The organism is Leisingera sp. SA32, from assembly GCF_056033425.1.
In genome coordinates, this window is the sequence record NZ_JBVYHB010000003.1 from 392,467 (window position 1) to 450,137 (window position 57,671).

A 57,671-nucleotide genomic window follows, 5' to 3' on the forward strand; every position below is an offset into this window, starting at 1 on the left:
GCCTTCAGCATCAAGGGATAGCCGACCTCTGCCGCTTCCTTGCGGATTGCGTCCATGTCGTCGCCCAGCACCTCTGTTGCCGGGATCACGGGCACGCCGGCCTCAATGGCGACACGCCGCGCGCTGGCCTTGTCCCCCAGCGCACGCATGGTTTCCGCCTTGGGGCCGATAAAGGTGATACCGTTACGCGCGCAGGCATCCACGAAATCCGGGTTCTCCGACAGCAGGCCATACCCGGGGTGGATCGCATCGGCGCCGCTTTCCTTGGCCACGCGGATGATCTCATCGATCGAGAGATAGGCGGCCACCGGCCCCAGTCCTTCGCCAATGCGGTACGCCTCATCCGCCTTGAACCGGTGCAAGCCCAGCTTGTCCTCCTCGGCATAGACGGCGACGGTGCGCTTGCCCATCTCATTGGCTGCGCGCATCACGCGGATCGCGATTTCGCCACGGTTGGCAATCAGGATCTTTTTGAAGTCGGTCATTTCACCCTCGGGGTCCGTGCAAGTTGCAGAATTGTTAGGCGGAGAATAACCGATCCGACAACCGTAGTTCTGGGTAGAACCGGCATGATTGCGCTCTCAAACGGCCTGATGTTTCCTGTCCGATGCGCAATGCGACGATCGGCTGCAAAAACATGGCGCTGCGGAGTGTTACCGCAAACATGCATAAACAACGGGCTTTTCCGGTATTCTCTGCCGATTTTGTAACTATCGTGTGTCTCCGCGGTGCAGCATGGCTTAGCTGCGATGCGGCATTTTGGCGCAATGCAGATGGGTCTTTCCATAAAGTTCGCCATCAGGGAGTCATTGCGCAAGATTGTGTCGCCTGACCTTGCTGATCGCTGCCAGATCCGGCATTCCCAGCTGCGCCATATTGGCCTCCAGGTCGCGGCGCAGCATGTCGATCAAATGCGCCGGTCCGCCCGCGCCAAGGGCCGCCAGCGCATAGTGAAAGCCGCGCCCGAGCATTACAAAATCCGCCCCCAATGCCAGCGCCCGCAGGATGTCCAGCCCGCCTTCAATGCCGCTGTCAAAGATGACCGGCACGTCCACTGCGGCGCGGATGGCGGGCAGCATGTCGATGGCGGCCGGGCAGCCATCAAACTGTCGGCCCGCATGGTTCGACACCCAGACCGCATCCGCCCCCGCATCCTCCAGCCGTGCGGCATCTTCGGCCCGCAAGACACCCTTGATGACCAGCGGCCCGTCCCAATGCCGCCGCAGCCAGCGCACATAGTCCCAGTCGGGCGAGGTGCGCAGCAGATATCCCACATGCGCGGTCGACGACAGGCTGCCGCTGGCGCCGTCTATGTATTTGTCCAGCGTGCGCATATGCGGCATGCCCTGCCGCGCCATGCCCATGGCCCAGGCGGGCCGCGTCGCAACCTGCGCCAGCAATCGCGGGGTCAGGCGTGGCGGTTGGGTCAGGCCCGAGCGCACCTGCCGCTCCCGGCGCGAGGCGGTCGGCACGTCCACCGTCAGCACCAGCACCTTGAAACCCGCATCGCGGGCGCGCGCCAGCATATCGGCGCGGATGCCCTCATCCTTGGGCGGATACAGCTGGAACCAGCCCTGCGCCCCCAGATGCGGGGCCAGATCTTCGGGCGACTGACTGGCCACGGTGGACAGGCAATAGGGGATGCTCGCGGCGGCGGCACTGCGGGCCAGGATGCCCTCGGCGTCGGGCCAGACCAGCCCGGACATGCCCACGGGGGCCACCCCAAAGGGCAGGGGCAGCGCCTCGCCGAACAAGGTGGCGGACAGATCCGGCGTCAACGGCCCGTGCAGGATCGAGGGCACAAGCCCCACGCGGTCCAACCCGGCGCGGTTGCGCGCCTGCGTGGTCTCGCGCCCGGTGGCACTGTCCAGATACTCCCACACGAACCGCGGCAGGCGGCCGCGGGCACGGTGTTTCAGATCATCCAGTCCGGGGTAGCGCTGATGCAAATCCATGCGCACAAGGTGCCGCCGGTCCGGCGCCGCTGTCCAGCGCAAAAGTGATGGTGACATCAGGGGCTTGGCGGCTCAGTTCACCCGGCGCGGCGGCTTGGTTGGGGCCGGTGCGGCGTGTCGGTCTGCGGCGGCGCGTGCGGCGCGTTCGCGGGCCAGAATGCCCGGCGCATCCGCGCCCGCCAGCGGCGTGGCGGCATCGCGCGCCACCTCGCCGCGGCTGGCCAGCGCCAGATAGCGCCCGCAGCACACCCGCAGGAAAGAGGTGAAATTGCCCAGATCGTGATCCGCATCTATGCTCTCGTAATACAGCCGGGCAATCAGCTGGTTCACCGTCATCGCATCACGTGCGGCGATTTCTTCCAAGATCTCCCAGAAGAACCGCTCGACCCGGATCGAGGTCGCCATGCCGTCGATGCGCAAGGATTTGGTGCGGCTCTCCCACAGCTCTGGGTCGGCGCCGATGAACAATTCACACATGGGTTCTCCCCGTTGGGCGGTAATTGCCCCGCCAGCCAGGCAGGCGGGGCAGGGCGCGGATTACAGCAGCGCCATGAACTGGCGCAGCCAGGCCGGGTGCGCAGGCCAGGCCGGTGCGGTGACCAGGTTGCCATCGGTCACCGCCTCTGTCACCTCGATATCGGCAAAGGTGCCACCCGCCGCCGTCACCTCGGGCGCGCAGGCCGGATAGGCCGAGCAGCGCCGCCCCTCCAGCGCACCGGCCGCCGCCAACAGCTGCGCGCCATGGCAGATCGCCGCCACCGGTTTGTCGGTCTCAAAGAAGTGCCGCACCAGCGCCAGCACATCCTCGTTCAGGCGCAGATATTCCGGCGCGCGCCCGCCCGGCACCACCAGCGCGTCATATTTCGCCGGATCGACCGCGGCGAAATCCGCGTTCAGCGCAAAATTATGGCCGGGTTTCTCGCTGTAGGTCTGATCTCCCTCGAAATCATGGATTGCCGTTTTCAACGTCTCCCCCGCCGCCTTGCCGGGGCAGACCGCATCCACCTCGTGGCCGCAGGCCAGCAGGGTCTGGAACGGAACCATGGTCTCATAGTCCTCGGTGTAGTCTCCGGTAATCATCAATACGCGTGCCATCTTGATCCTCCTCTGCAATTGGCAGGGAATTGGCTAGCACCCCGATCGCCTGCCGGGGTATTAGGCGGATACTACATCGGCGCGCTTGCGCGGAAATGGCGGAACAGACTGTGAACGTCCTCTTTCCGCCGGGCCTGAATCACGCTAGGATCACGGGTATGAGCAGTTTTGACGAAATGGACGCCTTTGAGGGCGCATCGCTGTCGGCCCGAGCCATGCAGGCGCGGCCGATGCCCTATCTCGACAGCCTCAACCCCGCGCAGCGCGAGGCGGTGGAATGTCTGGATGGCCCGGTTCTGATGCTGGCAGGGGCCGGCACCGGCAAGACCAAGGCGCTGACCACCCGCATCGTGCACCTTCTCAGCACCGGCCGGGCGCGGCCCAATGAAATCCTGTCGGTGACCTTCACCAACAAGGCCGCCCGCGAGATGAAGGAACGGGTGGGCGGCATGCTCGGCCAGGCGGTTGAGGGCATGCCCTGGATGGGCACCTTCCACTCCATCTGCGTCAAGCAGCTGCGTCGCCACGCGGAACTGGTGGGGCTGAAATCGAACTTCACCATTCTGGACACCGACGACCAGATCCGCCTGTTGAAACAGCTGATCAAAGCTGCCGATATCGACGACAAACGCTGGCCCGCGCGAATGCTGGCGGGGATCATCGACGACTGGAAAAACCGCGCCCTGACGCCGGATCGCGTGCCTTCCGCCGATGCCGGTGCCTACAACAACCGTGGTATTGAATTTTACGCCCAGTATCAGACGCGCCTGCGCGAGCTGAACGCGGTGGATTTTGGCGACCTCCTGCTGCACATGGTGACGATATTCCAGAACCATGCGGACGTGCTGGAGCAATACCAGCGCTGGTTCCGCTACATCATGGTGGACGAGTATCAGGATACCAACGTCGCCCAGTACCTCTGGCTGCGGCTGCTGGCCGGCGCGCATAAAAACGTCTGCTGCGTCGGAGATGACGACCAGTCGATCTATGGCTGGCGTGGGGCTGAGGTTGGCAACATCCTGCGGTTCGAGAAGGACTTCCCCGGTGCCATGGTGGTGCGGCTGGAACAGAACTACCGCTCCACCGGCCATATCCTCGGCGCCGCCGCGGGTGTCATACGCGGCAACCAGGGCCGTCTGGGCAAGGAGCTGTGGACCGATGCGGGCGACGGCGAAAAGGTCCGCCTGATCGGCCATTGGGACGGCGAGGAAGAAGCCCGCTGGATCGGTGAAGAGATCGAGGCGATGCAGCGCGGCACCCGTGGCCTGTCGCCCATCGGCCTCAACAGCATGGCGATTCTGGTCCGTGCCTCGCATCAGATGCGCGCGTTTGAAGACCGGTTTCTCACCATCGGCTTGCCGTACCGTGTGATCGGCGGCCCGCGCTTCTATGAACGGCTCGAAATCCGCGACGCCATGGCGTACTTCCGCATCGTGACCACGCCCGAGGACGATCTGGCGTTTGAGCGTATCGTCAACACCCCCAAACGCGGGCTTGGCGACAAGGCACAGCAGACCATCCAGATCATCGCCCGCGAAAACGGCGTCTCGCTGGTCGAAGGCGCGCGGCTCGCGGTTGAAAATGGCCAGATCAAGGGCAAGGGCGCAGGAAAGCTGCGCGAGCTGGTCGAGGGCATCGCCCGCTGGGGGCGCATGGCCGGTGATGCGGACATCACCCATATGGAGCTGGCCGAGATCATCCTGGACGAGTCGGGCTACACCGCCCACTGGCAGAACGACAAGAACCCGGATTCGCCGGGCCGTCTTGAAAACCTCAAGGAACTGGTCAAGGCGCTGGAAAACTTCGAAAACCTTCAGGGCTTCCTTGAGCACGTCAGCCTCGTGATGGACAACGACAAGCAGGACGCGGATGAAAAGGTCTCGATCATGACCCTGCACGCCGCCAAGGGGCTGGAGTTTCCCGCCGTGTTCCTGCCGGGCTGGGAGGACGGTCTGTTTCCCTCGCAGCGCTCGATGGATGAAAGCGGCCAGAAGGGGCTCGAGGAGGAGCGCCGCCTGGCCTATGTCGGCATCACCCGCGCGGAGCAGATCTGCACGATTTCCTTTGCCGGCAATCGCCGGGTGTTCGGCCAGTGGCAGTCGCAGCTGCCCTCGCGGTTCATCGACGAACTGCCCGAGGACCACGTCGAGGTGCTCACCGGCAGCGGCTATGGTGCTGGCGCGGCGGGGGCGTCGGACTATGGCGTGCGCTCCACCATCGAAGACAAGATGGCGCAGGCCGACGGATACAACTCGCCGGGCTGGAAGCGCTTGCAGGCGCGGTCTGGCCAGCGCGGGTTGAGCCAGCCGAAGGAAAGCCGCCACCCGGTGATCGACCTCACCGCCACCTCCAGCTTTACCCTGGGGGAGCGGGTCTTCCACCAGAAATTCGGCTACGGCGCGATTCTCGGTATCGAAGGCGACAAGCTCGAGGTTGAGTTCGAAAAGGCGGGCGCCAAAAAGGTTGTGGCCAAGTTCCTGTCCGCAGCTGACGACATTCCGTTCTGACCGGCCCGTTCTGACCGGCGCCTCAGTCTGCCGCGACCCGTCCGCGACCTGCCCATGGCATGGGGTGGATGGCATGGGGGTGGGTTGCGCGGGATCCGGGCGCGACCAATTGACGATCCGATTGCGACTGCACGGTGGCCCGGAGGCAACTGGTCCTTATCCTGATCTGAAGACATTGCCCCGGGCTAGCCGGGGGGATCGGATCGCTTTGCGATCCGATCCGTGCGCGGCAGAGGAGGTTTTCAGCGCGTGGCGCTTTGATGGGGGGAATACAAAAACGGCGGCGCCCAGGGAGGAGGAGGGGGCACCGCCGTTCTGTCATACACCGGGAAAAAGGGAGGAGGAGATCCCGGTGATCCAAGCCCGGCTATCGGCCGGTATAGGGTGCGGTGACATCAGGGAGGAGGAGGATGCCACCGCGTAGTACAGGCTCCTTCAAGGGAGGAGGAGAAAAGAGCCTGATCTCTGTTATTCGTTTTCGTACGCCGCCTGATAGGCGATGCGCTTGATTTCGGAGCGATGCAGACCCAGGTCCGCCAGCTCGCGGCCGGTCAGCTCCGACAATTCGTTGACGGTCTGGCGATACAGGCGATACCGGGCAACCTTGGCCATCAGGTCGTCCAGAACGGCAAAAGGCGACGCCAGTTTCACTGCGGTGATCTGTTGTACTGCTGCCATCTGTTCGGGTCCTTCGTCTTGCCATCCGGCCGTTTCATCCTGCGCCCCAGTGGCGCCTCTTGTGATACAATTTATGGATATGCTGCGGATGCACAATCCCGCATCTGGTCAATGCTGCTATGCAGCAAGTGCATGGGTCGTGGCGACTATCGTTATGATAGTGCCGGTTTTTTTGGCAATCCTTTGGCGCGCGCTGCAATTTCGCCCGGCTGCCCTGCGCCTGTTGCATGGCCCTGCCGTCTGCGCTTGACACAAATTCCGGGCCTCAGGCGGGCGGCGGGTTTCATCGGGGGAAACAGCCGCATATATATGTGCCGAACAAGAAGCAGGAGAGCAGCCATGGCGGTCACGCAGGAACAGGTTCACGCAGCGCTGGAACGGCTGCAACTGCCGGGCGGTGGCACGCTGGTGTCGCGCGACATGCTGCGCGCCCTGCGCATTGAGGGCGGCAAGGTCAGCTTTGTGATCGAAGCCCCGAACCCCGACGTTGCCAAACAGATGGAGCCTCTGCGCCGCGCTGCCGAAGCGGCGGTGGCGGAGCTGGCGGGTGTCAGCAGCGTCTCGGTTGCGCTGACCGCCCATGCCCCGCAACAGCCCGCGCCCAGCCTCAAGGTGGGCGGCCATCCCAAACCGCAAGCCGAACCGCTGAAACCCGCGGGCGTGCAGCGCATCTTGGCGGTGGCGTCGGGCAAGGGCGGGGTGGGGAAATCCACCGTCTCCTCCAACCTTGCGGTGGCGCTGGCCAAGCAGGGGCGCAAGGTCGGCCTGCTGGATGCCGACATCTACGGCCCCTCGCAGCCGCGCATGATGGGTGCCAAGGGCCGGCCGGCCAGCCCTGATGGCAAGATCATCGAACCGCTGCACGCCCATGGCGTCACCCTGATGTCGATCGGCTTCATGCTGGAGGAGGGCAAGGCGGTGGTCTGGCGCGGCCCTATGCTGATGGGCGCGTTGCAGCAGATGCTGGGGCAGGTGAACTGGGGCGAGCTGGACGTGCTGATCGTCGATCTGCCGCCGGGCACGGGCGACGTGCAGCTGACGCTTTGCACCAAGGCCGAGATTTCCGGCGCCATCGTGGTCTCCACCCCGCAGGATGTGGCGCTGCTGGATGCGCGCAAGGCGATGGACATGTTCAAGACACTGAAGACCCCGGTGCTGGGTTTGATCGAGAACATGTCCTTCTTTACCTGTCCTGACTGTGGCGGCGAGCATCACATCTTTGGTCACGGCGGTGTCGCCGCTGAGGCCGAGGCGCTGGGTCTGCCGCTTCTGGGGGCGCTGCCGATCGACCTGGACACGCGGCTGGCTGGTGATGGCGGCACGCCGATTGCCGCCGGGGACGGGCCGATGGCGCAGGCCTATGCCCGCATTGCCGAGGGGCTGGTGAAGGGCGGCATGGCCTGATCTGTCCGCAACGCGCGCTTTGAGCAACGACAGACCGTCTCGCGACCCGCCCCGACCGGCGGGTCGTTTCTCGTTTGCGGTGCAAGTGCGGCGCGCTGGAAGGTCGGCCGGGCACCGCAGATGGGCACAGGTGGGATCGCCTGCCCCAGTGTGGGCGGCACTTTGGCCGCATGGCCCTGCCGCCTGTGGCGGCATGGGCGGTGTGGGGCAGCGTGGGATCGCAGGGAAACCATGGGACCGCTGGCAAGCCATGGGACCGCCCGGAAACCGTGGCATTGAGCGGGCATCCTGGCCGTGTTGGGAAATCATGGGCGGCATGGGAAAGCATGGCCCAAACCGGGGCGGTGCTCCCTTGCAGTAGCGAATCACTCGGTGGAAAACCCGCCCAAGGCGTGATTTCTGCCCGAAACGAGCCGCGTGCCTAGAACATTACGGGAACGGGTGCCGTTACTTGGTTTCGACTTCGGGAATCGCGGGAAACTATGGGAAAAAAACTTTGCCTGCAATCTGGATCTATATCCGGTGTTATCCGTGGGTATTGCGACTATATGTGACACATACGGCCCTAAACAGTACAGATTCTCAGCCGAATCTCAGCAGCAACTGCGCAGAGTCCAGAGGGAAACGGCAAAAAACAGTTGCGGGGCCATCAATTCCCATAGTATCCCTAATTCATCGGCGGAAACGAGGGACGGGGCGCCAAACGACCCCAGACCACAAAAATAAAAGCAGGTTTCATACAGGCCTTCGCTTTCCACGAAAACAGAGATCCGGCGCGCGGGCGAGCAGACATCCCCCCAGGTGGCGCGCGCAGTCGGACATCCCGCTCAGCGGGCCAAGGTGGCGGGTTGATCAGTGGCAGCAGATCAGCCCGCCCCTTTTCATTCTGGGGGACGGATCCACGCGAGGGACGCGCGAAAAGGGACGGTAGATTGGGCCGCAGGTTCAGAGGCGAAAGCCACCACAAGGTGGACAGCAAGGGGCGGGTGTCAATCCCGGCCTCTTTTCGCCGTGTGCTGGAGGCCTCCGACCCCAACTGGCAGCCCGACCGCAACCCGGAACTGGTGATCGTCTACGGTGACCAGAGACGAAACTACCTGGAATGTTATACAATAGAGGCGATCGAGGAAGTCGACGCCAAGATCGACCGGCTGCCGCGCGGCTCGATGCAGCGCAAGATGCTGCAACGAATGTTCCACGGCCAGTCCTTTCCGACCAATGTGGATGAGACCGGTCGTCTGGTGCTACCTGCCAAGCTGCGCCAGAAGATCGATCTTGAAGGCGAGGCCTTTTTCATCGCGGCTGGCGACACCTTCCAGATCTGGAAACCCGAAACCTACGAGGCGGAGGAGCTGGCCCAGACCGAGAAATGGATGGAGGAGCTGCCAGAGGACTTCGATCCGATGCAATTCCTTGATGGCGACGGAGACGTATAAGACATGACCCAGGACCAGACTGCTGCCAATGGTCCCCATATTCCGGTTCTGCTGCGCCCCCTGCTTCAGGCGGTTGCGCCGGTGTCCGGGCGCTGGCTGGACGGCACCTTCGGGGCTGGCGGCTACAGCCGCGGCCTGCTGGAGGCCGGTGCGGATCAGGTGATCGGCGTGGACCGCGACCCGCTGGCGTTTGATCTCGCGAAACCTTGGGCAGGGGAGTATGGCGACCGGCTGATCCTGCAACCGGGTGTGTTCTCGCGCATGGATGAATACGCGCAGGACCTGGACGGCGTGGTGCTGGACCTCGGCGTCTCCTCGATGCAGCTGGACTTGGCCGAGCGCGGCTTTTCCTTCATGAAGGACGGTCCCCTCGACATGCGCATGTCGCAGTCCGGCCCCTCCGCCGCCGATCTGGTGGCCGAGCTGAGCGAGGCGCAGATCGCCGACATCCTGTTCCACTACGGCGAAGAGCGCGCCAGCCGCCGCATCGCCAAGGCCATCGTGCGCGAGCGCGCGATCGAACCCATCACCACCACCCTGCGGCTGGCCAAGATCATCGAGAGCTGCCTGCCGCGCCCCAAGCCGAACCAGTCGCATCCGGCCACCCGCAGCTTTCAGGGGCTGCGCATTGCGGTGAACGCCGAATATGAGGAACTGTTCGAGGGGCTCCTGGCCGCCGAACGCGCGCTGAAGCCCGGCGGGCTGCTGGCCGTTGTGACCTTCCACTCGGTTGAGGACCGCATGGTCAAACGGTTCTTCCAGCACCGCGCGGGCAAGACCGGTCGCGCCAACCGCTACGCGCCGGAGCAGGCAGAGACCCCATCGCAATTCGAACTGGTGACGCGCAAGGCCGTCGGCCCCGACGATCAGGAGCTGGCCGAGAACCCGCGCAGCCGCAGCGCCCGTCTGCGGGTGGGCCGTCGCACCGCGGCGGAACCGGGTCCGATCACCGCCAAGGAACTGGGCATGCCACAGCTGAAGGAGGCCAGCAGCCGATGAAATCCCTGCTTTATGCCGCCACCTGCCTGACCGTGCTGGCGCTGGCCTTCTGGGCCTACCGCGAGAATTACGCCACCCAGCAGGTGCTGAAGGAAACCCGTGCGCTGCAACAACAGATCGGCGCTGCCAAGGTGCGACTGGGCGTGTTGCGGGCCGAATGGGCCTATCTCAACCGGCCAGAGCGGCTGCGGGACCTGGCCGATCTCAACTTCGACCGTCTCGGCCTGTTGCCGCTGCGTCCGGATCAGTTCGGTCGTGTCGATGAGGTCTCCTACCCGGTGTTGCCGGAGCTGGACATTACCAACGGCATAGAAGTCTCGGGCCTGAATGCCGATCACACCGCAGGAGACCGCCCATGATCCGCACACCGCTGCGCCCGCTGGCCCGAATTCTGCATGCCCGTGCAGTGGGGGAAAACCCGGACCGGATCGAACAGGAAAACATCACCCTGCGTCATCAGGAAATGCAGGTGCAGGCCCGGCAACGCTCTGAGGGGCGGCTGTTGGTGATGGGGGCGCTGTTTGTCTTTGCCTTTGCCACCATCGGCGCCCGCATGGGGATCACCGCGCTGTCGGAACCGGCAGAGCCGGTCGCCAGCGTGCCCGGTAGCGCCATCGCCATGCAGCGTGCCGACATCGTCGACCGCCATGGCCGCCTGTTGGCGACCAACTTTGAAACCCATTCGCTCTATGCCCAGCCGCCACAGATGATCGACCCGATCGGCGCCGCGGACAAGCTGGTCCAGATCTTTCCCGATCTGGAGCGCGACAAGCTGATTGAGGATTTCACCGGCAAGCGCAAGTTTCTGTGGATAAAAAAGAAAATCAGTCCTGAGCAGCAGCAGGCGGTGCATGACATCGGCGATCCCGGCCTGCTGTTCGGCCCCCGCGAGATGCGGCTGTACCCCAATGGCAGCCTGGCCGCCCATGTGCTGGGCGGGGCCGGGTTCGGCAAGGAAGGCGTCAATGCCGCCGAGGTGATTGGTGTTGCCGGGGTGGAAAAACAATTCGACACCTACCTGCGCGATCCGGCCAATGGCGGCAAACCGTTGCAGCTGTCGCTGGACCTGACCGTGCAGGCCGCCTCCGAACGGGTGCTGTATGGCGGCATGAAGCTGATGAACGCCAAGGGGGCCACCTCGATCCTGATGGATGTGCACACCGGCGAGGTGATCTCGGTGGTGTCGCTGCCGGATTTTGATCCCAACGACCGGCCGCGGCCGCCGACGTCGGGCTTCGACCCTTCGGTCAGCCCGCTGTTCAATCGCGCGGTGCAGGGCGTGTATGAACTGGGTTCGACCTTCAAGATCTTCACCGCCGCGCAAGCGGTGGATCTGGGGCTGGCGAATTCCGAGACCCTGATCGACGCGTCCGGGCCGATGCGCATCGGCCGCTTTCCGATCGGCGAGTTCAATGGCAAGAACTTTGGTGAGCTGAGCCTGGCAGACGTGATCGTCAACAGCTCCAACCGCGGCACCGGCCGTCTGGCGCTTCAGATCGGTGCGCTGCGCCAGCAGGATTTCCTGCGTGCGCTCGGCATGTTCGAACCCACCCCGATCGAGATCGCCGAGGCCGCCGGTGGTCAGCCGCTGATGCCGCGCAAATGGGGCGATCTCAGCACCGTTACCATCTCTTATGGCCACGGGCTGTCGACCAGCCCGATGCATCTGGCGGCGGGCTATGCGGCGATTGCCAATGGCGGACGCTATGTCAAACCGACGATCCTGCGTCAGCCGACGCCGCAGCAGGGGCCGCGGGTGATGTCGGAGGAGGCCGCGCGCCAGTCCCGCGACATGCTGCGCGAGGTGGTCACCAGCGGCACCGCCTCCTTTGGCGAGGTGCCCGGCTATCAGGTGGGCGGCAAGACCGGCACCGCCGACAAGCCCAAGCCCCAGGGCGGCTATTACGAAGACAAGGTGATCGCCACCTTCGCCGCGATGTTCCCGGCGCATGACCCGAAATACGTGCTGGTGGTGACGCTGGATGAGCCGGAGGTGATCGCCCACGGCAAGCAGCGCCGCACCGCGGGCTGGACGGCGACACCGGTGGCAGCAGAGATGATCGGCCGCATCGCGCCCTTGCTGGGGCTGCGGCCGCAAGTTGAACCCATCGAGATGGCTGGTATAACCCTCACCTCGAACTGAACCTGGGTAGGGAACCGCCATGAGCCGCAGCAACACCAGCACACCGGACCCGCAGCCGCTCAGCCAGCTGGGGCTGACCGCCCGCGGCGGCGCTGATCCGCAGATCAGCGGCCTGGCGGTGGACAGCCGCGAGGTGCGCGCCGGTTTTCTGTTCGCGGCCCTGCCGGGCAGCCAGATGCATGGTGCCAAATTCATTCCCGCCGCTTTGGAGCTGGGGGCCTCGGCCATCCTGACCGATGCCGCCGGCGCCGAGATCGCCGCCTGTGTGCTGGGTGAAAGCCACGCCGCGCTGGTGGTGGTTGAGGACCCGCGCCAGACGCTGGCCTATGCCGCCGCGCTGTGGTTCGGCGGCCAGCCGCAGACCGTGGTGGCGGTGACCGGCACCAACGGCAAGACCTCGGTGGCGACCTTCGTGCGTCAGATCTGGTCCGAACTGGGCCATGAGGCCGTCAACATGGGCACCACCGGCATCGAAGGCGCCTGGAGCTATCCGCTGGCCCATACCACGCCGGAACCCATCACCCTGCACCGGGCCCTCGCCGCTGCCGCCGCGGCGGGTGTGACCCATGCGGCGATGGAGGCATCCTCCCACGGGCTGGACCAGCGCCGTCTGGACGGGGTGCAGCTGGCGGCTGCGGGGTTCACCAATTTCACCCAGGATCACCTGGACTATCACGAGACCTTCGACGCCTATTTCGCCGCCAAGGCCGGGCTGTTCCGCCGGGTGCTGCCGGACGAAGGCGTGGCGGTCATCAACATGGACGATCCCCGCGGCGCCGAGATGCGCGCGGTGGCGGCGGCCCGCGGCCAGGAGATCATCAGCGTAGGCCGCGGCCTTGGTGATCTCAGCCTGATGGGGCTGCGCTATGACGGCACCGGGCAGGACATGCGGTTTTCCTGGCATGACAAGCCGTTCCAGGTGCGGCTGAACCTGATCGGCGGGTTCCAGGCGGAAAACGTCCTGCTGGCCTGCGGGCTGGTGATTGCAGGCGGCGAAGACCCGGAGCGGGTGTTCGAGACCCTGCCGCATCTGACCACCGTGCGTGGCCGCATGCAGCTGGCAGCAGAGCGCGACAATGGCGCGGCGGTGTTCGTGGATTACGCCCACACCCCGGCTGCCGTGGCCAGCGCCATCAAGGCGCTACGACCGCATGTGCTGGGCCGGCTGATTGCCATCGTCGGCGCCGGCGGGGATCGCGATACCAGCAAACGGCCCTTGATGGGGCAGGCAGCGCATGACAACGCCGATGTGGTAATCGTGACCGACGACAACCCGCGCAGCGAAGATCCGGCGGTGATCCGCGCCGCGGTCAAGGGTGGCGCGCCCGATTGCGTCGAGATCGGCGACCGTGCCGAGGCGATCCTGCGCGGCGCCGATATGCTGGGGCCGGGCGATGCGCTGATCGTCTGCGGCAAGGGCCATGAGACCGGCCAGACCGTGGGTGATACCGTGCTGCCCTTTGACGACGTGGAGCAGGCCAGCATCGCCGTGGCCGCTTTGGACGGGAGGCTGGCATGACGCTGTGGACCGCGGCCGAGGCCGCTGCCGCCACCGGTGGGCAGGCGCAGGGGGACTGGCAGGTCTCTGGCCTGTCAATCGACACCCGCACGATTGAACCGGGTGATTTGTTCGTGGCGCTGACGGCGGCGCGCGACGGTCATGACTTTGTGGCGCAGGCGCTGGAGAAGGGGGCCGCTGCGGCGCTGGTCGCGCGCGTGCCCGACGGGGTGGCGCCGGATGCGCCGTTGCTGATCGTGGACGATGTGCAGACCGGGCTGGAGGCCCTGGGCCGCGCGGCGCGGGCGCGGACGCAGGCGAAGGTGGTGGCGGTCACCGGCTCTGTCGGCAAGACCTCGACCAAGGAGATGCTGGCGCGGATGCTGTCGGACCAGAGCCGCACCCATTCGGCGGTGGCCAGCTACAACAACCATTGGGGCGTGCCGCTGACGCTGGCGCGGATGCCGCGCGACACGGAATTTGCGGTGATCGAGATCGGCATGAACCACCCCGGCGAGATCGCGCCGCTGGCACGTCAGGCGCGGCCGCATGTGGCGATGGTGACCACGGTCGCCGCCGTTCACCTGGAGGCGTTTGACAATGTCGAGGGGATCGCCCGCGAGAAGGCCGCGATCCTGGAAGGGCTGGAGCCGGGCGGCGTGGGTGTGCTGAACGGGGATATCGCCGAGGCGCATGTGCTGCGCGATGTGGCGGCTGGCTTGGGCGTGGATGCGCGCTGGTTCGGCGCTGGTGCCGACGATTACCAACTGCAGTCGGCGGCGATCAAGGGCGCGGAGACCGTGGCCCGTGTCACCGCGGATGGGCGAGAATTTGAGCTTCATATTCAATCTCTTGGCGCGCATTTTGCGATGAACGCACTGGGCGCGCTGGCCTGTGTTGCGGCGCTGGGGGCGGATGTGGACAAGGCCGCGCGCAGCTTGTCGCTGTGGTCCCCGGTCAAGGGGCGCGGCGTGCGCGAGACGATCGGGCTGGACGGCGGGGAGATCACCCTGCTGGACGACAGTTACAACGCCAACCCGACTTCTGTCGCGGCGGCGCTGGCGGTGTTGGCGGCAACACCCGGCAGCGGGCGCAAGCTGGCCTGGCTGGGCGACATGAAGGAACTGGGACCTGATGAGCTGGCGCTGCATGCAGAGCTGGCCGATCTGGAAGCGGTGGCAGACATCGACCGGATCCATTGCATCGGACCTTTGATGCGGGCGCTGCATCAGGCCTTGCCCGAGGCCAAGCGCGGCGACTGGTATGAGACCAGCGCCGAAGCGGTGCCTGCGTTGCACGACAGCATCGCGGCGGGCGATATTGTGCTGGCCAAGGGGTCATTGAGCATGGCGCTGTCCAAGATCGTTGACGGCATCCGCGAAATGGGTCACTGCGGCCGCAATTCTGAAAAACCGTAAGGATCGGGGGACGGGCATCATGCTCTATTGGCTGACTGCGTTGTCGGACGGGGGAGATTTTTTCAACCTCTTCCGCTATATCACATTCCGCGCAGGCGGCGCCTTTCTGACTGCGCTGGTCTTTGGCTTTCTGTTTGGCAAGCCGCTGATCAACGTGCTGCGCAAGCGTCAGGGAAAGGGCCAGCCGATCCGGGATGACGGGCCGGAAGGGCATTTGTCCAAGGCGGGCACCCCCACGATGGGTGGCCTGCTGATCGTGGGCGCCCTGCTGACCACCACGCTGATCTGGGCGCGCTGGGACAACCCCTATGTCTGGCTGGTGCTGTTCGTGACAATGGCCTACGGGCTGATCGGCTTTGCCGATGACTATGCCAAGGTGTCCAAGCAGAACACCAAGGGCGTGCCGGGCAAGGTGCGGCTGCTGCTGGGGGTGCTGATTGCCGTCACCGCCGCCCTCTGGGCCGCGGCCTACCACCCGGAGCCGTTGCAGAACCAGCTGGCGATGCCGGTGTTCAAGGACACGCTGATCAATTTGGGTATCTTCTACGTGCCGTTCTCGATCTGTGTGATCGTCGGCGCGGCCAACGCGGTGAATCTGACCGATGGCCTGGACGGCCTTGCGATCATGCCGTCGATGATTGCCGCGGGCACTCTGGGGGTGATTGCCTATGCGGTGGGGCGCGTCGACTTTACCGAGTATCTGGACGTGCATTACGTGCCCGGCACCGGCGAGATCCTGATCTTTACCTCGGCGCTGTTTGGCGCAGGACTGGGCTTCCTGTGGTACAACGCGCCGCCTGCCGCCGTGTTCATGGGCGACACCGGGTCGCTGGCCTTGGGCGGTGCGCTGGGGGCGATTGCGGTGGCCACCAAGCATGAACTGGTGCTGGCCATCGTTGGCGGCCTGTTCGTGGTCGAGGCGCTGTCGGTCATCATCCAGGTCCTGTACTTCAAGCGCACCGGGCGGCGGGTGTTCCTGATGGCGCCGATCCACCATCACTATGAGAAGAAGGGATGGGCGGAGCCGACCATCGTGATCCGCTTCTGGATCATCTCGCTGATCCTGGCGATGATCGGGCTGGCGACGCTGAAGGTGCGCTGAGCCGCACCGCTTTGCAGCCCGGCCAAGGCGGCGGGGCTGTCCCGTCTGCTTTTGTGGCAACCGCGCCGGGCTGATGCTGGGCGCGGTTTTGTTTTGCAAGGAAGGCGGCGCCGCCAAGGGGGCGGAGCATCGGATGGCCGGTGTCAGCGGCCATGTCCGTCTATCGGCCTGTGCGGACCCGCCCTGCACCCAATGAAGAGGTGGTCTTTGGGGGCCGGTCTCCTGGTCTTCGCGTTGCAACGCTTCGACCGTAGTGCAGGCGGGTGAAAATCCGGTGAGGGCAGCGTGCGCCGGCTGCGCAACACGCTGACGGGCAGGGGGCTCAGAACACCGACCAGTCCATTTCCCGCGCTAGAAGCTCCATCGCCTCGGTGCCCAGCTTGGAATTGCCGTTGTGGTCCAGCCCCGGCGACCACACCGCGACACTGGCCTTGCCCGGCACGATCGCCAGAATTCCGCCGCCGACGCCGCTCTTGGCGGGCAGGCCGACGCGGTAGGCAAAGTCGCCGGAGCCGTCGTAATGGCCGCAGGTCAGCATCAGCGCATTCAGCCGCCGCACCCGGCCCTGCGACACCAGGCTCGGCCCCTTGTCGGCGCCGATCAGGAACCGGCCCGCCTTGGCCAGCTGCACGGTCGTCATCTCGATGGCGCAGTGGTGGAAATAGGTGCCCAGCGTCTTCTCCGGCGTGTTCTTCAGGTTACCGAAAGAGGCCAGGAAATTGGCATGGGCGAAATTGCGGTGGCCGTTGCGGGTTTCCGAACTGGCCACCTCCTTGTTGATGTGGATGTCGTCGTCGCCTGCCGCGGCGCGGATGAAGCCGAGGATTTCCGCCAGCGCCTCCTTCGGCTCGCGGCCCGCCAGCAGCTCATCTGTGGTGACGATGGCCCCGGCGTTGACAAAGGGATTGCGCGGTCGGCCGCGCTCATGCTCGAGCTGGACGATGGAGTTGAAGCGGGTGCCCGACGGCTCGCGCCCGACCCGCTGCCAGAGCTGGTCGCCGGAGCGGCCGAGCGCGATGGCGAGGGTGAACACCTTGGTGATGCTTTGGGCGGAGAAGCGCGTGTGCGCATCGCCCGCGCAGTAGAGCTTGCGGTCGGCGGTGGCCACCGCCATGGCGAACTGGCCCGGATCCACCTGGCTGAGTTCGGGGATATAGTCGGCAGCCGCGCCGCGGTCGGTGCGGCTGTGCATCTGCGCGCTGATCCGGTCAAGCAGGCTTTGGATATCCGGTGCCAAGACGGCGTCCCCTCTGTGGTGGTGGCGGAAACTTCAGCCATGTGCCGGGGCTTGTCAATCTGACGACACTGGCAAAGCCCGGATGGATGGGGTAGCGGTTCCGGCACGGATTGAGAGGGAGTGCAGGCGATGATCCCGGTTAAAGGATATGAGGGCGCAAGCGTGGCGGTGCTGGGGCTGGGCCGGTCCGGTCTGACCACGGCGCGAGCGCTGCGCGCAGGCGGCGCGGTGCCGCTGTGCTGGGACGACAACCCGGCGGCGCGGGCCGCGGCGGAGGCGGAAGGCTTTGCCTGCCGCGATCTGCACAGGCCCGAGGCCTTTGAGGGGGTGGCGGCGCTGGTGACCTCGCCCGGTATTGCGCACCTATATCCCAAACCCAACCCGGTGATCCACGCGGCGCTGGCTGCGGGAGTGCCGGTGGACAACGACATCGGGCTGTTCTTCCGCTCCTTTGCCGATGCCGAATGGCAGATGCACGACCAGCCGCCGCGGGTGGTGGCGGTGACCGGCTCCAACGGCAAATCGACCACGGTCGCGCTGCTGCATCACATCCTGACGGAGGCGGGCCGCGAGAGCCAGCTGGCCGGCAACATCGGCCGCGGCGTGCTGGACATCAACCCGCCGAGCAATGGCAGCGTGGTGGTGCTGGAGCTGTCGAGCTATCAGACCGAACTGGCGCGGGCGCTGACCCCGGATGTGGCTGTGTTCACCAATCTCAGCCCCGATCACCTCGACCGGCACGGCGGCATGGGCGGCTATTTCGCCGCCAAGCGCCGCCTGTTCGCCGAGGGTGGCCCGGACCGTGCGGTGATCGGCGTGGACGAGGACGAGGGGCTGTTCCTGGCGGGCCAACTGGCCGAGGGGGCTGGCGATGACCGGGTGATCCGCATCTCGGCGGCGCAGAAGCTGACCGGGCCGGGCTGGCAGGTCTTTGCCCGCAAGGGATTCCTGAGCGAATACCGCAAGGGGCGGCAGGCGGCGTCGATCGATTTGCGCGGGATGCAGGGGCTGCCCGGCGCGCACAACCACCAGAACGCCTGCGCGGCCTATGCGGCGGCGCGCACGCTGGGGCTGGCTCCGCGGCTGATCGGCGACGCGATGGCGACCTTTCCCGGCCTGCCGCACCGCAGCCAGACCATCGCCGAGGCGAATGGCGTGCGCTATGTGAATGACAGCAAGGCCACCAATGTGGACAGCGCGGCCAAGGCGTTGAGCGCGTTCAGCAACATCCGCTGGATCTGCGGCGGGCTGGAAAAGGACGGCGGGCTGGACGGGCTGGCGGCGCAGGCGGGCAATGTGGCCAAGGCCTATGTGATCGGGCGCGAGGCGGCGGGCTTTGCGATGCAGTTGGCGGTGGAGGCCGAGGTCTGCACGACGATGGCGACGGCGGTGGCGCGCGCCATGGAGGACGCGCAGCCGGGCGATACCGTGCTGCTGGCCCCGGCGGCGGCCAGTTTCGACCAGTATGACAATTTCGAGCAGCGCGGCGAGGATTTCATCGCAGAGGTCAAACAGCGGCTGGGGTAAGGGGCTTCAGACTCACCCAAGCGGAAAATCCGCCCCGCACTCGCCTTCACCTGGACTTTGTCTGCCAGAGCCATCCGCCGCGCTAAAGCGGAATGGCCGTCTCCCCGCCTAGGCGGGGCCCCTCGGCAATTCAGCTTGATCCCGGTGGCTGCCCCTGGCCGCCGGTGCCCAAGCGAAGGCGGCTCCGAAGCGGGAAATCCCGGCCGGTCAGGACCGAGGGTCAGCCCGTGGCGGCGATGGCGGTGCCTGCGGCGAAACCGGACGACCAGGCCCATTGGAAATTGTAGCCGCCCAGCCAGCCGGTCACATCGACGGCTTCGCCAATGGCGTAGAGACCGGGCACGGATTTGGCTTCCATCGTCTTGGAGGACAGCGCATCGGTGTCGATTCCGCCCAGCGTCACCTCTGCCGTGCGGTAGCCCTCGGTGCCTGCGGGCAGCAGTTGCCAGTTCGCGAGCGCATCGCAGAGGCTGCGCAGGGCAGCATCGGACTGGTCGGCGAGACGCCCGCTGAGGCCCAGCTCCGGCGTGAGGAAGTCCACCAGCTTGGCGGGCAGGTGGCGTGACAGCTCGGTGGTCAGATCGCGGCCGCCCCCGGCCTGGCGCTGTTCGCGCAGGCGGTCGAACAGCGGTGTCTCGGGAATCAGGTTGACGGTGATCGCCTCGCCCTCGCGCCAGTAGGACGACAGTTGCAGCACCGACGGCCCGGAGAGGCCGCGGTGGGTGAACAGCAGCGCTTCGTCAAAGGAGGTGCACTCGTTGGAGAGCCGCGCGGGCAGGGCAACCCCGGCCAGCGGCTTGAAGCGGCCATCGGGAAAGGTGAAGGGAACCAGCGCGGGACGGGTTTCGGTGAGGGGCAGTTCGAACTGGCGGGCGAGATCATAGGCCAGCCCGGTCGCGCCCATCTTGGCGATGGATTTGCCGCCCGTCGCCAGCACCAGGTTGCGGCAGGCGACCAACTGGCGCTTGCCCTCGCGCAGCAGGGTGACGCGGAAGCCCGCGGCGGTGCGCTCGACCGCCTCGACCGAGGTTTGCAGCCACAGGTCGGCGCCCGCGGCGCGCAGCTCCGCCACCAGCAGGGCGATGATCTGCTTGGCCGAGCCGTCGCAGAACAGCTGCCCGAGGGTCTTCTCGTGCCAGGCGATGCCGTGGTGGGTGACCAGTTCGATGAAGTCCCACTGGGTGTAGCGCGCCAGTGCCGATTTGCAGAAATGCGGGTTCTGCGACAGGTAGTTGGCAGGCCCGGCATACATGTTGGTGAAGTTGCAGCGGCCGCCACCGGAGATGCGGATCTTCTCGCCCGGCGCCTTGGCGTGGTCGATCACCAGCGTGCTGCCGCCGGACTGGCGGGCACACATCATGCCAGCCGCGCCGGCGCCGAGAATCAAGGTTTTTACCTGCATGGCGCGCATCGACCATGGATCGCGCAATGGCGCAAGCGAGCATGTGCGAAAACCCGCGCAGCGCAAGGTAAAGCGGGTGGCAAAAAATGCGCATCCGGGTTAGCCTTCCTGCAACAGACCCCGCAAACGGGGCAGGGCAGGCCCCGCATGGGGCGCGAACGAGGCATATAGTGGCGGTATTCCCATGACTGAGATGGTCTATGGCGCGGTTCCCGTGCAGGCAGGCGAGCCGATTCTTCCGAAATGGTGGCGGACGCTGGATAAATGGACGATGTCCTGCATCCTGATGCTGTTCGTGATCGGGCTGTTGCTGGGGCTTGCGGCCTCTGTGCCGCTGGCAGAGCGCAACGGATTTGGCAGTTTCCATTATGTGCAGCGGCAGGTGGTGTTCGGCGTGACCGCGCTGGGGGCGATGCTGGTCACCTCGGTGATGTCGCCCACGCTGGTGCGGCGGCTGGCGGTGCTGGGCTTTGCCGTGGCCTTTGTGGCGCTGGCGTTCCTGCCGATCTTTGGCACCGATTTCGGCAAGGGCGCTGTACGCTGGTACAGCCTGGGCTTTGCCTCCTTGCAGCCGTCGGAGTTTCTGAAGCCGGGCTTCATCGTGGTGGCCGCCTGGATGATCGCCGCAAGCCAGCAGATCAACGGGCCGCCGGGCACTCTGATGTCGTTTGGACTGTGCATGGCGGTGGTGATGATGCTGGTGCTGCAACCGGATTTCGGACAGGCCAGCCTGGTGCTGTTCGGCTGGGGCGTGATGTATTTCGTGGCCGGGGCGCCGATGCTCTTGTTGGTCTGCATGGCGGCGGTGGTGGTGCTGGGGGGCGTCTTTGCCTACAATAGCTCAGAGCATTTTGCGCGTCGCATCGACGGCTATCTGAACCCCGACATCGATCCCACCACTCAGCTGGGCTACGCCACCAACGCCATCCGCGAGGGCGGGCTGTTCGGCGTTGGCGTGGGTGAGGGGCAGGTGAAATGGTCGCTGCCCGATGCCCACACCGATTTCATCATCGCGGTTGCCGCCGAGGAATATGGGCTGGTGCTGGTGGCGGTTCTGATCGTGCTTTACGCGCTGATCGTGGTGCGCTCGCTGCTGCGGCTGATGCGGGAGCGCGACACGTTTATCCGTCTGGCGGGCACCGGGCTGGTCTGCATGCTGGGCGTGCAGGCGATGATCAACATGGGCGTGGCGGTGCGGCTGTTGCCGGCCAAGGGCATGACGCTGCCGTTTGTCAGCTACGGCGGTTCGTCGCTGATTGCGACCGGCATCGCGGTGGGCATGTTGCTGGCCTTTACCCGCACACGTCCGCAGGGCGGGATTGCCGATTACCTGAACGGCCGCGGTCGCTGAGACGTTAGAAAGAGACACTCCCAAGATGGCACAGAAACTGCTTTTGATGGCGGCGGGTGGGACCGGCGGCCACATGTTCCCTGCACAGGCGCTGGCCGAGGAAATGCTGGCGCGGGGCTGGCGGGTGAAGCTGTCGACAGACGCGCGCGGCGCGCGCTACACCGGTGGCTTTCCGCATACGGTGGAGATTGCGCAGGTGTCCTCGGCCACCTTTGCCCGCGGTGGGTTGCTGGCCAAGGCGATGGTTGGTCCCAGGATCGCGGGCGGTGTGCTGTCGATGATGCGGCAGATGCGGCGCGAGCGCCCGGATGCGGTGGTGGGCTTTGGCGGCTACCCGTCGATCCCGGCGCTGGGGGCCGCGACGCTGTTGAAGCTGCCGCGGATGATCCATGAACAAAACGGCGTGCTGGGCCGGGTGAACCAGCTGTTTGCAGGGCGTGTTCAGGGGGTGGCCTGCGGCACTTGGCCGACCGACCTGCCGAAGGGCGTGGCGCATGAGCATGTGGGCAACCCGGTGCGCGCTGCGGTGATGGAGCGCGCGGGTGCGGCCTATATTCCGCCGGGGGATTACCCGATGTCGCTGTTGGTGATGGGCGGCAGCCAGGGCGCCCGCATCCTGTCGGATGTGGTGCCGGGCGCGGTTGCCGCACTGCCGGACGAGATCCGCCAGCACCTGCGGGTGTCGCATCAGGCCCGCGCCGAGGATCAGAACCGGGTTGCCGCCTTTTACGCGGACCACCGCATCAACGCCGATGTGCAGCCGTTCTTTCACGATGTGCCCGCCCGCATGTCGGAGGCGCAGCTGGTGATCTCGCGCGCAGGTGCGTCTTCGGTTGCGGATATCTCGGTGATTGGTCGCCCCTCGATCCTGATCCCCTTTGCCGCTGCGGCAGGCGATCACCAGAGCGCCAATGCCCGCGGACTGGCCCAGGCCGAAGCGGCGGTCGTGATCCCCGAAAGCGCGCTTGATGTTTCGGTGCTGGCGGAGCATATGGGCGCAATTCTGAGTAACCCGCAGGCCGCCACCCAGATGGCGACCGCTGCACTGAACGCCGGAATTCCCGATGCCACCGACCGTCTGGCGGCACTGGTGGAGCAACTGGCACAGGAAGGATAACGTGATGAACCCTGCAACCAAGCTGCCCGGTGATGTCGGCCCGATCCATTTTGTCGGCATCGGCGGTATCGGCATGTCCGGCATTGCCGAAGTGCTGCTGAACCTCGGCTACAGCGTGCAGGGATCGGACCTGAAGGCCAGCAAGATCACCGGACGTCTTGAAGAGCTGGGCGCGCGGATCTTCGTGGGCCAGCAGGCGGAAAACCTGGACGGCGCGGCCGTGGTGGTGATTTCCTCGGCGATCAAGCCGGGCAACCCGGAGCTGGACGAGGCCCGCCTGCGCGGTCTGCCGGTGGTGCGCCGCGCCGATATGCTGGCGGAGCTGATGCGGCTGAAGTCCAACATCGCCATCGGCGGCACCCACGGCAAGACCACCACCACCACGATGATGGCAGAGCTGATGGTGGCGGGCGGTTTTGACCCCACCATCGTCAACGGCGGTATCATCCACGCCTACGGCTCCAACGCGCGGATGGGGCAGGGCGAATGGATGGTGGTTGAGGCGGACGAGAGCGACGGTTCGTTCAACCGGCTGCCCGCGACCATCGCCGTGGTCACCAACATCGACCCCGAGCATATGGAGCATTGGGGCGATTTCGATGCCCTGCGCGATGGCTTTCTGGAGTTTGTCTCCAACATTCCCTTTTACGGCATCGCGGTCTGCTGCACCGACCATGCGGAGGTGCAGGCGCTGGTGGGGCGGATCTCGGATCGTCGGGTGGTGACCTATGGCTTCAACGCGCAGGCGGATGTGCGGGCGGTGAACCTGACCTACAAGGCGGGCGTTGCGCATTTCGACGTGCATTTGCAGGCCGAGGATCAGGTGATCGAGGGGTGCAGCCTGCCGATGCCGGGCGACCACAATGTGTCCAACGCGCTGTCGGCGATTGCGGTGGCGCGGCATCTGGGCATGAAAAAGGAAGAAATTCGCAAGGCCCTTGCGGCCTTCGGCGGGGTGAATCGGCGCTTCACCAAGGTGGGCGAGGTCGATGGTGTCACCATCATCGACGATTACGGCCATCACCCGGTGGAGATCGCCGCGGTGCTGAAGGCGGCGCGCCAGGCCAGTGAGGGCCGGGTGATCGCGGTGCATCAGCCGCACCGCTATTCGCGCCTTGCCAGCCTGTTCGAGGATTTCTGCGCCTGTTTCAACGAGGCCGACGTGGTGGCGATTGCCGAGGTTTTTGCGGCCGGCGAAGACCCGATCAAAGGCGCCAGCCGGGATGATCTGGTGGCGGGAATGATCCGCCATGGCCACCGCCACGCGCGGGCCATTCTGGACGAGGATGATCTGGAGCGGTTGGTGCGCGAGCAGGCGCGTCCCGGCGATATCGTGGTCTGCCTGGGCGCGGGCACCATCAGCACTTGGGCCAACGGCCTGCCTGCACGGCTGGCGCGCTGAGCGTGAGGTTGCATACCCGGGGCGCCGTTCCCTGCCGCCGCTGCCAGACGCCGCTCCGTCAGCAGCAAGGCCTCTGCGCATGACGCTGTCGCTGACGCTGGCGGCGCTTTGGGCGTTGGCGGCCAATGTGCTGGCGGTGCTGCCCAGCCGCGACAACCACTGGCGGCGAGCCTATGTGCTGATTGCGCTGGGGATTCCGTTGCTGGTCTATGTGACCTATGAAAACGGCCCCTGGTGGGGACTGGCGGTGCTGGTGGCGGGCATGTCGGTACTGCGCTGGCCGGTGGTCTATTTCGGCCGTTGGCTGCGCCAGACATTGCGCCGCGGCGGCTGAACCCGCCTCGCACCGGCGGGAACTTGCCGATCGTCGCTGCTGCGGGTGCATTGTATTGCGGCTGGATTCCTTGCTAGAGGCTGGCGGCAAAGTTGCGAGGGACAGATGTGATGAAGTTGGACGGACTGCGGGGGAAACTGACGGCCAACCGCGACCTTGCGGGGCTGACCTGGCTGCGCGTGGGCGGACCGGCAGACTATCTGTTTCAGCCTGCGGATGTGGAGGATATGGCCGCCTTTTTGCGCCAGCTGGACCCGGCGGTGCCGGTGTTCCCGATGGGGGTCGGCTCCAACCTGATCGTGCGCGACGGCGGTTTGCGCGCGGTGGTGATCCGGCTGGGGCGCGGCTTCAACGCGATTTCCGTCAATGACGGGTTGGTCACCGCAGGCGCCGCGGCGCTGGATGCGCATGTGGCGCGCAAGGCGGCGGATGACGGCATCGACCTGACCTTTCTGCGCACCATTCCCGGATCGATCGGCGGCGCGGTGCGGATGAATGCGGGCTGCTATGGCAGCTATGTGGCGGACGTGTTCGTGTCGGGCACCATCGTGACCCGCAAGGGAGAGGTCCGCGAGATCACCGCGCGGGAGCTGGATTTTCAATACCGCCAGACGGCCTTTCCCGAGGGCGCGGTGCTGGTCTCGGCCACATTGCGCGGCCCGGCCGGGGCGCCGGAGGCGCTGCACGCGCGGATGCAGGCGCAGCTGGAGAAGCGCGATGCGACCCAGCCCACCCGCGACCGTTCGGCCGGGTCGACCTTTCGTAATCCGGCGGGGTTTTCCTCAACCGGGCAGGCGGATGATGTGCACGACCTGAAGGCCTGGAAGGTGATCGACGAGGCCGGAATGCGTGGCGCCAGCCGCGGCGGGGCGCAGATGAGCGAGAAGCACTCCAACTTCCTGATCAACGCCGGTGGCGCCACTGCCGCAGATCTGGAAGGGCTGGGCGAGGATGTCCGGAAAAAGGTTTACGAAAATTCTGGCATTACGCTAGAATGGGAGATCATGCGGGTTGGTGATCCGCTTCCCTGATAACTGGATTTAATCCGGCTGTGTCAATGGGTTGACCTTTGGTTGCCCGCTGTCCATTCCGGTCGGGCGCGGGCACGTGCGGTGATTCCCTGTCGGCGTGGTAAAAGCAACGTTAACGGCCCGGTAACGATTTGGGCGTTAAGGTGGCGGGCGGGCCGTGCGGACGGGCGGCCCTGCAACGCCGGGGCGGGATTCCGGCAGTAGAGGCTGGGGACGTACCCGGCAGCAAATCATAAGGCGGGCCCGGAAAGGGTTCCAAGAAACTGGGGCAAAAGCCCCGCATATTGAGGCGCTTGGTGGTGAGTAGGTCGAGCAGGACACTCCCGAAGGTCGCGGTGCTGATGGGCGGGCCATCAGCCGAACGCGAGGTATCGCTGTCCAGCGGTCGCGAATGTGCGACGGCGCTGCGCGATGAGGGGTATGACGTTGTCGAGATGGACGCGGGCGCGGATCTGTGCGCGCGGCTGGCCGCGGTGCAGCCGGATGTGGTGTTCAACGCGCTGCATGGCCGCTGGGGCGAGGACGGTTGCGTGCAGGGGATGCTGGAGTGGCTGCAAATTCCCTATACCCACTCCGGGGTGCTGGCCTCGGCGCTGGCGATGGACAAACAACGCTCCAAGGAGGTGTTTCGCGCCGCCGGGCTGCCGGTGGTGGAAAGCGGCCTGTTTGCCAAGGACGACGTGAGTGCCGGGCATGTGATGGCGCCGCCGTATGTGGTGAAACCCAACAACGAAGGCTCCAGCGTCGGCATCTATATCGTGCAGGAGGCCGCCAACGGCCCGCCACAGCTGGCGCCGGAAATGCCGGAGCAGGTGATGGTCGAGACCTTTGCGCCGGGGCGCGAGCTGACCACCACCGTGGTGGGGGACCGGGCGCTGACGGTGACCGACATTCTGACCGATGGCTGGTATGATTACGATGCCAAGTACACGCCCGGCGGGTCGCGCCACGAGCTGCCGGCCGACCTGCCGCGTGAAATTTTCGATCTGTGCATGGAATATGCCCTGCGCGCGCATCAGGCGCTGGGGTGCCGCGGTGTCAGTCGCACCGATTTTCGCTGGGACGCGGCCCGCGGCGCGCGCGGCCTGATCCTGCTTGAGACCAACACCCAACCCGGCATGACGCCGACCTCGCTGGCGCCGGAGCAGGCGGCCCACTGCGGCATGACCTTTGGCCGCTTGTGCGCCTGGATGGTGGAGGATGCCTCATGCGGGCGCTGACGCGGCGGTTTGCGGGCACGGCTGCCGCAGGGCGGGTCGATCCGGCGCCGTCGCGGTTGAAGTACCGGTTGCAGCGCTGGATGCTGACGCCGGGGATTCGCTTTGGCCTGCGGTTCGGGGTGCCGGTTTGTCTGGTGCTTGCGGCAGGCGGGGCCTATCTGGCCGATGAAGCCCGGCGTGACGGGTTGATGGCGATGATCCATGACGCCCGTGCCGCGGTGCAGGAACGCCCGGAGTTCATGGTCAACGTGATGGCGGTGGATGGGGCCGGACCCAGTGTGGCGCAGGACATCCGCGAAGTGGTTTCGGTGGCGTTTCCGATCAGCTCTTTCGATCTGGATCTGGAACAGATCCGCGATGTGATTACCGGGTTGGACCCGGTCAAGAGCGCCAGCGTGCGTATCCGTCCCGGCGGCATCTTGCAAGTGGACGTGGTGGAGCGCGAGCCGGCGCTGGTGTGGCGGAGCCGGGAAGGGTTGGCGCTGCTGGACAAGAGCGGCATCCACGTGGCGGAACTGGGGCGGCGCAGCCTGCACCCGGACCTGCCGCTGATCGCGGGCAAGGGGGCGGCCGCCAAGGCGGAAGAGGCGTTGCGGTTGTTTGCCGCGGCACGGCCGCTGGGGCCGCGGCTGCGTGGTCTGGTACGGGTTGGTGACCGGCGCTGGGATGTGGTGCTGGACCGCCAGCAGCGGATCATGCTGCCCGCGCGCAATCCGGTGCAGGCGCTGGAGCGGGTGCTGGCAGTCAGTGAGGTGCAGGATTTGCTGGAGCGCGATGTGGCTGCGGTGGACATGCGTCTGGCCGGGCGGCCGACGGTGCGCATGGCCGAAAACGCGGTGGAAAACTGGTGGCGCATCCGGCAGTTGAACGGGGATGGGCAGTGACATGACAGATCTCTATCAATCGCAGCGGGCGATGCGGCAGATGCGCCGGCAGGCGATGCAGCGCGGTGTGGTGGCCATTCTGGATGTGGGCAGTTCCAAGATTGCCTGCCTGGTGCTGCGGTTCGACGGCACCGGACGGTTGAGCGAGGATGGCTCGATCGGGGCGCTGGCCGGGCAATCCGGGTTCCGGGTGATCGGCGCCGCCACCACGCGTTCGCGCGGGGTGCAGTTCGGCGAAATCACTGCCATGCAAGAGACCGAGCGTGCCATTCGCACCGCGGTGCAAGCGGCGCAGCGCATGGCCGAGGTGCGCGTCGATCACGTCATCGCCTGCTTTTCCGGCGCCAATCCGCGCTCTTACGGGCTCGATGCCAAGCTGGACCTGAAGGGGCAGGAAGTCACCGAACAGGACGTGGCAGAGGTGCTGGCCGCCTGCGAGGTGCCGGAATATGGCGCCGGGCGCGAGGTGCTGCACGCGCAGCCGGTGAATTTTGCGCTCGACAACCGCTCTGGCCTTGCGGATCCGCGCGGCCAGCTGGGGCAGACGCTGGCGGTGGACATGCACATGCTGACGGTGGACGCGATGGCGGTGCAGAACCTGGTGCGCTGCATCCAGCGCTGTGACCTGGAGCTGGCAGGGATTGCCTCCTCGGCCTATGCGGCGGGCTTCTCGGCGCTGGTCGAGGATGAGCAGGAACTGGGGGCCGCCTGCATTGACATGGGCGGCGGCACCACCTCGATCTCGATCTTCATGAAGAAGCACATGATCTATGCCGACGCGGTGCGCTTGGGCGGCGACCATGTGACCAGCGACATCTCCATGGGGCTGGGCGTGCCGATGAACATCGCCGAGCGCACCAAGACCAAACATGGCGGTGTGCATGCCACCGGCGCCGACGACCGCGAGATCATCGAGATCGGCGGCGACACCGGTGATTGGGAGCATGACCGCCGCACCGTCAGCCGGGCCGAGCTGATCGGCATCATGCGGCCGCGGGTTGAGGAGATTCTGGAGGACGTGCGCACGCGGCTGGATGCGGCCGGCTTCGAATATCTGCCGAGCCAGCAGATCGTGCTGACCGGCGGCTCCAGCCAGATCCTGGGGCTGGACGGGCTGGCCAGTCGGATTCTGGGCCAGCAGGTACGGCTGGGACGACCGCTGCGGGTGCATGGGTTGCCACAGGCCGCGACCGGGCCGGGCTTTGCCTCGGCTGTGGGGCTGTGCCTGTTTGCGGCGCATCCGCAGGATGAGTGGTGGGACTTTGACATGCCCGCGCGCAGCCACCCAGCGGGCAGCCTGGGCCGGGCGGTGCGCTGGTTCCGCGACAACTGGTAGGCGCACAGGAAATCCGGCGACGACGGCAAAGAGCGCGTGACAGCGTGGCCGCCAGCCGTTAGAATCGCGTTAACGTCCGCAAAAATGCGGCGAGTCAGCAGGCCGGGCAGTGGCCAGCCAAACTTGAAAGAACCGATCCTCCGGCCTCATATGGGCACGGCTGGTGCGGTTTTGTTGTGTTCCGGTTGTGCCTCTTCCCCTATATCTGCTAGGCACGGCAAAATACCGCGGGTTTGGCTTCAGAATGCAGCCTATTTCGTGGGAGATCGCGCTTTTTGGGATGACGGAACCGGCCCTGCGCGGTAAGATTATAGTGAACTGGACAGGAAAAAGCCCTTTGCGGGAAGGGCGGGTAACACAGGCGGTAAGAGCATGACGTTGAATCTATCGATGCCCGGGCAGGAAGAGTTGAAGCCGAAGATCACGGTGTTTGGTGTCGGCGGGGCCGGCGGCAACGCTGTCAACAACATGATCGCCAAGGAGCTGGACGGCGTCGAATTCGTTGTCGCCAACACCGACGCGCAGGCGCTTCAGCAGAGCTCGGCCAAGAGCCGCATCCAGCTGGGTGTAAAAGTGACCGAGGGTCTGGGCGCAGGCGCCCGTCCGCAGGTGGGGTCGGCCGCGGCTGAGGAAAGCATCGAGCAGATCGTCGACCACCTGGCGGGGGCGCATATGTGCTTCATCACCGCTGGCATGGGCGGCGGCACCGGCACCGGCGCCGCGCCAATCATCGCGCAGGCCGCCCGAGAGCTGGGCGTGCTGACCGTCGGCGTGGTGACCAAACCTTTCCAGTTCGAAGGTCTGAAGCGCATGCGCCAGGCCGAATCCGGTGTCGATAGCCTGCAAAAGGTCGTCGATACGCTGATCATCATCCCGAACCAGAACCTGTTCCGCCTGGCCAATGAGAAGACCACCTTTACCGAGGCGTTCTCGATGGCGGATGACGTGCTGTACCAGGGCGTCAAGGGTGTGACCGACCTGATGGTGCGTCCGGGCCTGATCAACCTCGACTTTGCTGACGTGCGCGCGGTGATGGACGAGATGGGCAAGGCGATGATGGGCACCGGCGAGGGCGAGGGCGAGGACCGCGCCGTGCAGGCCGCCGAGAAGGCGATCGCCAACCCGCTGTTGGACGAAATCAGTCTGAAAGGCGCGCGCGGCGTGCTGATCAACATCACCGGCAGCCACGACCTGACCCTGTTCGAGCTGGACGAGGCCGCCAATCGCATCCGCGAGGAAGTCGACCCCGATGCCAACATCATCGTCGGCTCCACCCTGGACACCGACATGGAGGGCCGCATGCGGGTCTCCGTTGTGGCCACCGGCATCGACGCCACCGACGTGAACACCGACATCCCGGTGCCGCGCCGCCCGATGTCGGCACCGCTGCGCCAGACCGTCAGCGTTGAGGAAACGCGCGCCGCGCCGCTGGAGCTGGACACGCCGGTTGAACAGCCCGCCGCCGCCGAGGCCGCACCGGCCCAGCCTGCGTCCGCTGCCGCTGCCGACAGCGCCCCGACGCAGGAAGAGCCGTCGCTGTTTGCCGAGATGAACACCGCAGAGGCGGGCGCCGACGATCATGGCGGCGAGGTCATCGAGGCGCCGGAACAGCTGGGTGACGACGGCCTGCCGCCGCCGGCCTACCAGCCCGACGTGCCGGAGTTCCGCCCGCAGGCGGATGCGGTTGAGTCGCAGCCGGACAGCTTTATCGCGCCCCGGGCGCCAGCCCCCGGCACGCCGTCGCCGCAGGCCCTGGAACGGTTGCAGGCCGCCGCCAAGCGCGCCCAGCCGCAGGCAGGCCAGCCGCAGCGCCCGGCCATCGTCTCGGCCACCCAGGCGCCGCAGCAGCCGCAGGCCCAGCAGCCACAGCAGGCACAGCCGCACCAGGGTGACGGCCAGCGCCGGTTCGGCCTGAACTCGCTGATCCACCGGATGACCGGCAGCGCCGCCGAGACCCCGGCTGGCGGGGCCAAACAGCAGCCGCAGCAGATGCGCCAGCAGCCCGCGATGCAGGCGCCGGCCGCCCAACCGCAGCAGCAGCCGCAGCAGGCCCAGCAGGCGGATCCGGACCAGGAACGCATCGAAATCCCCGCATTCCTGCGCCGCCAGGCAAATTAAGCGATCACATATGACGCCGGAAAGGCCGCCCGTCGGGCGGTCTTTTTCGTTTTAATTCAGATGTTTGGCTGTGGTTGCGCAATGTTTTGCCGATCTGTTACAGCCATGTTTCAATCCGTTACAAAGATTGAGTTGTAGGTTTTTTTGCTAAACCTTAACTCTCTTTCACAACACGGCCCCAGCGGTCGGACACAGTGGAAAGAGGCGCATCGTGCAGAATACGCTCAAGGCATCGGTGACATTCGAAGGGGTTGGCCTGCATACCGGCAAGGCTGCCCGCATGACCCTGATCCCGGCTCCGGCCGGGCACGGCATCGTGTTCAAGCGCACCGACATCGCCCTGGGTGACACTCTGATCCCGGCGCGCTGGGACCTGGTGGAGCGCAGCCCGCTGTGCACCCGTCTTGTCAATGGCGCTGGCGTCAGCGTCTCCACCGTCGAACATGTCATGGCGGCGCTGGCTGGCTGCGGCATCCACAACGCGCTGGTGGAGATCGACGGGCCGGAAGTGCCGATCGTGGATGGATCTTCGGCGCCTTTCGTGCGCGGTATCATGGGCCGCGGCGTGCAGCGTCTGGGGGTTCCGATTGTGGCCTATCAGGTGCTGAAACCGGTCACTGTGGAAAAGGACGGTGCCCGTGCCACTCTGCTGCCCAGCGACCGTCTGACCATTGAATTCCACATTGAATTCGCCGAAGAGGCCATCGGCCGCCAGAGCAGGACGCTGGACATGCGCAACGGCAGCTTTGCGCGGGAGCTGTGCGACAGCCGCACCTTCTGCCGTCAGGCGGATGTGGAAACCATGCAGGCGAACGGTCTGGCGCTCGGCGGCGTGCCGGGCGAAAACGCCGTGGTGTTCGATGGCGCGCGGGTCGAAAGCGGCCTCGGTCTGCGCCACTCGGATGAGCCTGTGCGCCACAAGATGCTGGACGCCCTGGGCGATCTGGCGCTGGCTGGGGGGCCGATCTTGGGGCGTTACGTTGGCGAGCGTGCGGGGCATGCGCTGACCAACACACTGCTGCGGGCCCTGTTTGCGGAGCCGGGCGCGGTCCGGGCCGTCGCCTGTGACGCGGCGATGACCGCCCGGCTTCCGGGGCAGGGGTTGATCTGGTCGGAAATCCCGACCGAGCAGCGCCGCGTGGCATAGGGCGGAGAACCAAAATCGAGCATTCAACTGGCCCGGAGCGTGCGCGTTCCGGGTCTTTTGCTGCGGCTCTTGGGTGCGGGCCGCCCCCGGTCGGACTTGACCCTGGAGCGCTTTCTCTGCCATCTGGGCGCGGATGGCGCAAAAGACGTTTTGCGCCCCATTTGAATATGCTAGACCCGGGCTAACCGGGGCGCAGACCCGCGAAGGAAACGACGGTGAGGTTAGGCACAATGAACGGCATCAGGGCAGGAGCCAGAACCCTCGGCGCGGTCCTTTTGGTGGCGGCCCTCGCGGGCTGCGGCGGCGCTGACGGCGACGCGGCCACCCGCAACGAGGCGCTGGAAATCTATACGCCGGAGCAGATCTATCAGCGCGGCGAATATGAGCTGGCCAACAAAAAGCCCAAGGACGCCGCCTTCTACTTTGCCGAGATCGAGCGCCTGTACCCCTATTCCGAATGGGCCAAGCAGGCGCTGATCATGCAGGCCTTTGCCTATCATGGCACCAAGGATTACGAGAACAGCCGCGCCGCCGCGCAGCGGTTCATCGATTTCTACCCGGCGGATGAGGATGCGGCCTATGCCCAGTATCTTCTGGCGCTGAGCTACTATGACCAGATCGACGAGGTGGGCCGCGACCAGGGGCTGACCTTCCAGGCGTTGCAGGCGCTGCGCACCGTGATCGAGGTCTATCCCGACAGCGAATATGCCAATGCGGCGATCCTGAAATTCGACCTCGCCTTTGACCATCTGGCGGGCAAGGAAATGGAGATCGGCCGATACTACCTGCGCCGGGGGCACTATACCTCGGCGCTCAACCGCTTCCGGGTGGTGGTGGAGGAGTTCCAGACCACAAGCCACACGCCCGAGGCGCTGCACCGGCTGGTTGAGGCCTATCTGTCGCTGGGGCTGGCCGCCGAAGCACAGACCGCGGCGGCGATCCTCGGCCACAACTTCCAGTCCACCGAGTGGTATCAGGACAGCTACCGGCTGCTGACCGCCAACGGGCTGAAGGCCAAGGACCGAGGAAACAACTGGCTGAGCCAGATCTACCGCCAGTCGCTGAAGGGGCAGTGGCTCTAACGCTGGCGGAACTATGGGGCGGCCCGCTGCGGGCCGGACGGAACGGGGGCGGGGCGATGCTGCGCGCGCTTGATATTCGCGATATACTGATCATCGATCATCTGGAGCTGAACTTTCAGCCCGGGCTGAACGTGCTGACCGGAGAGACCGGCGCGGGGAAGTCGATCCTGCTGGATTCCTTGGGCTTTGTTCTGGGCTGGCGGGGGCGTGCCGAACTGGTGCGCCAAGGCGCGGCGCAGGGCGAGGTGCTGGCCGAATTCGACCTGCCCCCGGGCCACCCGGCCCATGCCATTCTGGAGGACGCCGGGCTGCCGGGCGGCGATACGCTGATCTTGCGCCGGGTTAACACCGCCGAAGGACGCAAGACGGCTTGGGTCAACGATCGGCGCTGCTCGGGCGAGGTGTTGCGGGCGCTGTCCGACACGCTGGTGGAGCTGCACGGCCAACACGATGACCGCGGCTTGCTAAACCCGCGCGGTCACATGGCGTTGCTCGATCAATATGCCGGGGTACAGGGGCTGCTGGACAAGGTGCGCAGCGCCTGGAGCGCGGCGGCCAAGGCGCGCAAGACGGTCGCGGCCACCCGTGCCGCCCTGGAGGCGGTCCGCGCCGAGGAAGAATTTCTGCGCCATGCGGTGGCTGAGCTGGACAAGCTGGACCCGCAGCCGGGCGAAGACGAGATACTGGACACCCGCCGCCGCCAGATGCAGGCCGCGGAGCGCATCCGCGGCGACATCACCCGCGCCCACGCCCTGTTGAGCGAGGGTGCCGAGGGGGCCATGGGTGAGGCGCAGCGCTGGCTGGAGGGGGTCGAAGGCCAGGCGGAAGACACCGGGCTGGAGGCGCCTCTGGCGGCGCTGTCGCGCGCGATGATCGAACTGGGCGAGGCGCAGGACGGGGTGGAACGGGTGCTGAGCACGCTGGAGTTCAACCCCGGTGATCTGGAAGACTGCGAGGAACGTCTCTTTGCCATTCGCGCGCTGGCCCGCAAGCACGGGGTGACGGCGGATGAGCTGGGCACCTATGCCGAAACCCTGCGCGACAAGTTGGCGGCGCTGGATGCGGGCGATCAGAACCTGGCCGATCAGGAGGCGGCGCTGAAAGCCGCCGAGGCCGCCTATGGCGAGGCCGCCAAGCAACTGGGCGCGGTGCGCCGCCAGCAGGCAGCCGCACTGGACGCGGCGGTGATGGCGGAACTGGCGCCGCTGAAGATGGAACGCGCGGTGTTCGAGACCCGCATCACCAGCGCCGATCCCGGCCCGGAGGGCATGGATGCGGTGGCCTTTACCGTGGCGACCAACCCCGGCGCCCCGGCAGGGGCGCTGAACAAAATCGCCTCGGGCGGGGAGCTGAGCCGCTTTTTGCTGGCGCTGAAGGTCTGCCTGCGCGGCGAGGATGCCAGCAAGACGCTGATCTTCGACGAGATCGACCGCGGTGTTGGCGGGGCCACGGCGGATGCGGTGGGCCGGCGCCTGCGCAGCCTGGCCAGCAATGGACAGGTGCTGGTGGTCACGCACTCGCCGCAGGTGGCCGCACTTGGGGGACATCACTGGCAGGTGCGCAAGCAGGTGATTGATGGCATGACCCTGTCACAGGTCGTGCCGCTGGCGGAACCCGACCGGGTGGATGAGCTGGCCCGCATGGTGGCGGGCGACACCATCACCGAAGAGGCCCGCGCCGCCGCCCGTGCACTGTTGGCGGGCTAGGCGCGACCTCGCCGCCGGGTGAGGCTTCGTTAACCCGCGGTGTGGCAATGTAAGTCATTGAACACAAAAGACCTGCAGGCCCCATATGGTAGATGAGATCCGCCGCTCCCTTTCCGCCGCCATGTTGCACTGGCTTGCCGGGCTAAAAGACCTGCTGCGGGTGCTGCGCCACCGCGGGCCGAGCCAGTTCCAGTTCTGGCTGATCGCCTTGCTGATTGGCATCGCCGCGGGATTTGCGGCGCTGTTTTTCCGCAAGGGGATCTCTGTCTTGCAGGCTGGGGTCTATGGCGCGCCGGATCTTCATTATCTGCACAGTCACGCGCAGGACCTGCCCTGGTACACGCTGGTGGCCATCGCCGCGGGTGGTGGGCTGGTTGTCGGGGTGATCCTGGACCGGTTCACCCCGGACGGGCGCGTGCGTTCGGTTGCGGATGTGATCGAGGGCGCGGCGCTGCATGATGGCCGGGTCGAGACCCGCGCCGGGATCGCCTCGGCGCTGGCGTCCTTTCTGACCCTGTCCACCGGCGGCTCCACCGGCCGCGAGGGGCCGGTTGTGCATATGGCGGGGGTGATCTCAACCTGGGTTAGCGACCGCATCGACGCCGACGGGATTACTGGGCGCGATCTGTTGGGCTGCGCGGTGGCCGCCGGTGTCTCGGCCAGTTTCAACGCGCCGATTGCCGGGGCGCTGTTTGCGATGGAGGTGGTGCTGCGACATTTCTCCGTCAACGCCTTTGCGCCCATCGTCGTGGCCTCGGTCGCCGGGACGGTCATCAACCGGCTGGAATACGGCGATGTCACGGAGTTCACCCTGGCCACGCCCGGCGCGTTGCAGTTCTATGTGGAGCTGCCGGCCTTTTTGCTGCTGGGGCTGATCTGCGGGCTGGTGGCCGTGGCGCAGATGAGGGCAATCTTCTTTGCCGACAAAGTGGGCACCCAGGTGCAGGAGCGGCTGCACCTGCCGCGTTGGCTGCGCCCGGCGGTGTCCGGTGCCATGCTGGGCATCATCGCGGTGTGGTATCCGCATATCATCGGCGTCGGCTATGAAACCACTGTGCTGGCGCTGACCGGCGGGCTGCTGTTTGGCCAGGCGGTGATCTTTACCGCCGTCAAGACGGCTGCGGTGGCGATCACCATGGGAGGGCGCATGGGGGGCGGTGTGTTCTCCCCCTCGCTGATGATCGGCGCGTTGACCGGGCTGGCCTTTGGCCTGATCGCCACCGCCATTCTGCCGGACGTGTCGGGCACCCACACGCTGTATGCGTTTGCCGGCATGGGGGCGGTGGCGGCGGCGGTGCTGGGGGCGCCGATTTCGACCACTCTGATCGTGTTCGAGCTGACTGGCGACTGGCAGATCGGTCTGGCGGTGATGGTTTCCGTTTCGATGTCGACGGCGCTGGCTTCGCGGTTGGTGGACCGCTCATTCTTTTTGACCCAGCTGGAAAAGCGCAACATTCATTGCGCCGCCGGGCCGCAGGCCTATCTGCTGGCGCTGATCCGCGCCGGTGCAGTGATGCGCCCATTGGGTGACAGCCGCTGTGCCACGCAGGAGGAATGTGCGGCACTGGTCGAGCAGGGGCTGTGCGTGCGGGCCTCTGCCACGCTGGAGGCGGCGATGCCGGTGTTTGACCGGGCCGAAGTGGCGTTTTTGCCGGTGGTTCTGGAGGAAGACGGCAAGCAGGAGGTGATTGGCGCCTTGTACCACGTGGATGCGTTGAAGGCCTATAACCGGGCGCTGGCGGCCACCGCGGCGGAGGAACACCGCTGACGCGACGTGTTGGACGCGTCGAATTTGGCGGTCTACGCCCGCTCGGCCAACAAGGGGAAAAAGCCGCCGCCGTTCCCATGAGCTGTGCGAATTCGGTTACAGGTAAACAAGAAGTTAACTTTCTATTTGATAACGGCGCCGCAGTTCCCAACAATGGGGTCAGGGACAGGAACAAAATCTGACTTTGGCAGGAACATCATGCGCAATTTCGAAATCAGCCCGCAAGAGGCTGGTGCGAATCATAAGGCGGACAAGCAGGCGAATGAACGTGCGGCATTGGAGGCAGCGATCAACTACGCGCTGCAATGTGCACGGGAAACCGACATTCTGGGGACGGGCGATGCGCTGGAAGCGGCGCGCCGGAACCTGAGCCGGGCCGTGCTGAGCTGAACTGATCGCATATCAGGCGAAAGGGGCGGGAGATCGCCCCGTCGCACAGGCGAAGAATACGTCGCCCGGCCATGCGACCTTTGTCGCGGGGCGCTGCACGCGGCGGTCACGAACCCACAGTCAGGCTGGACTGCGCCGCTGCACTGGGCCGCCGGGCCGATGGGGCGCGCCAGGGGCGCGATCCAAGTTTCAGCGGCCAATTGCCCCGCAGCACAGGTCTGCGGCGGGGCTGGGACTGGCTCAGACCTGTTCCACCTTCACCGAATCGCTCAGCACAAAGGCGATATGCTCCTTGATTGCGGCGACGTCTTCGATTGGATTCTCATAGCTCCAAGCGGCATTCGCGGTGACGGATGACTTGTTGACGATCGAATAGTAGCTGGCGTCGCCCTTGTGCGGGCAATGGGTGGACTTGTCGGTCCGGTCCAGGAAAGCCATGGCAATGTCGCCGCGCGGGAAGTAGATGACCGGTGCCATATCGCCCTCCGACAGCTCAAGCGCGTTTGCGCTTTCCCCCAAAACGGCGCCGCCGGAGCGGACGACCCAGGTGCCTTCGGCCTTGCGGATACGGATATTGGTCATGCGTGTTTTCCCATTCTCTTCATACGTGTCATCTTTGTGTTCAGTCTATGTAACGCCATCGTGTCACAGCGGTGCGGTCGCGGCATCCAGCCAGGTCTTTGCGTCGGGGCTGAGCCGCGGCCCGATCCGCGCAGCCACCTCGCGGTGGTAGCTGTCGAGCCAGTCGCGCTCCTCGGTGGTGAGCATGTCGGTCACGACCAGCCGCCGATCAATCGGGGCAAAGGTGAGGGTACGCCAGCTTAGCATGTCGCGCTCGGGATCGCTGCTGTCCAATGCGGCGGCGGGTTCCACCACCAGCAGATTCTCCAGCCGGATGCCAAAAGCGCCCTCGCGGTAGTAGCCTGGCTCATTGGACAGGATCATGCCGGGTTCAAGCGGCACGTGGCTGGTGCGGGCCAGCCGTTGCGGGCCTTCGTGCACGCTGAGAAAGGCGCCGACGCCATGGCCCAGCCCGTGGTTGAAATCCTGTCCGGCCAGCCACAGCGGCATGCGGCCGATGGCCTCGATGTCGCGGCCCGCAAGCCCCTTGGGCCAGCGCAGGCGCGACATGGCGATCATACCTTGCAGCACGCGGGTAAAGGCGGCGCGTTCCTGATCGCCGGGACGGCCGATGGCGATGGTGCGGGTGATGTCGGTGGTGCCGTCCAGATACTGGCCGCCGCTGTCGAGCACCAGAAGGTGACCGTCCTGAAGGGTCGTGTTGGTTTCCTCGGTCACGCGGTAGTGCATGACGGCACCGTTTTCGCCGGTGCCGGCAATGGTCTCAAAGCTGATGTCGCGGAGGGCGGAATCCTTGCGACGGTTGTTTTCCAGTTGCCGCACCACGTCGATTTCCGTCAGCGTGCCGGGGGCTTGCGCGTCGAGCCAGGCCAGCGTCTCGACCACTGCGGCGCCATCGCGCAGATGCGCAGCGGCGCTGCCGTCGATCTCGGCGGTGTTCTTGCGCGCCTTGGGCAGGGCGCAGGGGTCGCCGTCGGGGATCAGCCGTTCGCCCAGGGTGTCGGCGACGATCTGGGGCAGGGTACTGCTGTCTGCCGCCACGTTGCCGTTGAGCGCCGCGGTGGCGGTCAGGAACGCAGCGGGGGCGTGCAGGGTGACACCGTCGTCGAGGTGATCGCCGAGATCGGCCATTTTTTCAGCCGCCATGAACAGGTCCACCCGCGCGTCGTCATGCAGGATGGCAAAGCCATGTGCGACCGGATTGCGGGCCACGTCGGCGCCGCGGATGTTCAGCAACCACATGATGCTGTCCGGCAGGGTGATCACCGCCGCCGCCTGACCCGCATCACGCAGGCCCCTGGCCAGGCGCGCAGCTTTGTCGGCCGCGCTTTCACCTGCGTATTCAACGGGGTGCGCGGAAACCGGGTTCATTGGCGGTGCGGGTTGGTCGACCCAGATCCGATCCACCAGATTTTCGCATTGCGCCAGAGTGATACCGCTGCCCGTCAGCTCCTTGGTGAGGGCGGAGATCTGCGCCGCGGCGTGCAGCCAGGGGTCAAAGCCGATCTTGCCGCCGTTGGGCAGCTGCTGCTTCAACCACGCGGCCAGCTGTACCTCGGGCCAGGGAACGGGGGTGAAATCCGCAGCCACCTGGCGTTTCACCTGGGTGCGGTAGCGGCCGTCGATGAAGACGCCGGCGATGTCGTGCAACACCGCGCAGAATCCGGCGGAGCCGGTAAAGCCGGTCAGCCAGGCCAGACGCTCATCGTGGGGGGCGACGTATTCGCCCTGGTGGGCGTCGGCGCGCGGGACCAGGAACCCATCCAGAGCTTCGGCCGTCAGCTCCTTGCGCAGGGCGGCCAGCCGGGGCGGCCCCTGGTCCGGGCGGGCGGTCACGTCAAAGCTCTGATACATGCGGGCTGGTCTCCTGAATGGGGGCGGGGCAGGCGGTGCCGCGGCCGGCCGCAGTGGGGACCGGCGCAGGCAGCTGCGCGCCTTCTTGTCCCAAATCGGCGTGCCGGTGGCAAGCCCGGTGGGGGAGAAAGGCTGGGGGCGGAGCGAAAACGGGCTGGGAGCAGCGGCGGTAGGTCGGCCGGGATGCACCTCGGCAGGAGTTCCTTGGGGGGACGGACGACAGTGTATCAGCGGCGCTCCCGCCCGGCGGCGGGGCATCGGAGATGCCCCGCCGCCAGTTGGGCCGCGCAGCGGCTGCCACAGGCAGCCGCTGGTGCCGCGCGCGTCAGCGCGCGGCCGGGCCCAAGACGGCGGGCGGCATCAAAGATGCAGATCGACGGCGCGGGAGGACCCCGGCCTGCGGCAGGATGCGGAGGCGGGCGGCGGTTCAGCCTGCGCGCCGGATCCCCATCACGCGGGCGCGGGCGCGCGGATCGCTGTCGAACAGGGCCGCGAGCTGTTCGGTCATGGCGCCGGCCAGCTGCTCCACATCCGTGATCGTCACCGCGCGCTCGTAATAGCGGGTCACGTCATGGCCGATGCCGATTGCCAGCAGCTCCACCTGTTTGCGGCGCTCGACCATGGCGATGACGTCGCGCAGGTGCTTTTCCAGATAGCTGGCCGGGTTCACCGAAAGCGTCGAATCGTCGACCGGGGCGCCGTCAGAGATCACCATCAGGATCTTGCGCGCCTCGGGGCGGCCGACCATGCGGCGGTGCGCCCATTCCAGCGCTTCGCCGTCGATGTTTTCCTTCAGCAGCCCCTCTTTCATCATCAGACCGAGGTTGTCGCGGGTGCGGCGCATCGGGGCATCCGCGCCCTTGTAGATGATGTGGCGCAGGTCGTTCAGGCGACCGGGCTGCTGCGGGCGGCCCTCGTTCAGCCAGGCCTCGCGCGCGAGGCCGCCTTTCCACGCGCGGGTGGTGAAGCCGAGGATCTCGACCTTGACGTTGCAGCGCTCCAGCGTGCGGGCCAGCACGTCGGCGCAGATCGCCGCGATCGAGATCGGGCGACCGCGCATCGAGCCGGAATTGTCCAGCAGAAGGGTTACCACGGTGTCGCGGAATTCAGTGTCTTTCTCTTTCTTGAACGACAGCGGCGTGGTCGGGTTGGCAACAACCCGCGCCAGACGGCCGGCATCAAGAATACCTTCCTCGAGGTCGAACTCCCAAGACCGGTTCTGCTGCGCCTGAAGGCGGCGTTGCAGCTTGTTGGCCAGGCGCGACACCGCACCCTTCAACGGTTCCAGCTGCTGGTCGAGATAGGCGCGCAGGCGTTCCAGCTCGGCCGGTTCGGCCAGATCCTCGGCGGCGATTTCCTCGTCATGGGCGTCGAGGAATACCTTGTAGTCCGGGTCGGCGTCTGAGACCGGCGGCGGCGCGGGCGGTTCCAGCGGTGCCTCGCCGTCGGGCATCTCGGTGTCTTCGGCCAGTTCCTCGTCCGCCATGTCATCGGCGGAGATCTGCGCCTGGGATTCGTCCTGCTGTTGTTCCTGGCTCTGCTCGGGGGAGGCGTCGGCCTCTTCATCATCCGAGTCGTCCTGGCCGGAGCTGTCGGGATCGTCCTGCTCTTCGGGGTTGTCCTCAGCCTCGTCGTTGGCGTCGTCGTCCAGATCGTCCGGGTCGTCGCCCAGCTGGTCGCCGTATCCGAGGTCCGAAATCACCTGTCGCGCCAGTTTCGCAAAGGCGGCCTGGTCGGCGATGGTGTCATCCAGATTTTCCAGCGTGCCGCCGGCCTGGGATTCGATGAAGCCGCGCCACAGTTCCATGATGTTGGCCGCGCCCTCGGGCAGCGGGCGGCCGGTGGCCAGGTGGCGGATCAGATAGCCGGCCGAGGCCGCCAGCGGCGCCTCGGAGGAGGATTTCATCTGGTCATAGCCGCGGCGCAGCGATTCATTGCGGATCTTGACGTCGATGTTGGACGCGGTGCCGGGCATGTGGCGGGCGCCCATCGCCTCGCAGCGGGCGGTTTCCATGGCTTCATACAGATCGCGGGCCATGTCGCCGGGGGGCGCATATTTGGCGTGGGTGGCGTCGTCGTGGAACTTGTGGCGCAGTGCCAGCGCATCGGCGGTGCCGCGGGCCAAGAGCACCTCTTCGCGGCTCATCCGGCGGGACACCTGCGGCAGCCGCATCGAGTCGCCCGACAGCCCCGAAGGGTCGACGGTGTAGCTGACCGAAAGTTCCGGGTCGTCGGCCATCACCTTGGTGGCTTCGGCCAGCGCCTTCTTGAACGGATCGGCTGGGTTGTCGTTCGGCTTTTTCATGGTCGCAAGGTGTCCTTGGTCGAAGCATTCCGCCAAGAGCAGCCATTGTCCAGCCTTCTTTGAATACCTCAGAGGGCGGTGCCCGGCCGCGGGCGGGTAACGAAGTGCCCGCCCATTTTTGCCGGAGGCAAACCTTCGGTTTGACGGGGGGCGGTCGGGCACTGCCCGGCGTTGCCGCCGGGCGGCACTTTGCTGTTATCCCAGCGAAACGCTCGCGGCGCTTTCGGGCAGCTCTTCGTCAAAGCAGCGCTGGTAGAACTCGGCCACGGTCTGGCGCTCCAGCTCGTCACATTTGTTCAGGAACGACAGGCGGAAGGCATAGCCCACGTTGCGGAAGATCTCGGCGTTCTGGGCCCAGTTGATCACGGTCCGCGGCGACATCACGGTGGATAGATCGCCGTTCATGAAGGCGGTGCGGGTGAGGTCGGCCACGGTCACCATCTGAGAGATCTTCTTGCGGCCTTCGGCGGTGTTGTAATGGGGGGCCTTGGACAGCACGATGGCGCTTTCGGCGTCGTGGCTCAGGTAGTTCAGCGTTGAGACCAGCGACCAGCGGTCCATCTGGGCCTGGTTGATCTGCTGTGTGCCGTGATACAGCCCGGTGGTGTCGCCAAGGCCGACGGTGTTCGCGGTCGCGAACAGGCGGAAGAACGGGTTCGGGGTGATGATCTCGTTCTGATCCAGCAGGGTCAGTTTGCCGTCATGTTCCAGAACACGCTGGATCACGAACATCACGTCGGCGCGGCCGGCGTCGTATTCGTCGAACACGATGGCAACCGGGTTGCGCAGCGCCCAAGGCAGGATGCCCTCGTGGAATTCAGTCACCTGCTTGCCGTCGCGCAGCTTGATCGCGTCCTTGCCGATCAGGTCGATCCGGGAGATGTGGCTGTCGAGGTTCACCCGCACGGAGGGCCAGTTCAGCCGCGCCGCAACCTGTTCGATGTGCGTCGATTTGCCGGTGCCGTGGTAGCCCTGGATCATCACCCGGCGGTTGTGGCTGAAGCCGGCCAGAATGGCCAGCGTGGTCTCGGGATCGAACTTATAGGTCGTGTCCAGCGCCGGCACCCGTTGAGAGCCTTCGGCAAAACCCTTGACCGTCATATCCGTGTCGATCCCGAATACATCGCGCACCGAAATCGTTTCGGTCGGTTTCGCATCCATGTCCACAAAGCCGTCGGTCATCTCAGTCGATCCTTATCTGTCTGCCCTGCCGTCAGGGGCCAATTCGCGGGATTGGTGCCTGATCTGACGCCGGAGGGCAAGGGAAACCGTTCCCGCAATCTGCCGCAGGTGGCAAGTGTGGCATTGCGAAAGAGGGCAGGAGAAGCGCGAGACAATCAACAGCGCCCCCAGCCGGGCAGCAGGGGGCGCGTTATGTCGGCGCACGTGCGCTCTTTCGGGGGGAAAAGGCTGTTGCCGACGTCTTCCTGCCTAACGGGGGGGGGCGGGTTGGGTCAAAGAAATAAAGACTCTATCGTAAAGGGTCGGCAAAAGACCGCCTAGTTTTCCGGTTTTGGTCCTAAAGCGGCGGCCGCCGCAGCGTGCGGGGCCGCCCGCAGGCGGTCCGGCACAGCGGCGGAGGTGGTCACTTGAAGGACCTGCTGTCCTTGATCTGGTCCCAGGCCCAGCGGACCTCTTGCAGCTGATCTTCCTGGCTGCGGTCACCGCCATTCATGTCTGGGTGCAGCACCTTGATGAGTTTCTTGTAAGATTTTCGGATATCGGCCTTGGACCAGTCGTCCTTGGCCTCCAGGATTTCGATCGCGCGGCGTTCGGTGGGCGGCAGGCGGCGGCCGGTCTTGGCACTGCGGCCGGGATTTTGCGTCGCGTTGGCGCCCAGCACCTGATGCGGGTCCTCGATGCCGAGCCGAGCCCAGGCGCGGGCCTCGGGGTCGCTCATCGGCTTGGTCTGGCGTTCCCAGACCTTGTCCTTGGACTGCTGGGCATTCAGCTCTGCTTCCGTGGTGCCTTCGAAGAAGTTCCAGGTGTTGTTGTATTCGCGCACGTGCTCTTGGCAGAACCAGTAGTAATCATCCAGCACATCGGGCGCCTTGGGGGCGCGGAATTTGCCATCTTCCTGGCAACCTTCCTTGTCGCAGACGCGCACCGAGGTCTCGGACGCCCCCGTGGCTGCGCGCCGCCCGCGCGGATTTTTCTTTTTGGCAGAGCGGACGGACATATCAAAGCCAAAGGGATCGGACTTGCTCATGGGGCGCACCTTCTAGACGCATCTGTTCGACTCGGAGGCAGCAGTTTAGTCTAAGGGGCGCCAGATAGAAGGGGGCGCAGGGAAAAAAGATGGGGATGAGCGGAGAAATGAATGTGAAGCAGGAAATGGAAGCGGCCTTGCGGGCGGCCTTTGATCCCAGTGCGCTGGAGGTGATCAATGAGAGCCACAAACACGCAGGGCACGCAGGCGATGATGGCTCTGGCGAGAGCCATTTTGCGGTGCGGATCCGGGCGGAGGCGTTTCAGGGCATGGGCCGGGTGCAGCAGCACCGGGCGGTTCACAAGGCGCTGGGTGACATCGTGCCGCGCATCCACGCGCTGGCGCTGGACATCGGAAGCTGACGGGGTCGCCCGTTTGACGGGTCGCACCCGGACGGCGCGCGGGGAGGCTCAGGCCTCCCCGTCGTCTTTCTTGGCGGCCTTTTCGGCGCGGCTCTTCAGGGCGGCGGTCATGCCAGAAACCGGGCTCAACTCCTCAACCCCGTCGTCGGACTGCATCCGGGCGGCGCCGAGGCCGTGCACGGGCGTGGCATCCTCGGGGGCTTGCGGATCGCCTGCGGTCGCGGTCAGGCGCGGTTCCGCCTGGCGGTGGTCCGGCGCGGTGCGGGCCGGGGGTCTGACGGCGTCGACGGCAGGCGCCGGGGTGGTGGCGGCCTGCGCAGCCAAGGCGCGGCGAAACACCAGCACGTTGCGCCAGTTGGTGGTGGAGCCGGTCAGCCCGCTGCGTTCCTCGCTCGGCAGCAGTTCGGCGCGCTGGTACTCCCAGCCCTCGGCTGCCATTTCGTTCATCAGGATCTCGATCGCATTGGCAAAACGGGCTTCCGGGGTCTTGATGCCCTTGGCCTTGGTGCCCTTGGCCGGGGCGGGGACGACTTTGTATTCAAAGGCCTGCATGACTGTCTCCGGACGTTTGGTTTCTGGCTCACTGGGGTAGATGCCCGGTTCTGGCGCGCAAGGTCAAGCGCCGAGTTGGGCGGGCATCCTGCGCGGGCAGCCGGGCGCGCGCCCGAGCCAACGGGGGCAGCGCCGGGCGCGCGGGCGGCGCGCTCAGCCCTTTTTGGCGGCCATCCCGGCCAGCGTCAGGCACACCTCTGTGGCGCGGGCCATATCCTGCACCGAGATCCATTCCAGTGGGCCGTGGATTTCCTGCATGCCGGTGAAGATATTGGGCGTCGGCACGCCAAATTCGGTCAGCCGCGAACCGTCGGTGCCGCCGCGGATCGGGGTTGAAACCGGTTCGATCCCATGCGCCCGGCAGGCGTCGCGGGCCAGCTCCACCGGGGTCATGTCGTCCTCCAGCCAGTAGCGCATGTTGCGGTATTGCGGCGTGATCTCAACGCTGATCTCGGCGCGCGGCTCACCGGCCTGTACGGCGGCGCAGACCTGCCGTAGCAGATCGCCCTTGGCGGCCAGCCCGTCGCGCTCAAAATCGCGCAGGATCAGCTTTAGCTCCACCTCGGAGGAGCCGCCGTTCATGTCGGTCACATGCAGGAACCCTTCGCGGCCATCGGTGGTTTCCGGGGTCAGCGTCGCCTGCGGTAGGGTCTGCACGATCTTGGCGGCCAGATGCGCGGCGTTGACCATCTTTTCCTTGGCTTGGCCGGGGTGGATCGACACGCCCTTGATCTGCACCACGGCGCGGTCGGCGCTGAAGCTTTCATAGATGATCTCGCCCATCTCGCCGCCGTCCAGCGTGTAGGCAAAATCCGCCTTCAGGTCGCGGGGCAGCTGCTCGCCGACGCCGCGGCCGATTTCCTCGTCCGGGGTGAAGGCGATGCGCAGGGTCGGGCGGGGCAGGTCGGGAGTGTCCAGCAGGTGCCGGGCCATGGTCATGATGATGGCCACACCCGCCTTGTCATCGCCGCCCAGCAGGGTCAGCCCCGAGGCCGTGATGATGTCTTCGCCCTGCTTGGAGGCGAGATAGGGGTTCGTTTCGGGCGACAGAACCAGATCCGGGTTGTCGGGAAAGCTGATGTCGCCGCCGTTGTAGCCCTGGATCACCCGAGGTTTGACGCCGGTGGCATTGAACTGCGGCGCGGTGTCAACATGGGCCAGAAACCCCACCGTGGGGCCCGGAGCCGTGCCGGGGATGGTAGCCAGAACCACGCCATATTTGGTCAGCTGCACGTCCTGCGCGCCGATCTCATTCAGTTCCTCCACCAGCAGATTCAGCATGTCGAACTGGCATTCGGTGCTGGGTGTACTGGGCGAGTTCTCGTCGCTTTGACTGTCGATGGCGGCGTAGCGGACCAGACGGTCCTGAAGTTCCTGATCGAATTTGCGTGCCATGAGACCTCCGGGATTTTGGCCGCAGCAAAGCCGCTGGCGCGGGGGAGGTCAAGGCGGAGGGCGATGGCAGGAACGTATACATATGCGGTTTCGCCCGGCGTGCCGCCGGGCGAAAGGTCGGAAATGTGTGGCGACACGAAAAAGGGCGCCGCTGCGGGCGCCCCTTGGATCGTCCGGCCTTTGGCGGGATCAGCCGCCCAGTTTCTGGGCGACCAGCTGGTTCACCGCCTTGGGGTTGGCCTTGCCGCCAGTGGCCTTCATCACCTGGCCGACAAACCAGCCCGCCAGTTTCGGGTTCACCTTGGCCTTTTCGACCTGTGCGGGGTTGGCGGCAATGATTTCGTCCAGGGCGGCCTCAATGGCGCCGGTGTCGGTCACCTGCTTCATGCCGCGCTCCTCGACGATTTTCGCCGGGTCGCCGCCTTCGGTATAGACGATTTCGAACAGGTCCTTGGCAATCTTGCCAGAGATCGCGTCCGACGAAATCAAATCGATGATGCCGCCCAGCTGCGCCGGGGAGACCGGCGACTCGGTGATCTGCTTGTCCTCGTCCTTTTTCAGGCGGCCAAACAGCTCGTTGATGACCCAGTTCGCCGCCAGCTTGCCGTTGCGGCCCTTGGCTGTTTCCTCGAAGTAAGCCGCGGATTCCACCTCGGCGGTCAGCACCGATGCGTCGTAGTCCGACAGGCCGAAATCCTTGATGAACCGTGCCTTTTTCTCGTCCGGCAGCTCCGGCAGATTGGCCGCGATGTCATCCACCCAGCCCTGTTCGATTTCCAGCGGCAGCAGGTCGGGGTCGGGGAAATAGCGGTAGTCATGCGCCTCTTCCTTGGAGCGCATGGAGCGGGTCTCGCCCTTGTCCGGGTCGTACAGGCGGGTTTCCTGCTCCACCTTGCCGCCGGCCTCGATGATCGCGATCTGGCGGCGGGCCTCGACCTCAATCGCCTGCTGGATAAAGCGCATGGAGTTCATGTTCTTGATCTCGCAGCGGGTGCCGAGGTGGGAGAAATCCTGGGTTTCCTGATACTTCTCGTACTGGCCGGGCAGGCAGACGGAAACGTTCACGTCGGCGCGCAGGTTGCCGTTCTGCATGTTGCCGTCGCAGGTGCCCAGATACTGCATGATCTGGCGTAGCTTGGCGATGTACGCTGCTGCTTCCTCAGGCCCGCGGATGTCGGGGCGGGAGACGATTTCCATCAGGCAGACGCCGGTGCGGTTCAGGTCGACAAAGGACATGTTGGGGTCCATGTCGTGGATCGACTTGCCAGCGTCCTGCTCCATGTGGATGCGCTCGACGCGCACGTTGCGGGCGGTGCCGTCGCCCAGTTCCACCAGCACTTCGCCTTCGCCCACGATGGGGTGGTACAGCTGCGAGATCTGGTAGCCCTGCGGCAAGTCGGGGTAGAAATAGTTCTTGCGGTCAAAGGCCGACCACAGGTTGATGTCCGCCTTCAGACCAAGGCCGGTCCGCACGGCCTGTTCAACGCAGTATTCGTTGATGACGGGCAGCATGCCGGGCATGGCCGCGTCCACGAAGGCCACGTTGGAGTTCGGCTCGGCCCCGAATTTGGTGGAGGCGCCGGAGAACAGTTTTGAATTGGAGCTGACCTGGGCATGCACCTCCATGCCGATGACCAGTTCCCAGTCATGCTTGGCGCCCGCGATCACCTTGGGCTTGGGGAGTTCATATGTCAGGTCGAGCATGGTGTTCCGCCGTATCCGAATGTCAATGTCTGGCAAGCGTTCTAGGCCCGCGCGCGGCAGGGGGCAAGGGGGCAATGAAGGACCGGAGGCCACATCGATCCCCCTTGGCGCAGGCTGCAGGTCCGGGCAGCGCCCGCCCCGCCCCCAGGGGCAGACGCGTCACGACCACCCCGGGACGGGCGCCGCCCTTCGCGTTTGGCCGCCTGGCCTTGATTGTGCCCCTTGGCGGCGCGCACCAGCGGGGCTAGAACTGGCAGCCCGAGCAGTTCAACAGGAGGCCACCTTGGACACATCCGCCCGCATCAGCCAGACCATCGCCGCAGAGATCGGCGCCGCCGCCAAGCAGGTGAGCGCTGCCGTGGCGCTGCTGGACGAGGGCGCCACGGTGCCCTTCGTCGCGCGCTACCGCAAGGAGGCGACCGGCGGGTTGGACGATACCCAGCTGCGCACCCTGGCCGAGCGGCTGGACTATCTGCGTGAGCTGGAAAAACGCCGCGCGGCGATCCTCGAGTCGGTGAAGTCACAGGACAAGCTGACCGATGCCCTGGCGGCCTCGATCGCAAAGGCGGAAACCAAGGCGCAGCTGGAAGACATCTATCTGCCCTACAAGCCGAAGCGGCGCACCAAGGCGATGATCGCACGCGAAAACGGTCTGGAGCCGCTGGCGGATGCCATTCTGAGCAATCGCAATGCCGACCCGGAGAAACTGGCTGAAGGGTACCTCAGCGAGGCGGTGCCTGCGGTGAAGGAGGCGCTGAATGGGGCGCGCGACATCCTGACGGAACGGCTGACCGAAAATGCCGCGCTGCTTGGCCGTTTGCGCGATTTCATGCAGCGCGAGGCGGTGCTGAGCGCACGTGTGGTTGAAGGCAAGGAACAGGACGGCGCCAAGTTCTCGGATTATTTCGCGCATACGGAGCGTTGGGCGGATGTGCCCTCGCATCGGGCGCTGGCAATGCTGCGCGGGGCCAATGAGGGGGTGCTGACGCTGGACGTGGGCCCGGAGCCCGAGGAGGGCGCAGCCAGGGCGGAGGCCATGGTGGCGGCAGAACTGGGTGCCGCCGGCAATGGGCCGGGCGACACATGGCTGCGCAAGGTGGCGGGCTGGGCCTGGCGGGTGAAGCTGTCGCTGTCGATGATGCTGGAGCTGATGGGCGATCTGCGGGCGCGGGCCCAAGAGGACGCGATCCAGGTCTTTGCGCGCAACCTCAAGGACTTGCTGTTTGCAGCGCCAGCCGGTGCGCGGCCGACGCTCGGGCTGGATCCGGGCATTCGCACCGGCGTCAAGGCGGCGGTGGTTGACGCAACCGGGAAATTGGTGGCCACTGAGACGCTGTACCCGTTTCAGCCCAAGAACGACCTGCGCGGCGCGCAGGTGGCGATCGTCAAACTGATCGCGGACCATGGCGTCGAACTGATCGCCATCGGCAATGGCACCGCCAGCCGCGAGACCGAGCGCATGGTGGCGGAGGTGCTGAAGCATCTGCCCGCCAAGCTGAAGACCCCGACCAAAGTGGTGGTGTCGGAGGCGGGGGCCTCGGTCTATTCCGCGTCGGAGCTGGCGGCACGCGAATTTCCCGATCTGGACGTGAGCCTGCGCGGGGCGGTGTCGATTGCGCGGCGCCTGCAGGATCCGCTGGCGGAGCTGGTCAAGATCGAGCCCAAGAGCATTGGCGTGGGGCAGTACCAGCATGATGTTGACCAGCACAAGCTGACGAAATCGCTGGAGGCGGTGATCGAGGACGTTGTGAACGCGGTCGGCGTCGATCTGAACATGGCTTCGGCACCGCTGTTGGCGCATGTCTCCGGGCTTGGCCCCGGCCTGGCGGAGGCAATCGTGGCCCACCGCGATGCGCAGGGCGCGTTCCAGTCGCGCCGCGAGCTGCTGAAAGTGGCGCGGCTTGGCCCCAAGGCGTTTGAGCAATGCGCGGGCTTTCTGCGCATCCGAGACGGCAAGGAGCCGCTGGATGCATCTTCGGTTCACCCCGAAAGCTACGCCGTGGCGCGCAAGATCGTGGCCGCCTGTGGGCGGGACATGCGCGACATCATGGGACATGCCGACGCACTGAAAGGGCTGCGGGCGGAGGATTTTGTCGGCGGCGACGTGGGCCTGCCCACGGTGCGCGACATCTTTGCCGAGCTGGAAAAGCCAGGCCGCGATCCGCGCCCGTCGTTTGTGACCGCGTCTTTCAAGGACGGGGTCGAGACGATCACCGACCTGAAGCCCGGCATGGTGCTGGAAGGTACGGTCACAAATGTCGCCGCTTTTGGCGCATTCGTGGACATTGGCGTGCATCAGGACGGGCTGGTGCATGTCAGCCAGCTGGCAGACCGTTTCGTAAAGGATCCGCATGAGGTGGTGAAGACCGGCCAGGTGGTCAAGGTCACGGTGACCGAGGTCGACGTGCCGCGCAAACGCATCGGCCTGACCATGAAGAAAGACGGCGGTGCCTCGGCCAAGGAGGAGCGAAATGCCCGCAGCACAGGGCCTGGCGCTGCCAAGGGCGCTGGCCCGCGCGGCAGAGGCAAACCTGCCGGGCCGCAAGGGGGTAGGGGCAAGGCGACCGCTGGCTCCAAGGGGGGCAAGCAGGGCAGCGGCCAGACCAGGGGGCAGGGCCGGGACCAAGGCACTGGCGCGCTGGGTGCGGCGCTGATGGATGCATTCAAGAAGACCTGAAGTGGCGACGCATTTGTGCGGCGCAGCATAGGCCGCGTCGCACCTTGCTGATTTTCGGTTTCAGGCCGGGGTGAGCTGGAGCCCGTCGGCGGTAAAGGCGATGGTCTGGCCTGCCTCGATTTCCTTGCGGAACTGCGCGGCAATGGCGGCCAGGGCGTCGGCCTGGCCGCGGGCGGCAAACCGGCTGACGGAGCGCACGCGGGCGCTGTTGTCAAACCCTTGGGCGGCATGCGCCCAAACCAGCGGATGCAGCTCTTGCAGGTGGTCGCGGATCAACCAGTCGGCGGCGGCGGCGATGCGGCGTCGGTTGGCGGCTGCCTGGGGGGATTGCTGCGGCTGCGCGACTGCGTCGCCGCGCAGGGTGATGCAGCAATAAGCGGCCAACAGGTTCACCATCGCCTGCGAGGGCGCGGCGGCGACGATGTCGCGCAAGCCATCCAGAAAGAAACGGGGATCCACGCGGGCACAGGCCTGATCGTCCAGCGCCAGCGCATCGAAATAGACCCAAGTGTAACCGCCCGCCCCCCAGGTGTCTGTGGTGCGGGCAGCGGTGCGGCGGGCCTCTAGCTCCAGCGCCGCGTAGGAGCCCGCGCTGCGCGGCAGCATAAGGGCGCCAAGGCTGCGCATCGGCCGGTGGTTTTCCGGCACCAGGGCAATCAGGGCCCCAAATTCATCCGCGACCTCCAAAGCGTCACGGCGCTGCCCGGCAAACAGCGCGCATTGCGCGGCCTTCAGGAACGGGCTGTCCTGGCTGGCCTGGGTGATCGGCTTCAGAAGTGCGGCGGCGCGATCGAAATGTGCGGCGCAGCGACGCTGGTCGGGCACCGACACCGACTGCGCCGGGCCGGGGGTGCGCCAGGCCCAGCCGATATCGATATGCGCCAGCGCCACCAGCGCCGTCAGATAGGGGTCGTGGCGGTGTTCGGCGCGCAAGGCTTCAAAGGCCATCAACCCCCGGATCAGCGCACGGCTGCCGGCATCCTTGCCCTCGGCCAGCGCGTGTTCGGTGGCATGCACCACATCCGCCCGCGCGCCAAAGGCGATGAGCTCGGCCAATGGCAGTCCGCAGCGGGCCGACGCGCGGGACTGATCCGCGGCGCGGATCTGCGCCGACACCTCGCCCCACAGCTCCTGCCGGGCCAGAAACTGGCCCTGGTCCTGTGCGGCGGTGGCCTCGGGATCGCCATCCGTATCGCACACTGGGATCGACAGGCTGTCTTCGAGCCGCGGCGTCGGGCTGGAGTGGAGCGGGGCGGTTGTCGGCACGGGCACCGCGATCGGCACGGCGCAGGCCTGCGCGGCGGACCGGGTGGGGCTGCCATGGGCGGGGGCGGAGAGCAGACCGGAAATCCGCGAGAGCATTTCCCGCGCCTGTCGAGACGGATTGAACATGGGCGCTTCCTGTCGTGTGGCAGCTTGTTGTTGCTGGCATTTTCGGCAGGCATTGGGGCGCAATCATGGCGGGTCTGGGGAAGTTCCCGAGCGAAAGCGAAAATTCGCCGGTGGCGGGCGACTCTCTGCCACCGGGGGCGGCGGTCAGAACGGAGCGAAATGGTGGCGTTTGCAGGGGACAGCACGGGCGCTGAGGGCGGTCTCCAGCTGCCGGTGCGGGGCGGTTGCCTCCTGCGGCAAGCGAATACGCGTGCCATTGGTCAGCACCAGCGTGGCGCGCTTCGAAAAGTCCCAGCGGGTGTCGATGCGCAGGTGGTCGATTTCATCCAGCCGCACCGCGCCGCTGAGTCGGCCGCTGTGCCATTCGATCTGACGCGATGTGATCCGCAGGCCGGCACCGGGATTGCGGATCAGGTCAAGGAGGGCAGGCAGGACCGGCAGGGCCAGCACCGCAAGCACCAGCGGCGTGGCCTTCAGCCAGAACCACAGCCCCAGAAGTCCCAGCAACCAGCCGCCGGTGGCCAGAACCGCCGTGGCAGAGCGTCCCCGGCGGACAAAGGTGAACTCCGCCGGGGGCTGTTTGGGATCGGGGTCAGGCATCCAGAATCCGGCTGACCATCTCGTTGGTGTCGCGGCTGAGGCTGGCGGCCGCCATGATCCGTTGCAGCTGGGCGCGGATCAGCGTCCGGCGCGTCGCATCATAGCGTTTCCAGGTCTGGAAGGCGGCGCACATGCGGGCGGTCGTCTGTGGGTTCAGCCGGTCCAGTGCAATCAGATTGTCGGCCAGCAGCTGATAACCGGCACCGTCCGCCTGATGAAAGCCCGCGTGGTGCCCCGCCAGCGCCCCCATCACCGCGCGGAAGCGGTTCGGGTTTTTCATGTCGAACAGCGGATGCCGGGTCAGTTCCGCGGCAGTTGCGGCAGCTTTCTCGGGCGCGGCGCAGGCGATTTGCAGGGCAAACCATTTGTCCATCACCAGCCGGTCGTGCTGCCACTGCTCAAAGAAGGCTTGCGACTGGCGCGCGCCTTTCTCGGCCTTCATCAGCGCGCCAAGGGCGGCATATTGCTGGGTCATGTTGTCGGCGCTGGCGTATTGGCGGGCCGCCTGTTCGCCGCCGTCGAGCCGGGTCAGCAGCGACAGGATGCGGCCATTGAGCGCGCGTTTGCCCGCGCCCTCTGCGTCCGGAACATAGGGCCCGTCGACCGTGGTGGCGGCGTAAAGCCGGGGCAAGCTGGTTTCCAACTGCTGTGCCAGCGTCTGGGTAAAGGTTTCGGCGGCGTCGTGGATTTTCTGCGGGTCCGGGGTGTGGCCGCGCTCAAATAGCGTCTGGGCGATATCCGCCTGGCTGGGCGGGGTCAGCACCAGTGCGCGGAAGGCCGGATCCTGCGCGTCATCGCGCACCAGTTTTTCCAGCGCATCGAGATAGGCGGCATCGGGGGAGGCCCCCTCAAGCACCATCGCCACGCGGACCTCCTTGGCCAGGGCGTTGCCGGCTTCCCACCGGTTGAACGGGTCGGTGTCATGCGCCAGCAGGAACGCGCGTTCGGCGTTGGTGGTTTCACGCTCCAGAATCACCGGGGCGGAGAACTCCCGCAGGATCGACGGCACCGGTTTGGCGGCGAGACCGTCGAAGGTGAAGCTCTGCTGCGCCTCGGTCAGCTCCAGCACCTGCGTTTCGCGCAGCTCGTCGCCGTTGGGCGACAAGAGGCCCACGGCCACCGGGATCACCCGCGGCGCCTTGTCCGGCTGGCCCGGCGTCGGCGGCGTCGATTGTTCCAGCGTCAGCGTATAGGTGCCGTCGGCATAGCTGTCAGAGACCTTCACGCGCGGCGTGCCGGCCTGGCTGTACCACAGCTTGAACTGGCGCAGATCGCGGCCGGTTGCGTCCTCGAAGACTTGCAGCCAGTCCTCGATCGTGCAGGCCTGGCCGTCGTGGCGCTCGAAATACAGGTTCAGCGCCTTGTAGTAGTTCTCCTCGCCGACCAGCCGTTTCAGCATGCCGATCACCTCGGCGCCTTTCTCATAGACGGTGGCTGTGTAGAAGTTGTTGATCTCCTGAAACTGCTCCGGGCGCGGCGGATGCGCGAGGGGGCCGCCATCTTCGGGGAACTGGCGGGCGCGCAGGGCGATCACGTCCTCGATCCGCTTGACCGGCTCAGAGCGCATGTCGGCGGTGAACTGGGCGTCGCGGAACACCGTCAGCCCTTCCTTCAGGCACAGCTGGAACCAGTCGCGGCAGGTGATGCGGTTGCCGGTCCAGTTGTGGAAATACTCATGCGCGATGATGGCTTCGATACGTTCGAAATTTGCATCTGTGGAGGTCTCAGGCGACGCCAGAACGCAGGAGGAGTTGAAAATGTTCAACCCTTTGTTCTCCATCGCGCCCATGTTGAAGTCGTCCACCGCTACGATGTTGAACAGGTCGAGGTCGTATTCCAGCCCGTAGACGTCCTCATCCCACTTCATCGACTTCTTCAGCGCTTCCATGCCAAAGGCGCATTTGTTCTCGTCGCCGGGACGGACCCAGATGTTCAGCTCCACCTCCTTGCCGGACCGGGTGGTGAAGGTGCCGGGATGGTTGACCAGATCACCCGCCACCAGCGCAAACAGATAGGCGGGTTTTTGCCAGGGGTCGTGCCATTCGGCCCAGCCGTCGCCCTGGCCTGCGGGATTGCCGTTGGACAGCATCACCGGCGCGTCGCCCTCGATGCGGACGGTAAAGGTCGACATCACGTCGGGACGGTCGGGGTAATAGGTGACCTTGCGAAAGCCCTCGGCCTCGCATTGGGTGCAATACATGCCGTTGGACATGTACAACCCTTCCAGCGCGGTATTGCCCGCCGGGTCGATTTCGACCTCGGCCTCCCAGGTGAAGGGGGCGTCCGGCACCGGGCATCTGAGGCCACCGTCCACCAGTTCGGGTGTGACATCCTGTCCGTCGATCCGGGCCGAGATCAGCGACAGGCCCTCGCCGTGCAGAAAGAAGGACCTGTCGGCGGCGCCGGGCTTGGGGGCAAACCGGATTTTGCTGCGCACCCGCGTGGTGTTCGGCGCGAGCTGGAAGGTGAGGTGCACGCTTTCGAGATCAAAGCCGAAAGGGGTGTAGTCCTTCAGGTAGATGGTCTCAGGTGCGGTGGCGGGGCTTGCATCTTTCACGGCGGAACCTCGTTTTTTAGGGAACCGGAGCGGGCCCGGTGCGTTGTTACGACAGTGGTAGGCAACAGTGGACGGAGCGGCAAGCCGTCCTGCGCCTCATTTTGTTTTCTCATGGAGGTCTGTCATGTCGGCACCGGATACCAACGTCGAGCGTCAGAAAAAGAAACACAAGCCCTCGCTGCTGGGCATCGGGGCCGCTGCGGTGTTCGGGGTCACTATGATCGTGATATTGTCACTGGTCGTCTTCAACAAGGCGGACGAGGACGAGATGTCCGACCTTCCGGCGACCGCCGAAGAAGTACAGGACGTGATTGATGGCACGGCCGACTGACACCTGTCTGGCCTGGGGATGAGGGGCGTTCAGCGAAAGCTGGGCGCCCCCTCTGCGTTTGCCATGTCTGTGGCACCACGCGCATATTCGGAATTGTTTTCGGCACTTTCTTGAAAAACAAGAAATTGCGTTTGGTTTCACAGGAGGGCTGATTTGTTGCTGATCGGAAACTTCTGCCCTAGGTAGGGTGCAGCATACAGTGGTGTACCGCCGAAAGGAGCAAGTCATGAGCCGGGTCGAGAAACAGGGAATTCAGGTTGCGCCGGAGCTGGCGGAGTTCATCGAGGCACAGGCGCTGCCCGGAACCGGCATCGCGGCTGAAACCTTCTGGGCCGGGCTGGCGGAGCTGGTGAATGGCTTTGGCCCGGAAAATCGTGCCCTGCTGCAAAAGCGCGAGGACATTCAAGCCAAGATCGACGCCTGGCACATCGCCAACCGCGACAAGCCGCACGACCATCAGGCCTACAAGACCTTTCTGAACGAGATTGGCTACCTGCTGCCCGAGGGCGCGGATTTTGAGATCGAGACCAGCAATGTCGACCCCGAGATCGCAAAGGTGCCGGGACCGCAGCTGGTGGTGCCGATCACCAATGCGCGCTATGCGCTGAACGCGGCCAATGCCCGCTGGGGCAGCCTGTATGACGGGCTCTATGGCACCGACGCCATGGGCACGCCGGCCCCCAAGGGTGGTTACGACAAGGGCCGCGGCGCCCGGGTGGTGGCCCGCGCCCGCGTGTTCCTGGACGAGGCCTTCCCGGTGGAGGGCACCAGCCACGCGGACGCGCGACGCTATCACGTGCAGGAGGGCGCGCTGCTGATCGACGATCTGCCGCTGGCGCAGCCGGAGAAATTCGTCGGCTACCGCGGCAATCCCAAGGCGCCCGATGCGGTGCTGTTGCGCAACAACGGGCTGCATGTGGAACTGGTGTTTGACCGCACCCATGCGATTGGCGCGCGCGATCAGGCCGGACTGGCCGATGTGCGGCTGGAAAGTGCGATGTCGGCAATCATGGACTGCGAAGATTCGGTCGCCTGCGTGGATGCCGCGGACAAGGTGCAGGCCTATTCCAACTGGCTGGGCCTGATGAAGGGCGATCTGGAGGCGAAGCTGGAAAAAGGCGGCAAGACTGTCACCCGTCGGCTGAGCCCGGACCTGGACTATACCGCGCCGGATGGCTCCGCCCTCTCGGTCAAGGGGCGCGCCCTGCTGTGGGTGCGCAATGTGGGCCATTTGATGACCAATCCGGCGGTGCTGGATGAGAACGGCAACGAGGCCTATGAGGGGCTGCTGGATGCGCTGATCACCGTTACCGTGGCGATGCACGATCTGCAACGCGACGGCGGCAACTCCGCCCATGGGTCGGTCTATGTGGTCAAACCCAAGATGCACGGACCGGAAGAGGTGGCATTCACTAACCGCATTTTCGACAAGGTCGAGGACATTCTGGGCCTGCCGCGCCACACCGTGAAGATCGGCATCATGGACGAGGAGCGCCGCACCTCGGTCAACCTCAAGGAATGCATCCGCGCCGCCAAGCACCGAGTGGCTTTTATCAACACCGGCTTCCTCGATCGCACCGGCGACGAGATCCACACCTCGATGGAGGCCGGGCCGTTCTCGCGCAAGGATTTCATCAAGCGCAAGGGCTGGATCGGCGCCTATGAGAACCTGAACGTGGATGTCGGGCTGGAATGTGGGCTGTCCGGCAAGGCCCAGATCGGCAAGGGCATGTGGGCGATGCCCGACATGATGGCGGCGATGCTGGAGCAGAAGATCGAGCATCCCAAATCCGGCGCCAACTGCGCCTGGGTGCCGAGCCCCACCGCCGCGACGCTGCACGCGCTGCACTATCACAAGGTGGAT

The 57,671-nt window shown here is 65.6% G+C and carries 46 protein-coding genes (2 of these 46 only partly in view); 28 read left to right on the top strand and 18 right to left on the bottom strand.

Going from position 1 to position 57,671, the window contains the following annotated elements:
- From AC0IPL_RS07055 to AC0IPL_RS07070, 4 genes are all read right to left on the bottom strand, one after another.
- On the bottom strand, nt 1-485 hold the start of the coding sequence (locus AC0IPL_RS07055) for a pyruvate carboxylase (protein WP_474273102.1). The gene continues 2,959 nt to the left of window position 1, outside the view; the window shows 485 of its 3,444 coding nt (coding positions 1-485); it begins with the start codon at nt 483-485; the stop codon falls past the left edge of the window.
- Between the two features lie 321 nt (nt 486-806).
- A complete protein-coding gene (locus AC0IPL_RS07060) occupies nt 807-1,955 on the bottom strand; it encodes an alpha-hydroxy acid oxidase (RefSeq protein WP_474273104.1) in 1,149 nt (382 codons plus the stop codon).
- A gap of 72 nt (nt 1,956-2,027) precedes the next feature.
- Nucleotides 2,028-2,432, bottom strand: a complete 405-nt coding sequence (locus tag AC0IPL_RS07065) for a ribbon-helix-helix domain-containing protein (RefSeq protein ID WP_474273106.1) — start codon at nt 2,430-2,432, stop codon at nt 2,028-2,030.
- A gap of 60 nt (nt 2,433-2,492) precedes the next feature.
- Nucleotides 2,493-3,050: a DJ-1/PfpI family protein gene (locus AC0IPL_RS07070; RefSeq protein ID WP_474273107.1), complete on the bottom strand. Its 558-nt coding sequence runs from the start codon at nt 3,048-3,050 to the stop codon at nt 2,493-2,495.
- Between the two features lie 158 nt (nt 3,051-3,208).
- On the opposite strand from AC0IPL_RS07070, the gene AC0IPL_RS07075 reads away from it, so the two are divergent.
- A complete protein-coding gene (locus AC0IPL_RS07075; RefSeq protein WP_474273109.1) occupies nt 3,209-5,557 on the top strand; it encodes an ATP-dependent helicase in 2,349 nt (782 codons plus the stop codon).
- Nucleotides 5,558-6,025: 468 nt separating this feature from the next.
- On the opposite strand, the gene AC0IPL_RS07080 is transcribed toward AC0IPL_RS07075, so the two are convergent.
- The gene (locus AC0IPL_RS07080; RefSeq protein WP_474273111.1) at nt 6,026-6,235 is read right to left on the bottom strand and encodes a DUF1127 domain-containing protein; all 210 of its coding nucleotides are present in this window, start codon (nt 6,233-6,235) and stop codon (nt 6,026-6,028) included.
- Between the two features lie 339 nt (nt 6,236-6,574).
- Here AC0IPL_RS07080 and AC0IPL_RS07085 point away from each other — a divergent pair, with 339 nt between their 5' ends.
- From AC0IPL_RS07085 to mraY, 8 genes are all read left to right on the top strand, one after another.
- The gene (locus AC0IPL_RS07085; protein ID WP_474273113.1) at nt 6,575-7,639 is read left to right on the top strand and encodes an Mrp/NBP35 family ATP-binding protein; all 1,065 of its coding nucleotides are present in this window, start codon (nt 6,575-6,577) and stop codon (nt 7,637-7,639) included.
- Nucleotides 7,640-8,571: 932 nt separating this feature from the next.
- Complete coding sequence (gene mraZ / locus AC0IPL_RS07090) at nt 8,572-9,075, top strand: division/cell wall cluster transcriptional repressor MraZ (protein ID WP_474273114.1); 504 nt, start codon at nt 8,572-8,574, stop codon at nt 9,073-9,075.
- Nucleotides 9,076-9,078: 3 nt separating this feature from the next.
- The gene (gene rsmH / locus AC0IPL_RS07095; protein WP_474273116.1) at nt 9,079-10,074 is read left to right on the top strand and encodes a 16S rRNA (cytosine(1402)-N(4))-methyltransferase RsmH; all 996 of its coding nucleotides are present in this window, start codon (nt 9,079-9,081) and stop codon (nt 10,072-10,074) included.
- Entirely contained in the window at nt 10,071-10,433 is a 363-nt protein-coding gene (gene ftsL, locus AC0IPL_RS07100; protein WP_474273118.1) for a cell division protein FtsL, read from the top strand. Before rsmH ends, ftsL begins: the two co-directional genes overlap by 4 nt.
- A complete protein-coding gene (locus AC0IPL_RS07105; RefSeq protein ID WP_474273120.1) occupies nt 10,430-12,217 on the top strand; it encodes a peptidoglycan D,D-transpeptidase FtsI family protein in 1,788 nt (595 codons plus the stop codon). The genes ftsL and AC0IPL_RS07105 overlap by 4 nt, the downstream gene beginning before the upstream one ends.
- 19 nt (nt 12,218-12,236) lie before the next feature.
- The gene (locus AC0IPL_RS07110; RefSeq protein WP_474273122.1) at nt 12,237-13,736 is read left to right on the top strand and encodes a UDP-N-acetylmuramoyl-L-alanyl-D-glutamate--2,6-diaminopimelate ligase; all 1,500 of its coding nucleotides are present in this window, start codon (nt 12,237-12,239) and stop codon (nt 13,734-13,736) included.
- Entirely contained in the window at nt 13,733-15,133 is a 1,401-nt protein-coding gene (locus AC0IPL_RS07115; RefSeq protein WP_474273123.1) for a UDP-N-acetylmuramoyl-tripeptide--D-alanyl-D-alanine ligase, read from the top strand. Before AC0IPL_RS07110 ends, AC0IPL_RS07115 begins: the two co-directional genes overlap by 4 nt.
- A 19-nt stretch (nt 15,134-15,152) precedes the next feature.
- Nucleotides 15,153-16,235, top strand: coding sequence for a phospho-N-acetylmuramoyl-pentapeptide-transferase (gene mraY, locus AC0IPL_RS07120; protein ID WP_474273124.1), 1,083 nt, complete (start codon nt 15,153-15,155; stop codon nt 16,233-16,235).
- Between the two features lie 322 nt (nt 16,236-16,557).
- On the opposite strand, the gene AC0IPL_RS07125 is transcribed toward mraY, so the two are convergent.
- A complete protein-coding gene (locus tag AC0IPL_RS07125) occupies nt 16,558-17,472 on the bottom strand; it encodes a glutaminase (RefSeq protein ID WP_474273125.1) in 915 nt (304 codons plus the stop codon).
- 129 nt (nt 17,473-17,601) lie between these two features.
- On the opposite strand from AC0IPL_RS07125, the gene murD reads away from it, so the two are divergent.
- A complete protein-coding gene (murD, locus tag AC0IPL_RS07130) occupies nt 17,602-18,999 on the top strand; it encodes a UDP-N-acetylmuramoyl-L-alanine--D-glutamate ligase (protein ID WP_474273126.1) in 1,398 nt (465 codons plus the stop codon).
- 220 nt (nt 19,000-19,219) lie between these two features.
- Here murD and AC0IPL_RS07135 read toward each other — a convergent pair whose 3' ends face one another.
- Nucleotides 19,220-20,401, bottom strand: a complete 1,182-nt coding sequence (locus AC0IPL_RS07135) for a BaiN/RdsA family NAD(P)/FAD-dependent oxidoreductase (protein WP_474273127.1) — start codon at nt 20,399-20,401, stop codon at nt 19,220-19,222.
- Nucleotides 20,402-20,585: 184 nt separating this feature from the next.
- Between AC0IPL_RS07135 and ftsW the strand changes: the two genes are divergently transcribed.
- The 14 genes from ftsW to AC0IPL_RS07205 all read left to right on the top strand — a co-directional run bounded on the left by ftsW (nt 20,586) and on the right by AC0IPL_RS07205 (nt 37,287).
- Nucleotides 20,586-21,752 (top strand): putative lipid II flippase FtsW, encoded by a 1,167-nt coding sequence (gene ftsW, locus AC0IPL_RS07140; RefSeq protein WP_474273129.1) that lies wholly within the window; start codon nt 20,586-20,588, stop codon nt 21,750-21,752.
- Between the two features lie 25 nt (nt 21,753-21,777).
- A complete protein-coding gene (locus AC0IPL_RS07145; protein ID WP_474273130.1) occupies nt 21,778-22,869 on the top strand; it encodes a UDP-N-acetylglucosamine--N-acetylmuramyl-(pentapeptide) pyrophosphoryl-undecaprenol N-acetylglucosamine transferase in 1,092 nt (363 codons plus the stop codon).
- 4 nt (nt 22,870-22,873) lie between these two features.
- A complete protein-coding gene (murC, locus tag AC0IPL_RS07150; protein WP_474273132.1) occupies nt 22,874-24,271 on the top strand; it encodes a UDP-N-acetylmuramate--L-alanine ligase in 1,398 nt (465 codons plus the stop codon).
- Nucleotides 24,272-24,350: 79 nt separating this feature from the next.
- Nucleotides 24,351-24,605, top strand: a complete 255-nt coding sequence (locus AC0IPL_RS07155; RefSeq protein WP_474273133.1) for a DUF2484 family protein — start codon at nt 24,351-24,353, stop codon at nt 24,603-24,605.
- Between the two features lie 110 nt (nt 24,606-24,715).
- Nucleotides 24,716-25,636, top strand: a complete 921-nt coding sequence (gene murB / locus AC0IPL_RS07160) for a UDP-N-acetylmuramate dehydrogenase (RefSeq protein ID WP_474273135.1) — start codon at nt 24,716-24,718, stop codon at nt 25,634-25,636.
- Nucleotides 25,637-25,977: 341 nt separating this feature from the next.
- On the top strand, nt 25,978-26,856 hold the full coding sequence (locus AC0IPL_RS07165) for a D-alanine--D-alanine ligase (protein ID WP_474273136.1): 879 nt from the start codon (nt 25,978-25,980) through the stop codon (nt 26,854-26,856).
- The gene (locus AC0IPL_RS07170; protein ID WP_474273138.1) at nt 26,844-27,740 is read left to right on the top strand and encodes a cell division protein FtsQ/DivIB; all 897 of its coding nucleotides are present in this window, start codon (nt 26,844-26,846) and stop codon (nt 27,738-27,740) included. Before AC0IPL_RS07165 ends, AC0IPL_RS07170 begins: the two co-directional genes overlap by 13 nt.
- A gap of 1 nt (nt 27,741) precedes the next feature.
- Entirely contained in the window at nt 27,742-29,076 is a 1,335-nt protein-coding gene (gene ftsA, locus AC0IPL_RS07175) for a cell division protein FtsA (RefSeq protein ID WP_474273140.1), read from the top strand.
- Nucleotides 29,077-29,448: 372 nt separating this feature from the next.
- Nucleotides 29,449-31,194: a cell division protein FtsZ gene (gene ftsZ, locus AC0IPL_RS07180; protein WP_474273141.1), complete on the top strand. Its 1,746-nt coding sequence runs from the start codon at nt 29,449-29,451 to the stop codon at nt 31,192-31,194.
- Nucleotides 31,195-31,405: 211 nt separating this feature from the next.
- Nucleotides 31,406-32,341, top strand: coding sequence for a UDP-3-O-acyl-N-acetylglucosamine deacetylase (gene lpxC, locus AC0IPL_RS07185; RefSeq protein WP_474273143.1), 936 nt, complete (start codon nt 31,406-31,408; stop codon nt 32,339-32,341).
- Between the two features lie 230 nt (nt 32,342-32,571).
- Nucleotides 32,572-33,423 carry an outer membrane protein assembly factor BamD gene (locus AC0IPL_RS07190; protein WP_474273145.1) on the top strand — a complete coding sequence of 284 codons (852 nt, stop codon included), beginning with the start codon at nt 32,572-32,574 and terminating at the stop codon, nt 33,421-33,423.
- 56 nt (nt 33,424-33,479) lie between these two features.
- Nucleotides 33,480-35,129 (top strand): DNA repair protein RecN, encoded by a 1,650-nt coding sequence (gene recN, locus AC0IPL_RS07195; RefSeq protein ID WP_474273198.1) that lies wholly within the window; start codon nt 33,480-33,482, stop codon nt 35,127-35,129.
- A 121-nt stretch (nt 35,130-35,250) separates the two neighbouring features.
- Nucleotides 35,251-36,897 (top strand): chloride channel protein, encoded by a 1,647-nt coding sequence (locus AC0IPL_RS07200; RefSeq protein ID WP_474273200.1) that lies wholly within the window; start codon nt 35,251-35,253, stop codon nt 36,895-36,897.
- 198 nt (nt 36,898-37,095) lie between these two features.
- Nucleotides 37,096-37,287 (top strand): hypothetical protein, encoded by a 192-nt coding sequence (locus AC0IPL_RS07205; RefSeq protein ID WP_474273146.1) that lies wholly within the window; start codon nt 37,096-37,098, stop codon nt 37,285-37,287.
- A gap of 240 nt (nt 37,288-37,527) precedes the next feature.
- Here AC0IPL_RS07205 and AC0IPL_RS07210 read toward each other — a convergent pair whose 3' ends face one another.
- From AC0IPL_RS07210 to AC0IPL_RS07230, 5 genes are all read right to left on the bottom strand, one after another.
- Complete coding sequence (locus AC0IPL_RS07210) at nt 37,528-37,869, bottom strand: DUF427 domain-containing protein (RefSeq protein WP_474273147.1); 342 nt, start codon at nt 37,867-37,869, stop codon at nt 37,528-37,530.
- Between the two features lie 63 nt (nt 37,870-37,932).
- A complete protein-coding gene (locus AC0IPL_RS07215) occupies nt 37,933-39,723 on the bottom strand; it encodes an aminopeptidase P family protein (protein WP_474273149.1) in 1,791 nt (596 codons plus the stop codon).
- A gap of 427 nt (nt 39,724-40,150) precedes the next feature.
- Nucleotides 40,151-42,028 (bottom strand): cobaltochelatase subunit CobT, encoded by a 1,878-nt coding sequence (gene cobT / locus AC0IPL_RS07220; RefSeq protein WP_474273150.1) that lies wholly within the window; start codon nt 42,026-42,028, stop codon nt 40,151-40,153.
- 195 nt (nt 42,029-42,223) lie between these two features.
- Nucleotides 42,224-43,210 (bottom strand): cobaltochelatase subunit CobS, encoded by a 987-nt coding sequence (cobS, locus tag AC0IPL_RS07225; protein WP_474273152.1) that lies wholly within the window; start codon nt 43,208-43,210, stop codon nt 42,224-42,226.
- 403 nt (nt 43,211-43,613) lie between these two features.
- Complete coding sequence (locus tag AC0IPL_RS07230; RefSeq protein WP_474273154.1) at nt 43,614-44,237, bottom strand: DnaJ domain-containing protein; 624 nt, start codon at nt 44,235-44,237, stop codon at nt 43,614-43,616.
- 107 nt (nt 44,238-44,344) lie between these two features.
- Here AC0IPL_RS07230 and AC0IPL_RS07235 point away from each other — a divergent pair, with 107 nt between their 5' ends.
- Nucleotides 44,345-44,599: a BolA family protein gene (locus AC0IPL_RS07235; RefSeq protein WP_474273202.1), complete on the top strand. Its 255-nt coding sequence runs from the start codon at nt 44,345-44,347 to the stop codon at nt 44,597-44,599.
- Nucleotides 44,600-44,647: 48 nt separating this feature from the next.
- Here the strand turns inward: AC0IPL_RS07235 and AC0IPL_RS07240 are convergent, their stop codons facing one another.
- From AC0IPL_RS07240 to gatB, 3 genes are all read right to left on the bottom strand, one after another.
- Nucleotides 44,648-45,151: a DUF4177 domain-containing protein gene (locus AC0IPL_RS07240; RefSeq protein WP_474273155.1), complete on the bottom strand. Its 504-nt coding sequence runs from the start codon at nt 45,149-45,151 to the stop codon at nt 44,648-44,650.
- Between the two features lie 153 nt (nt 45,152-45,304).
- Nucleotides 45,305-46,546, bottom strand: a complete 1,242-nt coding sequence (pepT, locus tag AC0IPL_RS07245) for a peptidase T (protein ID WP_474273156.1) — start codon at nt 46,544-46,546, stop codon at nt 45,305-45,307.
- 189 nt (nt 46,547-46,735) lie between these two features.
- The gene (gatB, locus tag AC0IPL_RS07250; protein WP_474273158.1) at nt 46,736-48,250 is read right to left on the bottom strand and encodes an Asp-tRNA(Asn)/Glu-tRNA(Gln) amidotransferase subunit GatB; all 1,515 of its coding nucleotides are present in this window, start codon (nt 48,248-48,250) and stop codon (nt 46,736-46,738) included.
- A 283-nt stretch (nt 48,251-48,533) separates the two neighbouring features.
- Here gatB and AC0IPL_RS07255 point away from each other — a divergent pair, with 283 nt between their 5' ends.
- Nucleotides 48,534-50,927: a Tex family protein gene (locus tag AC0IPL_RS07255; RefSeq protein ID WP_474273160.1), complete on the top strand. Its 2,394-nt coding sequence runs from the start codon at nt 48,534-48,536 to the stop codon at nt 50,925-50,927.
- Nucleotides 50,928-50,987: 60 nt separating this feature from the next.
- On the opposite strand, the gene AC0IPL_RS07260 is transcribed toward AC0IPL_RS07255, so the two are convergent.
- The 3 genes from AC0IPL_RS07260 to pepN all read right to left on the bottom strand — a co-directional run bounded on the left by AC0IPL_RS07260 (nt 50,988) and on the right by pepN (nt 55,476).
- Complete coding sequence (locus tag AC0IPL_RS07260; protein WP_474273162.1) at nt 50,988-52,319, bottom strand: hypothetical protein; 1,332 nt, start codon at nt 52,317-52,319, stop codon at nt 50,988-50,990.
- Between the two features lie 144 nt (nt 52,320-52,463).
- The gene (locus tag AC0IPL_RS07265) at nt 52,464-52,919 is read right to left on the bottom strand and encodes a hypothetical protein (RefSeq protein ID WP_474273164.1); all 456 of its coding nucleotides are present in this window, start codon (nt 52,917-52,919) and stop codon (nt 52,464-52,466) included.
- Nucleotides 52,912-55,476, bottom strand: coding sequence for an aminopeptidase N (pepN, locus tag AC0IPL_RS07270; protein ID WP_474273166.1), 2,565 nt, complete (start codon nt 55,474-55,476; stop codon nt 52,912-52,914). The genes AC0IPL_RS07265 and pepN overlap by 8 nt, the downstream gene beginning before the upstream one ends.
- Nucleotides 55,477-55,600: 124 nt before the next feature.
- Between pepN and AC0IPL_RS07275 the strand changes: the two genes are divergently transcribed.
- A complete protein-coding gene (locus AC0IPL_RS07275) occupies nt 55,601-55,807 on the top strand; it encodes a hypothetical protein (protein ID WP_474273167.1) in 207 nt (68 codons plus the stop codon).
- A 226-nt stretch (nt 55,808-56,033) separates the two neighbouring features.
- On the top strand, nt 56,034-57,671 hold the 5' portion of the coding sequence (locus tag AC0IPL_RS07280) for a malate synthase G (RefSeq protein WP_474273169.1). It continues 510 nt past the right edge of the window; 1,638 of the gene's 2,148 nt are visible here — the first part of the coding sequence; its start codon is at nt 56,034-56,036; the stop codon falls past the right edge of the window.

Bases quoted from the DNA above. Each gene is read 5' to 3' on its own strand.
- AC0IPL_RS07110 (WP_474273122.1), top strand. From the start codon at position 12,237: ATGAGCCGCAGCAACACCAGCACACCGGACCCGCAGCCGCTCAGCCAG.
- AC0IPL_RS07075 (WP_474273109.1), top strand. From the start codon at position 3,209: ATGAGCAGTTTTGACGAAATGGACGCCTTTGAGGGCGCATCGCTGTCG.
- AC0IPL_RS07155 (WP_474273133.1), top strand. From the start codon at position 24,351: ATGACGCTGTCGCTGACGCTGGCGGCGCTTTGGGCGTTGGCGGCCAAT.
- AC0IPL_RS07205 (WP_474273146.1), top strand. From the start codon at position 37,096: ATGCGCAATTTCGAAATCAGCCCGCAAGAGGCTGGTGCGAATCATAAG.
- recN (WP_474273198.1), top strand. From the start codon at position 33,480: ATGCTGCGCGCGCTTGATATTCGCGATATACTGATCATCGATCATCTG.
- AC0IPL_RS07070 (WP_474273107.1), bottom strand. From the start codon at position 3,050: ATGGCACGCGTATTGATGATTACCGGAGACTACACCGAGGACTATGAG.
- AC0IPL_RS07210 (WP_474273147.1), bottom strand. From the start codon at position 37,869: ATGACCAATATCCGTATCCGCAAGGCCGAAGGCACCTGGGTCGTCCGC.
- murD (WP_474273126.1), top strand. From the start codon at position 17,602: ATGATCCCGGTTAAAGGATATGAGGGCGCAAGCGTGGCGGTGCTGGGG.
- AC0IPL_RS07235 (WP_474273202.1), top strand. From the start codon at position 44,345: ATGAATGTGAAGCAGGAAATGGAAGCGGCCTTGCGGGCGGCCTTTGAT.
- ftsW (WP_474273129.1), top strand. From the start codon at position 20,586: ATGACTGAGATGGTCTATGGCGCGGTTCCCGTGCAGGCAGGCGAGCCG.
- AC0IPL_RS07080 (WP_474273111.1), bottom strand. From the start codon at position 6,235: ATGGCAGCAGTACAACAGATCACCGCAGTGAAACTGGCGTCGCCTTTT.
- pepT (WP_474273156.1), bottom strand. From the start codon at position 46,546: ATGGCACGCAAATTCGATCAGGAACTTCAGGACCGTCTGGTCCGCTAC.
- AC0IPL_RS07240 (WP_474273155.1), bottom strand. From the start codon at position 45,151: ATGCAGGCCTTTGAATACAAAGTCGTCCCCGCCCCGGCCAAGGGCACC.
- AC0IPL_RS07215 (WP_474273149.1), bottom strand. From the start codon at position 39,723: ATGTATCAGAGCTTTGACGTGACCGCCCGCCCGGACCAGGGGCCGCCC.
- ftsA (WP_474273140.1), top strand. From the start codon at position 27,742: ATGACAGATCTCTATCAATCGCAGCGGGCGATGCGGCAGATGCGCCGG.
- cobS (WP_474273152.1), bottom strand. From the start codon at position 43,210: ATGACCGACGGCTTTGTGGACATGGATGCGAAACCGACCGAAACGATT.
- rsmH (WP_474273116.1), top strand. From the start codon at position 9,079: ATGACCCAGGACCAGACTGCTGCCAATGGTCCCCATATTCCGGTTCTG.
- cobT (WP_474273150.1), bottom strand. From the start codon at position 42,028: ATGAAAAAGCCGAACGACAACCCAGCCGATCCGTTCAAGAAGGCGCTG.
- murC (WP_474273132.1), top strand. From the start codon at position 22,874: ATGAACCCTGCAACCAAGCTGCCCGGTGATGTCGGCCCGATCCATTTT.
- ftsZ (WP_474273141.1), top strand. From the start codon at position 29,449: ATGACGTTGAATCTATCGATGCCCGGGCAGGAAGAGTTGAAGCCGAAG.
- gatB (WP_474273158.1), bottom strand. From the start codon at position 48,250: ATGCTCGACCTGACATATGAACTCCCCAAGCCCAAGGTGATCGCGGGC.
- AC0IPL_RS07275 (WP_474273167.1), top strand. From the start codon at position 55,601: ATGTCGGCACCGGATACCAACGTCGAGCGTCAGAAAAAGAAACACAAG.
- AC0IPL_RS07265 (WP_474273164.1), bottom strand. From the start codon at position 52,919: ATGCCTGACCCCGATCCCAAACAGCCCCCGGCGGAGTTCACCTTTGTC.
- AC0IPL_RS07085 (WP_474273113.1), top strand. From the start codon at position 6,575: ATGGCGGTCACGCAGGAACAGGTTCACGCAGCGCTGGAACGGCTGCAA.
- AC0IPL_RS07200 (WP_474273200.1), top strand. From the start codon at position 35,251: ATGTTGCACTGGCTTGCCGGGCTAAAAGACCTGCTGCGGGTGCTGCGC.
- AC0IPL_RS07065 (WP_474273106.1), bottom strand. From the start codon at position 2,432: ATGTGTGAATTGTTCATCGGCGCCGACCCAGAGCTGTGGGAGAGCCGC.
- murB (WP_474273135.1), top strand. From the start codon at position 24,716: ATGAAGTTGGACGGACTGCGGGGGAAACTGACGGCCAACCGCGACCTT.
- AC0IPL_RS07190 (WP_474273145.1), top strand. From the start codon at position 32,572: ATGAACGGCATCAGGGCAGGAGCCAGAACCCTCGGCGCGGTCCTTTTG.
- AC0IPL_RS07165 (WP_474273136.1), top strand. From the start codon at position 25,978: ATGGGCGGGCCATCAGCCGAACGCGAGGTATCGCTGTCCAGCGGTCGC.
- AC0IPL_RS07105 (WP_474273120.1), top strand. From the start codon at position 10,430: ATGATCCGCACACCGCTGCGCCCGCTGGCCCGAATTCTGCATGCCCGT.
- AC0IPL_RS07230 (WP_474273154.1), bottom strand. From the start codon at position 44,237: ATGAGCAAGTCCGATCCCTTTGGCTTTGATATGTCCGTCCGCTCTGCC.
- AC0IPL_RS07260 (WP_474273162.1), bottom strand. From the start codon at position 52,319: ATGTTCAATCCGTCTCGACAGGCGCGGGAAATGCTCTCGCGGATTTCC.
- AC0IPL_RS07115 (WP_474273123.1), top strand. From the start codon at position 13,733: ATGACGCTGTGGACCGCGGCCGAGGCCGCTGCCGCCACCGGTGGGCAG.
- AC0IPL_RS07060 (WP_474273104.1), bottom strand. From the start codon at position 1,955: ATGGATTTGCATCAGCGCTACCCCGGACTGGATGATCTGAAACACCGT.
- mraY (WP_474273124.1), top strand. From the start codon at position 15,153: ATGCTCTATTGGCTGACTGCGTTGTCGGACGGGGGAGATTTTTTCAAC.
- AC0IPL_RS07145 (WP_474273130.1), top strand. From the start codon at position 21,778: ATGGCACAGAAACTGCTTTTGATGGCGGCGGGTGGGACCGGCGGCCAC.
- AC0IPL_RS07135 (WP_474273127.1), bottom strand. From the start codon at position 20,401: ATGCAGGTAAAAACCTTGATTCTCGGCGCCGGCGCGGCTGGCATGATG.
- ftsL (WP_474273118.1), top strand. From the start codon at position 10,071: ATGAAATCCCTGCTTTATGCCGCCACCTGCCTGACCGTGCTGGCGCTG.
- AC0IPL_RS07170 (WP_474273138.1), top strand. From the start codon at position 26,844: ATGCGGGCGCTGACGCGGCGGTTTGCGGGCACGGCTGCCGCAGGGCGG.